Genomic DNA, 55213 nt, shown 5'->3' on the forward strand with positions numbered 1-55213 from the left:
CGTTCCGTCTTCGGCTAACGGGATGGCGAAGAAATCGAAACGGAGAGTAGCACTGTTGACAGACCGAAAAAGATGCGAGACTGTCGAGACTGCTTCTGCTGGCTTGGAGTCGGCGTCAGCAGTCGTGGCAGAATCAAACCGCGGTTACGACGCTCCCTCTTGTTCACCAAAATTATCGATAGTTGCGAACCAATGTGCTCTACCAAGTCATCTAATCTCCACTGACGGCGTCACCCCGTTCCTCCGGAACGGGGTCGATGCTGTACAGCCACGCGAACACGAGTGAGGAGACGACGATGAATCCCGCCGCGGTCCAGAACGCGACGAGGACGCTACTTGCATCCCAAATAGCTCCCACGAGAACCGGGCCGCCGACCTGCCCGATTTTCCACGCGATAGAGCGCAGGGAGAGGCTGGAGGCGACCGCGTCGAACTGCTCGCCCTCGCCGACGAACAGGGCCATACTCGCGGGGAGTCGGAGGCTGTCCCCAATTCCGAGAACGGCGTAGGCCGCAAAGAGAACGAAGAAGGCTCCGGGGAGCGCCATCTCCTCGCCGAGCGCGTTGACGGTCATGTCCGGAATGTAGACGTGGGCGAAACCCGCGAGCGGGATGAGCGCGGTGCCGAGCGCGTACACCAGCGCGCCCGCGAGGATGAACCAGTGGGTGTGTTCGATGCGATCCGTCCAGTGGCCGACCTTTCCCTGCGTGATGGACTTGGTCAATTTTCCACCCGCCATGATGCCGCCGACGATGAACGGGTTGATGCCGAACTCAGTGTAGGCGTAGATCGGCAGGAAGGTGATGACGGCCATCTTCCCGACGCTGAACGAGAGGCGGAAGAAGACGAGCGCCTTGATGGCGGAGCGCCCGAGAAGCATCTCGATGGTTTCGCGGCCGCTTGAGTCCTCGGGGTCTTTTCGCCCGCCGGGGTTGTCCCGGAGGAAGAAGAGGATGGAGAAAAACGCACCGATGGTGACGATGCTGAGGGCGATGTACGTTTCCTGAAAGCCGTAAACGTACAGCAGGAGTCCGCCGACGATGTCCCCGATGAGGCTCGATATCGCGCCGACCTGATTGTAGGTTCCTATCCACAGTCCGCGAGACCCTTCCTCGCTGATTTCGCCGACGACGGTCATCCCCGTCAGCCAGAGGATGCTCGCCGCAGTCCCCTGGAGAACGCGAACCAGAATGACGTGCGTAACGTTTTCGACGAACATGAAGCCGACGAAGACGACGACGTTGAGCAGGAGACCGAACAGCAGAATTCGCTTCGAGTTCCGCGTGTCGATGTACCGACCTAGCGGCAGGACGATGAACAACTGAACGATGGCGAACGCCGTGCCGAACAGCCCCTCCATGGTGCTCGTCGTCTGGAACATGTCGGCGTACAACGCCAGCGCGATGAGAATGGTCGAGTACGCTTGACTCCGCGCGAATGCGGTGCTCGAAATCGCGATGAACTCGCGGTTTGTGAATAGGCCAAGTGAACTGCTGTCGCTCGTCTCTCCCGGCACTGTTACGAACCGAAACAGGGGTGCGAGCTATAAGAATCCCCGTTTTCGGTTATACAATTGCCGAAAGTTGGGTGACAGGTTGCGAGCGTTTCGGAAATCGCTGTCGCGAAAATACCCGGTTAGTCGTCTTCGAGTGCGTCGGCGATGCGCTGGAGCTGTCGAGTTACGTCGCGAACTTCGTCTCTGAGCTGTCGAACTTCGCGGGTGAGTTCCTCGTTCCCGGCGGATTCGCCGCTTGGGCCACCAGGACCGCCGCCCATCCCGCCGGGGCCGCCGCCCATCATGCCGCCCATCATCTGCGCGAACGGGTTTCCGCCGCCACCGCCGCCCATCCCGCCGGGGCCGCCGCCACCGAGGGCGTCCTTCAGTCGCTCCTCCCGGTCTTCGTCGCCTTCTTCCGCGCGTTTCTCCCTGATTTCCTCGACGCGCTCTCGGAACGATTTCTCTTCGTCGTCGTTTCCATTGTCGTCTTCGTTGGCTTCCTCGTCTGCCATACCTTTCCGTTCTTTCGCACGCCCGAAAAGGGTTGTGTCCCGTACTGGCACGAGTAAGTAGACGACACTGCCCAGCATCAAAGCGGGACGCGCGGAGGAAAACGAACGAACGCGCTCGAACGCCAGCTTATCCATGCGAAGCGCTCGTTACCGACGAACCGACCTCGGTGAAACAACCACATCCTGCTTCGTAGTTCGGAACACTGCGATACGGTTGTCGTTGTTCCGCGCTCGCCCCGCGTTACGAACGCTGAACAATGGGAAACGGTTGCGGGGGTTAAAATTCGTTTCCCCCCACTGTGGAAAGGACTGAGAATGGCTCGCGGCTCCGTCGGTTCTGTGCTGGTTAGCCTGTCCAGACAGCGCAACCGATACATCCTCTACTCCCTCGCCCGTCACGCGGAGCACGCTCCCATGGGAGTGGAAGTACTCGCCAGGGAAGTCGCCGGATGGGAGTACGGAATCGCTCCCGAATCGGTTCCCGACGAAGCCTTCGAATCGGTTCTCGATGACCTCTCGCGGAACTCCCTGCCGACGCTTTCCTATCGTGGGTTGGTCGAATACGACCCGCTTAGCGGGCTGGTCGGACGGCCGCGATATTCGTTTACAGCCGACATTCTCGTGTCCCTTCTTGCTCGAATCGAACTGAATTCGGTTTTGTAGAACGCGGTTCGTTTCTGTAACCCTTAAACGCACGCACGGACTTTCAGTATGTATGACCGAGGAGCCTGTCCAGACGATAGACGACGAACACGTCGAGGAAGACACTCCGAACGAGAAACCAGCGGACGAAAAAACTACCGACGAGGACGTACTGAGTTCACGAGAAACCGACCTCGTCGCGGAAATTGCGGCGCTCGATGAGAGCCTCGCGGAGGATGTCGAAGAACAGTTCGTCGCCGTCGAATCGGAGCGACAGGAACACGAGGCCGAAATCGACGATCTTCGGACACGACTGAAGCGAAAACAGGCCGACTTCCAGAACTACAAAAAGCGGGCGAAAAAGCGACAGGAACAGCTCGAAAAGCGCGCGACCGAGGATGTCATCCACCGACTTATCGACGTGCGCGACAATCTAAAACGCGCCGTCGAGGAAGAACACGAGGATGTCGAAAGTCTCCGAAGCGGCGTCGAACTCACGCTAAAGGAACTCGACCGCGTGTTCGAGGACGAGAACGTTACGGAAATCGACCCCGACCCCGGCGCGGACGTTGAACCCCAGCGCCACGAAGTGATGCTCCGAGTCGAGAGCGACTACCCCGAGGACACAATCGCGGACGTGTACCAACCGGGCTACGAGATGGCCGATAAAGTCTTGCAGGCCGCGCAAGTCACAGTCAGTGACGGCAGTGGCGAGGAAACGGACGAATAGTAAATTCTAGCGAAACAATAGATAATACAGAACCACTCTGATTGCGGTCAACATATATACCCCTCCTTTTCGTGTGCCGGTTTTTACAAAAATCGCACGCAGGCACCGGATTCGTTTCGTTTCCCGGTTCGTCCTGTGTAGCAAGGTTTAAAGGAGCGAAAGCGCAAGATAGCGTCAAATGACGAGTAACAAGATTCTCGGTATCGATCTCGGTACCACGAACAGCGCGTTCGCGGTAATGGAAGGTGGCGACCCTGAAATCATCGTCAACGGGGAAGGCGACCGAACCACACCCTCGGTCGTCGCGTTCTCGGACGACGGCGAGCGCCTCGTCGGGAAGCCGGCCAAAAACCAGGCCGTCCAGAACCCCGAGAAGACGATTCAGTCCATCAAACGCCACATGGGCGACGACGATTACACCGTCGAAATCGGGGACGAGGAGTACACGCCGGAACAGATTTCGGCGATGATTCTCCAGAAAGCGAAGCGCGACGCCGAGGAGTATCTCGGCGACGACGTGGAAAAAGCGGTCATCACGGTTCCCGCGTACTTCAACGATAAACAGCGACAGGCGACCAAGAACGCGGGCGAAATCGCCGGCTTCGATGTCGAACGTATCGTTAACGAACCGACCGCCGCGTCGATGGCCTACGGGTTGGACGACGAATCCGACCAGACGGTTCTCGTGTACGACCTCGGTGGCGGAACGTTCGACGTTTCTATCCTCGACCTCGGCGGCGGCGTCTACGAAGTGGTCGCCACGAACGGAGACAACGACCTGGGCGGCGACGACTGGGATCGCGCCATCATCGACTATCTCGCGGAGGAGTTCGAGTCCGAACACGGCATCGACCTCCGAGACGACAGGCAGGCACTCCAGCGACTCAAGGACGCCGCGGAGGAGGCGAAAATCGAACTCAGCAGTCGAAAAGAGACGGACATCAACCTCCCGTTCATCACCGCGACGGACGACGGCCCGGTTCACTTGGAGAACAGCCTCACCCGCGCGAAGTTCGAATCGCTGACGAGCGACCTCATCGAGCGCACGGTCGAACCGACCGAGCAGGCGCTTTCGGACGCGGGGTACGACAAGGACGACATAGACGAAGTTATTCTCGTCGGCGGTTCGACCCGGATGCCCCAGGTCGCGGAGAAGGTCGAGGAACTCACCGGGCAGGAGCCGAAAAAGAACGTCAACCCCGACGAAGCCGTCGCGCTCGGCGCGGCGATTCAGGGCGGCGTTCTCTCCGGCGACGTGGACGACATCGTGCTGCTGGACGTGACGCCGCTCTCGCTCGGTATCGAGGTGAAAGGTGGCCTGTTCGAGCGACTCATCGACAAGAACACGACCATCCCGACCGAGGAATCGAAAATATTCACGACAGCCGCGGCTAATCAGACCTCGGTGCAGGTGCGCGTCTTCCAAGGCGAGCGCGAGATGGCCGCCGACAACGAACTGCTCGGCGAGTTCCACCTCGCGGGCATCCCGCCAGCGCCCGCCGGAACACCGCAAATAGAGGTGTCGTTTAACATCGACGAGAACGGTATCGTCAACGTCTCCGCCGAAGACCACGGCTCGGGTAACAGCGAAGAAATCACCATCGAAGGTGGCGCCGGTCTCTCGGACGAGGAAGTCGAACGGATGCAGGAAGAAGCCGAAAAACACGCCGAGGAGGACAAAGAACGACGCGAACTCATCGAAGCGCGAAACGCCGCTGAAGGCGCGATTCAGCGCGCCGAGACGCTCCTCGAAGAGAACGAGGAGAACATCGACGAGGACCTCGAAGCAGACATCCGCGATGCAATCGAGGACGTCCAAGAAACACTCAAAGACGAGGACGTGGAAAAAGATGAACTCGAAGCCGCGACCGAAGACCTGAGCACGGCGCTTCAGGAAATCGGCAAGCAGATGTACCAGCAACAGGAGCAAGCCCAGCAGGCCGGTGCCGCAGGCCCCGGCGGAATGGGCGGCGGTGCTGGCCCTGGCGGCATGGGCGGGGCCGGACCCGGCGCAGGTGCCGGTGCCGACGACCAGAACGCCGATGAGTACGTGGACGCCGACTTCGAGGACGTGGACGACGACGGCGACGAATAGACGGGCGATTCAAGTATTCCCCAACTTTACTGAGGATAACTGATGAGTGAGGATTTCTACGACGTACTCGGAGTGAGTCGGGACGCCGACGAGAGCGACATCAAGAGTGCATACCGAAAGAAGGCCGCCGAGTATCACCCGGACGTAAGCGACGACCCGAACGCGGAGGAGAAGTTCAAACAGGTGAAAAAGGCGAAGGAGGTGCTCTCGGATGACGAGAAGCGCCAAGCCTACGACCAGATGGGCCACGACCGATTCGAACAGGCCGAAAAGCGCGGCGGCTTCGACGGCGGCGGCGCTGGCGCTGGCGGCGGTAACCCGTTCGGCGGCGGTGGCGGCATGGGCGGCATGGGCGACATCTTCGAACAATTCTTCGGCGGCGGCGGTCGGAATCCGAACCGACCCCGACAGGGGTCGAACCTGCGAACCGGCGTGGAAATCGACCTCGAAGAGGCCTACGAAGGCGTGAAAAAGCAGGTGTCCGTTCGGCGTCCGGAACGCTGCGACGCCTGCGATGGAAAGGGACATCCGCCGGGAACCGACGTGCAAACCTGTCCGGAATGTCAGGGACAGGGGCAAGTCACGCAGGTTCAACAGACGCCGTTCGGCCGGGTTCAGCAGTCGCGAACCTGCGGCCGCTGTAACGGCGAGGGCGAACTGTACGAGGAAACGTGCGGCGACTGCGGTGGCGACGGTGTCGTCCACCGTCGGGCGACACTGAGCGTCGATATTCCGGCGGGTATCGCCGACGGGCAGACGCTCCAGATGGAAGGCGAGGGCGCGCCCGGCGAAAACGGAGGGCCGAACGGCGACCTGCTCATCGAGATTCGGGTGAACGACCATCCCGACTTCGAGCGCGAGGGAGCAGACCTGTTCTATCGCAAACCGCTCTCGTTCCCGCAGGCCGTGTTCGGCGACGAAGTCGAGATTACGACGCTCGACGGTTCCGTCGAGATGGACATTCCCGCGGGCACCCAAAGCGGCGAGACGTTCCGCCTGAAGGGGAAGGGAATGCCCCGTCTCCGGCGTCGCAGAAACGGCGACCTATACGTGAAGGTGCAGGTCGTGACGCCCGAATCGATGAACGACGAGCAAGAGGAGGCGCTGAAGGCGTTCGCGGAGGCCGGTGGCGAAGAAGTCTCCGTCGAGAAGGGATTTTTCGAGCGAATCAAAAGCAGCTTCTAATCTCCGCTCACCGCGTCTAATCTCCCATTTCAACCGAATGAGCTAAGCATATGCACGTCTAGAGATAGGTAACGCACGCTCGAATGTCTCACGCAGAGTTTTCACGCAGACGATTCGTACAGACGATACTCGGAGCGAGCGCGTTCGTCGGCGTTACCCGAGGACAAGCTGCGACGTTCGAATTTGGCGGCCAACTGTCCGGGTGGACCGGTCGCGCTCCCGACCCGATTGCCGATAAAACGAATCCGACGATTCAAATGCAGGCCGGGAAAACGTACGTCATCGCGTGGGAGAACGTGGACGGACAACCGCACAACATCGCCATTGCGGACGGGCGGGGGAAAGTGATGGAAGAAACCGAGGTCGTGAGCACGAGGGGAGAGGTACAGACGCTCGAGTTCACCGCGAAACCGGCCATGGCGACCTACTTCTCCCAACTCGACAAAAAATCGATGCGCGGGAAAATCGAGATGGTACAACCGACAACCACCGCGACGACGAACGGAACGAATAACACGATGATGGGAACCGCGATGGCAACGGCCACGTCAGCCACGACTGGGACGACTTCTCCGACGTCATCTACAACGATCCACTCGACCGCCCCGAGCTCGACGGCCACGGAGACGACATCGACGGAAAGCGGGAGTCTTCCCGGATTCGGATTTCTCGCCGCACTCGGCGGTATCGCGGGACTCGGCTATCTACTCCGACGAAACGATTGATTTCCCGGCAAGCACACGCCGACCGTCGGTCGGCGTGCGCGAGAGGCCGAAGACGCGACCGTCGGAAGTTCTCGAATTCTTCACCGACCACGGAGTACTAGCACACTTTCCCCGAGTGAGGAGTGTAACGACGAACGAATGGGCAAGCGACGACCGAAGGAAGGAGCGCCGTGTTTTCGTGAGCGAAGCGAACGAGCGCAGGGAAGAGTCCGCCTCTCGTGCGAACGAACGACTCGTCAGAGCACGTCTCTGAGGGCGCTTTCGGTCCAAATTTCTATCGAGGGGCGAACCGCGCGACCTTCACAATAAAAATGGTTTCACATCGGCAGAACGGTAATCCCCACCGCGATGATGACGCCGCTACCCAGCAGAACGAGGACGCAGTAGCCCATGATGTCGCGAACCGAGAGGCCGCTGATGGCAAGAAGCGGAATGGCCCAGAACGGTTGAATCATGTTCGTCCACGCATCGCCCCACGCAGCGGCCATGGCGACGCGGGGGACGCTGGTTCCGTTCGATTGGGCGGCGGTGACGAGGGTTTCGCCGACGACCGCCCACTCGCCGCCGCCGCTGGGGACGAAGAAGTTCACGACGCCCGCGGCGAGAAACGCCACCGCGGGAAGGGTACCGTCGGGGGACACTTGTACCATCCCTTCCGCGATTTGGATGGCGAGGCTGGTCGAACCTTCCGGTGCGTACCCCATGATTCCCATGATGCCCGCGTAGAAGGGGAACTGAAGGATGATACCCCAGACGTTTTCGACCGCCTCCTTCATCGCCGCGATGTAGTTTGCGGGGGTACCGTGTAGGAGGATGCCGAGGAAGAGGAAGGTGAAGTTGACGATGTTCAAATCGAGATTGTTCCACGGCATCGTTCCGTCCGCGATTCCGCGCCAGAAGTAGCCGACAACGGCCAGCAAACCGCCGAAACCGATACCCCACGCGACGACGCGCGAGTGTTCGATTCGGTCGGCGAACGTCGTCGTTCCGGCGGTTTCAATCGTGCGGGCCGCTTCCGATTCGCCGCCGTCCGCCGCCGTTTCGAGTTCGGCGGGGTCGATCGGTCGCTTTTTCTCGTCGCTCTCGGGGTACATCAACACGAACAGGAGGGGTAGGAAGACGAGGCCGACGGCGACGAAGAGGACGAGGTTTGCGGTCGTGAAAATCGTCTGGCCCGTGCCAATCGTTTCGTTGAGGACGCCGCTCGCGATGAGGAAGTTTCCGTTGTCCGCCGTCGAGTTGAGCGTCAGCGGAATCGACGCCGCGAGACCGCCGTGCCAAACGATAAAGCCGGAGTACGCGCCAGCGACGATGATGGGAAAGTCGATGGTCCGTATCTCTTCGGCTACTTTTCGAGCGAAGATTCCGCCGACGACGATGCCGAGGCCCCAGTGGACGAACGACGCGAGTGCGGCGACGACCGGCACGAACGCGACGGCGCTTCGCTCGCTCGACGGAACCGCCGCTGCACGTGTCAGCAACCCGTCCACGAAATCCGTCTTCGCGAGTCCGTATCCCGTCATCAGGATGAGGGTCATCTGCATCGCGAACGTGAGTAGGCCCCAAAAACCGCCGTACCAACCGGTGACGAGGAGGTTTTCTGCGTGTTCGAGATACCCACCTCCGGGGTCAACCGTGACGAAGGCTAGTCCGTACGTGACGACCGTGAGAATGATCGCGAACAAAAATGCGTCCGGAAGGTAGCGTTCGACGATTCGAGAACTTCCTTCCGCCATCGTCCGAATTACGTTTGCCATTGTTCCGACAGAGTGTGTCTAGCAATCGAATATAAACCTCCGTCAGACGCGTCGGAACGCGACGGCGCATCGACGCGAAGCACCTGATCGAACCGTCGGGCTTTTGCTCGCACCGACCCGAAAATCGCCATGGATGCACTCGGTGACCTCGTCGCCCGCGAGCGACGGAACGACGACCCGGCGCTCGCAGTTCCCGATGCGCGAGGCTACGACTACCATCGTCTCTGTACGACCGCGTGGAAGACGGGAAACTTTTTTCGCCACCTCGGCGTTCGAGAGGGAGTCTCCGTCGGCGTCGTAGCGGCCGATTCCGCCCAGTCTGTCCTCGGTTTTCTCGGTGCAGTTTTGCTCGGCGCGAGCGTGCGATTCGCCCCGCCGCGGGACATCGATGCCAGAGCTTTGCTCGCACCGACCGACAACGTCGGCGATTACGAACTTCCGCCCGGCGGCCAGTACGTCGGCTACGGAGAGACGCCCGCCGACCCGACAGTCTCGCATTTCGAAACCGACGTGTGGAGCGAAAATCCGACGTTCCCCGAAACGCCCGTCTCGCCCGAAACGACCGCTCTGACCGGCGAGAAAGACATTTCTCACGAAGAACTGCTTTTCGGTGGGAAAACGGTTCGCGAGAGATGGGAATTCGAATCCGGCGATTCGGTCGTCGTTCGCGCGCCTCTTTCCGACCCGCGAGTCGTCGCCGGTGGAATCGTCGCCCCGCTGATTGCCGGGGCGGAAATCGTCTTGGACACCGACCGAACCGGGAATTTCGCGGTCGCTCGCGATACCGAAACCGCGCCGGAATCGTCCGTTCTCACGCCGGACGGGATTGCGCTGTGAGGGTTTGGAACCGCATCGGTTAGGTTCTCGCCCCGTGAATTTTCGGCCATGTCACCCGACGCGCTTCCGGAAATCGGTCTCGGGACGATGGGGATTTCCGACCCCGAGCGAATCGCCAGCGCCATCGAGATGGGCTATCGCCACCTCGACACCGCACAGATTTACGAGAACGAGGAAGTCGTCGGACGGGGAATCGAACTCGCCAACGTCCCCCGCGAGGGGATTTTCATCGCCACGAAAGTGTGGGCCGATAGCCTCGCGCACGACGACGTGATTGCGAGTACGGAAACCAGCCTCGACAAACTCGGCGTCGAGTACGTTGACCTGCTCTACGTCCACCGGCCAATCGAAGCCTACGACCCGGCAGAAACGCTTCCCGCCTTCGACGCACTGCTGGACCAGGAACGCATCCAGCACGTCGGCGTGAGCAACTTTACGTCTGAAGAACTCGACACGGCGCGCGACGTTCTCGACGCGCCGATTTTCGCCCATCAGGTCGAAATGCACCCGCTGTTTCAGCAGGCCGACCTCCTCGCTGACGGTCGTCAGCATGGTACGAATTTGGTGGCCTACTCGCCAATCGCACAGGGTGACGTGTTCGACCTGCCGGAACTGAGCGCCACTGCCGAGAAATACGACGCGACAGAGGCGCAGGTTGCGCTCGCCTGGCTCGTGGAGAAAGGTGTAGTTCCGATTCCGCGCTCGCAGAGCGACGACCACCTCCGCGAGAATTTGCGCGCGACGAATCTCGAACTCACGTCGGAGGATGTAGCCCGAATCGAATCGATCGACCGCGAGAAAAAGTTGTTCGAGTAGCGTTTGGGTGGAATGCGAGTCGGTTCGGATAGCGAGTCGGTCGCCGACGGCGACCGACTCGTTGTTTCCGATTATCGGATTTCTATTTTCGATTTTCCGGCTTCCGATTTCCTTACTTCGCGTCTTCGAGTTTGTCGAGCGACCCCGGGTTTTCGATGCTGCTCATGTCGCCCAACTCCTCGCCCGTGTAGGCCGCTTCGATTGCCCGACGAATGATTTTTCCCGACTGCGTTTTCGGGAACTCGTCCACGAACAGGATTTCGCGGGGGCGAAACGGCTTGCCGAGTTCGTCGCCGACCTGCTCGCGCAGTTCCGTGCGGAGCGCGTCGCTGACGGCCACGTCCGGTTCGAGGATGACGTAGGTGACGACGGCCTGTCCGGTCGTGTCGTCCGGCACGCCGACAGCGGCGGCCTGATTCACCGCCTCGTGGTCCATGAGTGCGCCTTCGACTTCGGCGGGACCGACCTTTCGGCCAGCCACGTTGATGGCGTCGTCGGAGCGCCCGTGGAGGAACCAGAAGCCGTCCTCGTCCTTCTGGGCCCAATCGCCGTGGTTCCACATGTCGTCGAACGTAGACCAGTACGTGTTGAGATAGCGCTCGTCGCCCGACCAGAGCGATTTCGTCATGCTGGGGCAGGAGTCGCGCGCAACGAGGTAGCCGCGCTCGTGGGCGTCCACGATGGATTCGCCCTGCTCGTTCACGATGTCGATATCCATTCCGAGTCCCGGCCCGCCGAGGGTACACGGTTTGAGAGACTGAATCGGCATCGGCATGAGGAAACAGCCACAGATTTCGGTACCCCCGGAGATGTTGATGATCGGTGCTTCGCCTCCGCCGACGTTCTCGTAGAACCACTGCCACGATTCCGGATCCCACGGTTCGCCGGTCGAACCGAGCAAACGGAGCGACGAGAGGTCGTGATTCTCCAGCCATTCGTCGCCGTACTGACGGAGCGCCCGAATCGCGGTCGGCGAAATACCGAACGTCGTCAGGCCGTGGCGGTCTATCATCTCCCAGAACCGGTCGGGGTCGGGGTAGTCCGGTGCGCCCTCGTACATGAAGACGGTGCCGCCGAAGGCGTGATTGCCGATGAGCGTCCACGGTCCCATCATCCACCCGATGTCGGACACCCAGAAGAAACGATCGTACTCCTTGTGGTCGAAGCCGAAGTAAATCTCCTTCGCACACTGCATCAACTGTCCGGCGTGCGTGTGGACGATGCCCTTCGGCTTACCCGTCGTTCCCGACGAGTACAACAGCATGGACTCGTCGCTCGCGTCGAGTTCCTTCGTCTCGTACTCGTCTTCCTGTGTCAGGACGGCCTCGTCCCAGCGTTCGTCTCGCTCGTCGTTCCACGGAATATCCGCGTCCTCGCCGAGTCGTTCGTAGACGATGGTGTGTTCGACGTGGCCGACCTGTTCTATCGCTTCGTCCGCCGTATCTTTCAGGACGATTTCGCTCCCCCTGCGGTAGAAGCCGTCGCCGGTAAACAGCACCGAACATGTAGAATCCTCGATTCGCGTCGCGGTCGCGTCGGTGCCGAACCCGGAGAAGATGGGTACTGCAATCGCACCGACCTTGAAAATGCCGTACAGAATCGAGTTGACCTCCGGCACCATCGGCATGTAGAGACCGACGGTGTCGCCCGTGCCGATGCCGCGTTCTTCGAGCGCGTTCGCCACCTTGTTCGATTCGCGCTGAAGTTCGTGGTACGTGATTTCCCGAACGTCGCCCGGTTCTCCCTCCCAGATGCAGGCCACGTTGTTCCGGTTCGGACTGTCGGTCTGGGCGTGCCGGTCGAGCGTGTTGTGCGCGATGTTGATTTTCCCGCCGGAGTACCAGTCGGAAAACTGTGGCCCATCCGAATCGTCACGAACCGCATCGTATTCCTCGTAGAATTCGATGCCGAGGTACTCGACCAGTTCGTCCCAGAACCAGTCCACCTCGCCGCAGGTCTTCTCGATGAGTTCCTCGTAATCCGCGATGTCGTATTCCTGCATGAACTGCCAGACGTTCGTGGACTCCACGAACTCGTCGGACGGTTCGTGAACGATTTCGTTTACGTCCGCAAGCGTATCCATATTGGAACGATTGCGTACCCGCCTCAAAATAGTTTACTTCGTCCTGTCAGGGGAGTTCTGTACCTTTGGTTCCGTCGAGTCGCTCGACCACCTGCTGAAGATTCGCCGAATCCTCGATTTCATCTCGGATTCGTTCCCGCGTCCGAACCGCGCTCGAATCGGCGTCGTACGCACGGACGTACTCGGCGCGCGAGTGCTCTTCGAAGGCGTGTCGGATGGCGAAATAACCATCCGGCACGACCGTTCCGCAGACTTTACACTCGCGGCGCTCGTGTTCCGTCGTCTGGTGGACGATGGCGTTCTCGACGCTGTCGAAGCGTTCCCCACAGCCGTCGATGTCACATTCCCAGGCGGGCATTCGTGTGTTGACTCTGTAATCCCGATGATAAAACCTTTTCCTGCTCGTCAGACGAGACGGGTTTGGACATCCGATAGCTCCTCGATGCAGTTATCGGCCCGCGAATCGACCCTTTCCGAGAGCCAAACGCCCGTAAATCCGACCCGTTGGGCCGGAAGCACGTCGCGTTCTATATCGTCCGCGACGAAAGCGAACTTCTCTCCCGACAGCTCACGTTTCGCAATCTCGAAAATCTCCGGGTCGGGCTTGGCGACGCCGACCTCACAGGAGACGACCACGGCGTCGAAATGCGAGTCGAGACCGTTCGTTTCCAGCTTCGCCCGCTGGACGTGTCCCGCGCCGTTCGTTAAAACGCCGAGTTCGCGGTCGGGGTCGTCCGCGAGCGAAGCGAGCAGGTCGTGCGTGCCGTCGGTGACTTCGGTGTGCGAAAGTTCCGCCTCGATGAGCGTACTGGCAAAGGTTTCGCCGTCGGTATCGAGGCGGAACTCGTCACAAAGGTCGTCCAATGCGGCCCGATACGGTTTCGGATGGCACTCCCCGAAGTAGTCGAGAAAGGACGACACGTATTCGTCGTGGAGGCCGTCGTGGTCGGAAACACCTACTTCGCGCCGCGCGCGTTCGAACGTCTCTTCGAAGGTGGAAGTGTGATGTGTTAGCGTTCCATCGAGGTCGAAGTACAGAGCCATCATCGATGGAAACCTTCTCACATCCTTACTTCTAGCTCCCGAAACCAGAACCACTATCGTCCGACCCTCGCAAAAGTACGGCGTGACCGACTGCGACGAGTTTCGTGTCGATATGCATGTCAAAGTTCTGGACGAAGAGGTCGTCCAACGGGCAAAAGACCGTGGTCTCGATGCATTAGTTTACGCGCCGCATTTCGTTCGACTCCCGGAGATACGTCAGCAGGTGGAGCTGTTTTCGGACGATGAACTGCTCATCGTTCCGGCGCGGGAGGTGTTCACCGGAACGTGGCGCAACCGCAAGCACGTCCTCGCGGTTGGACTCACCGACCCTGTTCCGGATTTCATCACGCTCACGGGTGCCATGCGAGAACTCGAGCGACAGGGTGCCGCCATCCTAATTCCCCACCCTGAGTTTCTAAACGTCGGCCTCTCGGAAGCGGACGTTCGTGTTCACGGCGATGTCATTCACGCCGTCGAAACGTACAATCCGAAACAGCTCGGGCGACACAATCGCCGGGCGAAAGAAATCGTAGAGGACACGGATAAACCGGCCTTCGGGTCGTCGTATGCGCACCTTCGCCGGAGCGTCGGCGAGGCTTGGACCACGCTCGATGCGCACGTCAAAACCGCGGCAGAACTGGTGGAGCGAATCCGTGACGGCGGCCTCGCTCGGGTCGTCCATCGAACTGGACGTTCTCACGAACTCCGCCGACGGGCGGAGTTCGCCCATCTCGGCTGGGAAAACACGTGGGGGAAATTCAATCGGTTGGTGCTTTCGGGGATGGAAGCGACACACCCGGATCGGGAGGAATACGGCGGTCGGTTCGACGACGTGAGCGTGTACTGACTATTCACACCGACCGAGACGCTGATTTCCGAATTACTGGAGTCCGATAGCCGTGAGCCCAGCATTCACGACCAACTGGCGGTGGACCAATAACGCCGCGACGACGACTTCGAACGCCGTGACGAGGAGCGTCACCGACGTCGCGTGGGTGCTACTCACGGCGACGCCGAACGGCGCGCCGAACTCCTTTTCGTAGGGGTAGAACCACGCGAGTCCGCGCTTGCTTCCGAGCATGTCCAGCGCGTAATGCGTGAGGACGCCTATCCAGACGTACTCGAGGTTGCCGAACACCATCGGGAAGACGTAAAACAGTCCCAGCACCGGCAGGTTGTGGAGCGTCTTTCTGTGTTTACCGAAGGCGGTGTCCACGTCGGGAAAGAGCGCCCCGAGGATGACCGGTACCCCGACTTCGATGATAGTGTAGAACGTGGTCGTGTCGCCAGACGGATGGAGCACGTATCCGAGTCCGATAGCCAGCAGTGCGGCGTTCAGGACGTGTTCTTTCCGATTCATTCGATTGCACGTCCCACCCCGCAGTATCAAGGTTTTCCTTTTCAGCCCATTTCGGAACGAACGTCGGCGAGCGCCCGTCGCGCGATTTTCCCTTTGATTTCTGCCCGCGTTCCGTCGAACTCGTAGCGTTCGACGGTCGCGTAGCTCTCTCCGGTTCCCCACTCACCCGTGTAGGAGACGCCGATGAAGACGGTGCCGACCGGTTTTTCGGGCGTTCCTCCCGTCGGCCCCGCGATTCCGGTCGTGGCGACACCCCACGTCGTTCCGGCAACGTCCCGCGCACCGCGGGCCATCTGGCGCGCTACGGGTTCGCTCACGGCCCCGTGTTCGTCCAGTATCTCGCGGGCGACGCCGAGTTGTTCCATCTTCGCGTCGTAGGAGTAGGCGACGAACCCGCGGTCGAAGTAGTCGCTCGATCCCGCAACGTCAGTCAACAACGACCCGATGAGGCCGCCCGTACAGGATTCCGCGGTTGCGATGGTCGCGCCTGCGTTCCTGAGAGCGTCGCCAAGCAGTTGTTCGGTTGGAGAGGTGTCGGTGGTCATGGAAGAGGAAACGCACCGGGCGAGAAAGAAAGTAGGGGGTTAGATACCGCTTAGCTACTCAGACCGTATCGCGGTCTGTGTAGGTCGTACGCTCGGTTATCTTGCCGTCCGCGTCGAATCGATGAAAATCCGAAAAGCCGAACGAAACGCGCTTGCCGTTTTGGACGCCACTGAATCGTCCGCGGACGGCCACAGTGTCGTCGCCGACGACCACCTGTCCGATTTCGTGCTCACCGTCTTCGAGCGGTCTGCCGTCGAGGTAGAACTCACGGAACTCCTCCATCCCCGACAGCGACTGTTGGCCGGGACGCTCGTAGACGATGTCGTCCGCGAACAAAGAAAACACGTCCTCGTAGGCTTCGGCGTCGATGTAATCGTAGTACGACAGCACCGCATCCGGGTTGACAGTTGGCTCCATACTGTGACTGCGGTTTCCGGACAGCTAATGATTTCGGGCGAAAGAAAGACTTGCCAGTACTACAACCACCCGGTATGGACTACGATACCCCGTTGTTCTTTCATGTGATGTCCTACGCGATGGAAGCCGAACACGACGTTATCGACATGGTCAGCGGGAACCCCGATTGGGGTTCGCCGCCGGGAATCACGGACGGTCTGCACGAGTACGCCGACCTCGGCGGTGCGGAGTTTCAGTATCCGCCGAGCGAAGGACTGATCGAACTACGCGAGGAAATCGCCGCGCGGCGAGACGTTGACCAGTCGCAGGTCGTCGTCACCTGCGGCGGCGGCGAGGCGAACTATCTGGCGATGGCCCGCGCGATGGAGCGGGAGTCGGGCGACGAGTTCATCCTGACCGACCCGGTGTATCCGTACTATCCCGGCAAAACGAAGATGCTCGGCGCGACGGCGCGATTCGTTGCCACCGACCGGGACGGGACGCTTTCGCCCGGTGCGATCCGCGAGCAGGCGAACGAGAACACCGCCGGAATCGTCGTGAACTCGCCGAACAACCCAACCGGAGCGGTGTACGACGAGGAGACGATGCGCGAACTCGTGGCTATCGCCGAGGAGTACGACGCACTGCTCGTCAGCGACGAAGTGTACGACCACTTCGACTTTTCGGGCAAATTTACCAGCGCGCTTTCCTTCGACTCCGACAACCGCGTCGTGACGAACTCGTTTTCGAAATCCCTCGCGATTACCGGGTTCCGGGTCGGATACGCCATCTTCCCGCCCGAACTCGTAGACGTTGCTAAAACCCGGCACATGCTGACGAACGTAGCGACGAGTCGCCCGGCGCAGTACGCGGTACTCCACGCGCTTCGTGGGACGGCGCCGGACTACTACGAAGAGAATCGGCAGTTGTTGAACTCCCGAGTGGAGACGTTTACCAATGCGTTGGACGCCGCGGGCGCGGACTACTCGCAACCAGATGGGGCATTTTACGTCATGGCTCGATTCCCCGACTTCCCCGGCACACTTTCGAACGTCGAGAAACTCATCGACGAGGCGGGTGTGGCTGGCATGCCGGGTGAAGCCTTCGGCTCGTCGCGCGACGACTGGATTCGGTTCGCGCTCGTCACGCCGGAGGTGGAGGCGGCCGCGGAGCGACTCGCCGACTACTTCGGCTAAGATCAAGGGACTTCTATAGGATGCCGTCCAGTCTCGTTGGATTGGCGTCACTCATTGGATTGGCGCACCCATCCGGATTCGGCACGGTGGGTTAGGCAGACTATCGGTCTCCGAATTGGGTTTTTTCATCCGCCAACCGGAAGCGTCCACCGTGTTTGGTTTCGGCTTCGTATTTGAACTCTCGGAAGCAGGTACGAGGTAGAATGTGGTTTGTGTTTGTTCGGAAATCGCTGTTGCTCGCTTCGGTGGTATTCCTGTGTCTGGGTAATTCACGACTCCAAATGACCGCGACCGCCCCGCATCAACCACGAACCTCCCCACCCGATTCCGCTCCTCACTTCGTTGCGGTACCTGCGGGCCACGGCCGCAGGTCAGCAAGACGCGACGCGTCTTGCAAGCTTCATCCCTCGGCGCGGCTTTACCTCACTTCTGCTCGTCAGCGCCTGCCACATCGCTTGTGTGGCCAATCACAGGGTTTCGCCAGCGCGTTCACACGAGTGGCGAACGAAGTGAGACACGAATGCAGTCCCGCGCCGGCGGAGAGGAGTGGGGAGACTGGCGGTGCGGTGGCGGTCATTTGGAGTCGGAGCTACCTAGGGACATTCGCAAAACTACCTTTTAGAGCGCGACAGTCTCATCGAAACATCCGACTCGAACACGCGACGACGACAACAGAAGCTACACAACCCTCCACCGGATACTTCCGGTATGGCCGAAATCGACGTGGAGGCCGTCGAACGAATCGACGAGGGGGACGTTCCGACGGGCATCGAGGCGCCGGAGTACGTACTGTACGGCGGCAAGGGTGGCGTCGGAAAGACGACCTGCGCCGCGGCGACGGGGCTTGCGAGCGCCCGCGACGGAACCCGGACGCTGGTCGTTTCGACCGATCCGGCGCACTCGCTGTCGGATACGTTCGAGTGCGAGATTCCCGCGGAAGCGACGCGAATCCGCGAGGAGATTCCGCTGTACGCCGCGGAGATTGACCCGGACGCGGCGTTAGAAGACCAAGCCGGAATGCTCGGGGGGGATAGCCCGCTGGGAGGGATGCTCGGCGACGATGAAGACGGGCCGATGGCGTCCCTGCTGGGCGGGGCGATGCCGGGGGCGGACGAGGCCGCCGCGATGCAGAAACTCATCGAATTTCTGGACGACGACCGGTTCGACCGCGTCGTCGTGGACACGGCCCCGACCGGACACACCCTTCGACTGCTGGAACTGCCCGAAATTATGGATACGATGGTGGGCCGAATCGTCTCGCTTCGTCAGCGGTTCCAAGGGATGATGGACGGCATGAAAGGAATGTTCGGCGGAAGCGGCGATCCCGAGGAAGGAATCGACGACTTAGACGCGATGAAGGCCCAAATCGAGCGCCTTCGAACGACGCTCCGCGACCCATCGAAGACGGATTTTCGGGTCGTGATGATTCCCGAGGAGATGAGCGTGTTCGAATCCAAACGCCTGCTCACGCAGTTGGACGAGTTCGACATCCCCGTCGGAACTGTGGTCGTCAACCGCGTCATGGAGAATCTGGCCGACGTGACGGACGCGGTCGATTCCAGCCAGTTCGTCACCCCGAACCTCGACAGTTGCGAGTTCTGCCAGAAACGGTGGGACGTTCAGCAGGGTGCCCTACAGGAAGCGCAGGACGTGTTCCGCGGCCACGACATCAAACGCGTTCCCCTGTTCGCCGACGAGGTGCGGGGCGAAGAGATGTTGCGCGTCGTCGCGGCCTGTTTGGAATGAGGTTCGACGCGGGCGTAAACTAGCGAAACACGAACATAACCCGCGGTAACGACGGCTTGAAATCGAGATTACGGGATTCGTTTCGAATACGGCTATTCGACGACCAGAATCCGGAGGTCGTTCACATTCGTTCCGGTCGCACCAGTTTCGACGAGCGCGCCGACCGACTCCAAAAACCGGTAGGAGTCGTTTTCTTGGAGGGCCTCTTGCCCACCGTCTCTCGATGTGTTCCGGTCCACCAGCGCACCCGCGGCGTCGGTACTTCCATCCTTTCCGTCGGTATCGACGCTGGCGACCGTCACTCCCTCGGCGAGTTCCAAACGCGCCCCGAGCGCGAACTCCAGATTAGGCCCGCCGGAGCCCTCTCCGCGGACGGAAACGGTCGTCTCGCCGCCCGACAGTAGAACCGCGGGTGGGGAAATCGGATTCCCGGTTTCCAGGATCTCTTCCGCGATTGCGACGTGAGTCGTCGCGGATTCCCGTGCCTCGCCTCTCACGCGCGAAGAGAGGATCATCGCGTCGTAGCCGCGTCGGTTTGCGGTTTCGCGTGCGGCGCGGAGCGCGGTGAAATTTGACGCCAAGACGTGAGTCGTGGCGCGCTCGAAAACCGCATCGCCCGCGTCGGGAGTCTCCGGAAAGTTCCCGGCGGCGCCGCGCTCGAATCGGGTTCGAATCGCGGATCCGGTGTCCGTTTCCACTCCGTATCGGTCGAGGACGGCGAGTGCGTCGCCGAACGTCGTTTCGTCCGGTGCGGTCGGCCCGCTTCCGATGATACCCGGGTCGTCGCCGACCACGTCGCTGAACAGCAGTCCAACCACGGTTGCGGGGGCCGCGGTTCGGGCGAGTTGCCCGCCTTTCAGCGCCGAGCAGTGTTTTCTGACCGCGTTGATTTCGTCGATGGTCGCGCCCGAATCGAGTAGGGTGCGAGTCACGGTTTGCATATCGGCCAACGAAACGCCGTCTGCTGGGGCGGGCAGGAGCGCGCTCGCGCCACCCGTGATGGCCGCGAGAATCAGCGCGTTTTCGTCGGCGGAGTCTGCGAGTTCGAGGACTCGCTTCGTACTTTCGACACCCTGTTTACTTGGGATTGGATGCTCGCCGGGAAGCATCTCGATTCGAGTCGTTTCCGCCGGGTCGTTGGTGACGACCGCACCTCGGTCGATTCGTTCCCCGAGAATCGATTCGAGTGCGGCGGCGACCTGCGCGGACGCTTTCCCGCCGCCGAGAACGACGATTTCGTCGTACTCCGAGAGGTCGTACCGCGAGTTCCCGATTCGAAGAAGATCGTCATTCAGCGCCGTTTTCTCACGAATGACCGCTTTCGGGTGCGCGGCTTCGATGCCCGCTTCGAGACAGGCCAGTGCGATTTCGCGGGCGGGCGTCGTCGAAAGCGCCCCTCGATTCGAAATCATCCGAGGAACTTCTTCGCCCAGTTGCTCGATGTGAGATTCGAAACCGCGCCGTACAGCTTATCCAACCATTCCGCGGGAAGGATTCGGGCGTAGTCGGTGAGTTCCGCTACGGTTCCGACGGGGTACCGGGCTTTGGGATGTTGGACGTTCGCCGAATCGAGAATTGTGTCGGCGACCTCTTTGGGATGAACCGCGCCGGGCATTCCGCCGTCGATAGCCTGCCGGTCGCCGTACATCTCGTAAAATCGCTCGTAGGCACCGGAGCGTTCGACACCCTCGATTTCGCCGTTCGCGCGGTCGTAAAATGCTGTATCGACCGGGCCGGGTTCGACCAGCACGACGTCAACGTCGTACTCGTCCACTTCCGAGCGAAGCGCGTCGGAGATGCCCTCCAGCGCGAACTTCGACCCGCTGTAGATTCCCATGCCCGGAACCGAGACGCGACCGACCGCGCTGGAGACGTTGACGATGGTTCCCTTGCCGCGCTTTCGCATGTGCGGCAGGGCTTCCCGAGCGAGACGAAGCGGTCCGTACACGTTCACGTCGAACTGCGCGTGAACCTGCTCTATCGGTACGTCCTCCACGGGGCCGGGTTGGGCGTAGCCCGCGTTGTTGACGAGGCAGTCGATGTGGCCGTGGTCCCCCACTATTTCGGACACGATTCGCTCTATGTCGTCGTCTTGGGTCACGTCCAGCGTGGCGATGTTGCACCCCTTCTCTCCCAGCGTTTCGATGTCGGCGGGGTTGCGTGCGGTCGCGTACACTTCCCAGCCGTCAGCGAGGAACGAAAGCGCGGTTTCGCGACCGATTCCCGACGAGCAACCCGTAATCAGCACAGTCTCAGTCATTGGCCCTTCTTTCGGACGGGGGTGGCTAAGAACCAACGGTTTGTTTCACTTCGTCGGCGTAGGCGTCCGCGCGCCGCGTCGGTTCCGGGAGTTTGTAGCCAGCGCAGAGCTGCCAGACGAGATTTGCAGTCATTTCGGCGCTCACGCGATGGCCAGGACTGACGTACAGCGGATTGACGTGGCGCTTCTCGGGGTTGTCGTACTGGCGCGATTGGAGCGCGTAGCCGATAACCGTCCCATTCGGTGCAGTAACTCGGTCGTTTGCGAGAACGGGAATCCGCTCCCCTTCGCGCATGTGGCCCTGCGGCGGGTCGCGCAGTTTTCCGCAGAGCAGGTTTTTTGCCACCCCAATCGCGGGCAGGTCGAGCATGACGCCGATGTGGGTGGCGATTCCGGCCTCCCGGTAGTGGATTCGCCCGCTTCCGTCAACGATTGCGAGGTCGGGTTCGACCGACAGTTTTTTGAACGCTCGCAATATCGCGGTTCCCTCCCGAAACGAGAGCAGACCGGGAATGTACGGAATCTCGGTTTCGACGGCCGCGTGGGTTCGCTCGATGACCTCGCCGTCGCGGGCCGCGACGATGGCGCTCACCGCTTTCTCGCCGACGAAGGCTTGGTCGACGCCGACCACGATTGGATCATCCTCTGCCGTTTTCTCTTTCCCGCTCGGGAGCTGCGTCTGGCCGTCATCGGATGGCCCGCTGCGAACGCGCTCCGGGTCGAAATCGAACTCGTCTTCGAAAATCGCCGTCTCCGCCACCTCGTGCTGAAGCGCTTCCATCTCCTCGCGCGACAGCGAAGCGTCCGGCGCAAATTCGGGATGGACGACGCACATTAGAACCGTCTACCGCCCATGCCGCCGCGCCCGCCGCCACCGAATTGGAGTTCCTGCGGTGCGCGTTCTCCTTCTCGCTTCAACTTCGCACCGTACAGCAGGCCCAGTCCGAGTCCCGCCAAGTGGGCCAATTGTGCGACGCCGCCCGCGCCGGGACCGAACGCGACGCTGGTGAACGCAGAATAGACGGCGAACAACAGGGTGGCTATCCACAGCGGCATCGGGAGGATGAAGTAGATGTAAATACGGAGGTTCGGATTCAGAACTGTCAGAACGCCCATTATCGCGGCCACAGCACCGCTCGCACCGAGGACGGCAGACCGAACCCCGGGCGTCGTGATCGCAGCGGTACCGACTTGAGCCAGTCCCGCGAGCGCTCCCGTTACCAGAAACAGGACGGTGAACTTCGCACTCCCGATACGGCGTTCCACGATAGGGCCGAAGAAGTACAGCACGATACTGTTGATAGCAATGTGGAAGAATCCGCCCGGGTCGTGTGCGAAGATAGACGTCACCCACGTCCAGACGCGCTCGATGTGGGTGGATTGGAGGAGGAATATCTCGGCAAACGCCTGTTCTCCTACGAAATTGAGGACGAAGAACTCGGCGAGGAACGTCAGCCACATCAAACCGAGGAAGACGAACGTCATGTTTCCGCGGAAGTAGGCCAGCGGTCCGCCCGCGCCGGTGTCGATGCCGAAGCTACTGCTTCGACCTTGTTGATTCACGCTGTCGTCGAACCCGCTTTTGAAGACGCCTTTCGGGTCGTTCCACTCGTTCAACCCCGGACAGGAATGATTTTCCGGAAGGCGATGGTCGCCACAGAACGTTTTGCCGCACATCCGGCACTTGTACGGCATGTTCTCGTGTTGCCCACACTCGTCGCATTGCGCCATTGTTCCGACTTTTGAACCGACAGGTCAAATGGGTTTGGGTGAGGGCTCCGGATTGGTTACGTCCCGGTTCGATTTTGCCCGACAAGTCGCGGAACGCCGAGTCCGACGAGGTATGCCGTCGTCCCGATAACCGTCCCGGAGAGCAGACAGAGTGCGAGGGTTTCCAACTCGAAGAGCGGAAGGTCGGACGAGCGAACACCCGCCCAAATCGAGAGCATGAGACCGGTCAACGGCGCGGACGCGAGAACCAAGCAGTCGAGTAGCGACCCGCCGCGGCTCGCGTAGACGGCGGCAACCACGAACGCGAACAGGAAGAAAACTGCCGCGGTGGTACCCACCTGCACCCCCAAAACGGCGAAAAGCCCATCCGCGGGGGACGAACCGGTAACACCACGAGTTACCAGCGCGAGACCGGAGGCGAACAGTAACACATTACACGTGTCGTCCCGGCACGTCGCGGAATGTACCGTAGAGTCGGCAGTACGCGACACCATGCTATTTGCATCTATCTCGACGGTTCAGCTAAAAGTGATTTGTGGCCAGTAAATCGGGTTTTCGGCAATCTATTCCTGTTTCCGCCCGCCGTAGACGGCGAAGTTGTAGTACTGCCAGATGGAGGTGACGGAGTCGAATCCGGCGTCGCGGAGCCAAACGAGCTGGTCGGTCAGCGTGTCGGGGTCGTCGAAGTCGTCGCTGGCTTGCCAGCGGTTCATGAACTCCTCTTCTTCCCACCCTTTCGAGCGAACCCAGTTCTTTATCATCGCGTCCGAGAGCGTCTCCAGATGATCGGCGTCGAACCGAACCACGTCGCCGTTGAAAAACCAACCGCCGGGGACGAGCGCCTCGTGAATGCTTCCGAACAGGGCTCGTTTTTCTTCGGATGTGAGGTGGTGAACCGCGAGCGAGGAGATGACGAGGTCGAACTCACTGCTCGCCTGGGGATAGTCGTCCGGAAAGGTTCCTTGCTCGATTCGGACGCGGTCGCCGAACGTCTCCAGTTTGCGCTCGGCTTCGGCGAGCATCCGTTCGCTGTGATCGACCGCGAGAACGCTACTTTCGGGGAAACGCGTGAGCAGTTTGGCAGTGAGTTCGCCGGTTCCCGCACCGAGTTCGAGGACGTGAATATCGGCGTCACGTCCCTGCGGCGGTGCGTTCAAAATCGCGTCGTGAAGCTCGTCGTACCGCGGAACGATAGCTTCGATACCGGGGTCGTAAACGCGAGAATCCTCAAATACCTCTCCGGGTTTCTTCATGCCCGCTATTGTGGTCCGAGGGGTTAATGCTTTTTCAAGCCTCATTCCCGGGGTGATGTTTATTCATCCGGCGCATAGGGCAGGAGGTTTTTGCTCCCGGAACGACGAGTATCGGGCGTGAAAGAGTACGAGCGCAAAGGGTTACTGGAACGCGTCGAGCGCGAGGGTGCCACCGTCGGGGCGTCCATTCCGGAGGAAATCACCGTGCAGGGACGGGACATCGACCTGCGCGAGTTCGTCTTCGAAATCAAGCGGCGGGAGACGATTCCACCGGGGGAGCGCGACCGGGTGGAACAGGCGAAGACGAATCTGCGACGCGAGCGACTCCAGCGAAAACAACGACTCGAAGAGGGTGACATCTCCCGCGAGGAAGGCGAAATCTTGGTCGATAGCATCATCGGAATCGATCGGGCGCTGAACGCGCTGGAAAACCTCGGGGCGGCGAACCTCGAAGCCGAAGAGCGAACGAAGGAGGCCGCCGACCAAAAACGGTGGATGTCGTTCCTCCAGAAAGCACTGGGTAAAAAAGACGCCAATAAACGATCACAATTATGAGTCGAAACGCCGAAATCGCCGATTTGTTCGAGGAGTACGCGGACTTGCTCGACGCTCAGGACGTTCAATACAAACCACAGTCGTATCGCCGCGCCGCCGACAACATTCGAGACCATCCGGAAGCCATCGAGGAGTTGGCCGAGGACGGCCCGGACGCCGTCGGAGAAATTCCGCAAGTCGGCGACTCCATCGCCGGGAAAGTCATCGAGTATTTCGAAACGGGCAAAATCGAGGAACTGGAAGAGGAACGCGCGAAACTTCCGGTTCGGATGGCCGAACTGACGCGCGTGGAGGGCGTCGGCCCGAAAACGGTCGGCACGCTGTACGAAGAACTCGGGGTGCGAACGTTGGACGATTTGGAGGAAGCCGCCCGCGCCGGAGAAATTCGGGAAATCAAGGGATTCGGCCCGAAGACGGAGGAAAACATCACCGACGGCATCGAGTTCGCCCGCACGGTACGAGGCCGGGAACTGCTTGGAAATGCGCGACCGGTCGGCGAACAGGTGCTCACGTTCGTCTCCGACGTGCCGAGCGTCGGTCGCTGCGAACTCGGCGGCTCCATCCGTCGTTGGTGTGAAACCATCGGCGACGTGGACGTGTTGGCCGAAAGCGAGGACAAGCAGGCCGTCGTGGACGCCTTCGCCGATTGGGAGCGGGCGACGGAAGTCATCGAGGCGGGAACCGATAAAGCCGCGATTCGCGTCTCGGACATGCGAATTGACCTCCGGGTCGTGGTTCCCGAGGAATTCGGCAGCGCGCTTCAGTACTTTACCGGAAGCAAGAACCACAACATCACCCTGCGAAATCACGCCATCGAACGCGATTTGAAGGTAAACGAGTACGGCGTGTTCGACGTCTCCGACGTGGACGACCCCGACGCGGGCCAGCGCGTCGGCGAGAAAGTCGCGGGGGAAACTGAAGAGAGCATGTACGAAGCCCTCGGGCTCCCGCTGATTGCGCCCGAAATGCGCGAGGACAACGGCGAAATCGACGTCGCGCTCGCCGGGGAACTTCCCGTCCTCATCGAAGAAGGCGAGATTCGCGGAGACCTTCACCTGCACACGGAGTGGTCGGACGGAAACAACACAATCGAAGGGATGGTCGAAGGTGCCGTTGAGTTCGGCCACGATTACATCTCTATCTCCGACCACGCCACCGGGCCGGGAATGGTCGGCGGCGTCGGACTGGACGACGACGAACTCCGCGAGCAGATGGACGAAATCCGGAACGTCGCGGAGGACGCACCAATCGACGTGTTCGCTGGAGTGGAGGCGAACATCGAAGGAGACGGTGGAGTCAGCGTTGCAGACGACGTACTGGCCGAATTGGACGTCGTCGTGGCCTCCCCACACAGCGGTCTCGACGGCGATGCAACCGACCGCTTGATTCGGGCCATCGAACATCCGAGCGTCGATATTTTGGGCCACCCCAGCGGGCGACTCATCAACCAGCGACCCGGCCTCGATTTCGACGTGCGCGAGGTGGCAAGAGCTGCGATTGACAACGACGTCGCGCTCGAAATCAACAGCAGTCCGAGTCGGCTCGATTTGTGGAGCGGCGCGGTACAGGTCGCAGTCGAGGAGGGTGCGACCATCGTCATCGACACGGACGCACACAGTCCCGGTGAGTATCGCAATGTTCGGTACGGCGTCCACACCGCCCGGCGTGGATGGGCTGAACCGAGAGATGTGTTGAACACGTGGGATGCGGAAGAAGTCCGCGACTTTTGTCACTGATGAACGCAGATCGGTCGCCCTCTTCGCACTCGACGCGCCCGACGCTCTTTCTCGACGTGATGCTCGGGAAGCTCACGACCTACCTCCGGATGTGCGGCTACGACGCTGCCTCCGCGCGAGATAGGGGAATCGAGGACGACGACGAGATTCTGAAGCAAAGTCAGGAGGAGGATAGAACGCTCATCACGCGAGACGAACAGCTTTCGGAGCGTGCGGAAAACGGGGTTTTGCTCACCTCGCTCGACCCGACCGACCAACTGCGGGAATTGGACGCTCGCGGATTCGACCTGTCGCTTTCCGACCCCGCTCGGTGTTCTTCGTGTAACGGAACGTTGGTTCCGGAGAGGGGTAAATCGCCCGACCACGCACCCGACGGAAAACGTATTTGGCGGTGCGAGGACTGCGGAAAACGGTTTTGGAAGGGAAGCCACTGGGAATCGGTTGAACGAACGCTTTCCGACTTGAAGCGGTAGGTTGATCTGCGGTGTGGTTTCGTACCGGTTTATGTGGCAGGATGAGACGGTTTAAATAGAAGATCCGGTTTCACTCTTGACTCGGTGAAGCCATAAACTGCTTGATTATCCGTCCTTCGGCACGATGCAGAACCCGGCTTAGACTGCCTTTCGTAACATCGAGAGACGTTGCTAGTTCGGTGAGCGAACACTCGCGTGGTGTGTCGTAGTAGCCATGCTTGATAGCCTCTGTGACTACCTATTGCTGGCGATTAGTAAGGAGGTGTGTCGGGTCAGAGGACGGTGCGCGACTTGCGATTTTTCTCCTCGTTATCGGCGGTGGAAGTCTCGCCGGTGGTGTCGAGCAAATAAATCGGGTGATGTCGCTGTCGGATGAAGAACGCGAAACGGCATTCCAGTCGGTTTGGAACGCTTGTAAACGAAATTGGGTTGAGGTAGTGCTAACCATCGTCGTGTACGCCGTCTTCGTTTTTCTTGCCAATGCAGGAATCGCACTGATTGCCGAGGATCAAAGCGTACAGATGGCTGTGAGAAATCTCGGCATACAAACGGATACCGAATCGTTGCGAACCGTTATCGCGTTTTTTCTCAAGAATAGTTCCGTTATCCCGTTCACTATCGTATGGATGTATCACGGTTTATATCAGTACTTAGCGACTGCGAACAACTGATATTCTGCACACACGACGACTCAGCGGTTCGACTGCCACCGCTCGCAGGCGTCCATATCGGCCATTCGCCGGTCGTGGAGGCCGCAGTACGGCGTCATTCCGCTGTCGGTGTGGACGTAATCGAAGTGGGTGCAGTTACCGCAGTAGGCGTCGGTCGGATTCGCTGCGGTTGCTGTGTTCGGGGCCGTTACCGTTGTCGTTGTGCTTTTCGTCGCGCCGTTCGTCCCCTGCCCAGAATCCATCGGTGACGAGATGTCGTCGGCCGTCGCGCCGCCGTCGCTCACAGCGTCGATATTCTCCTCCGACGGGTCGCCGAAGATGCCGACGCTTCCGAATCCGCGTTGACGCTCGACTTCCACGATTTTCGTCTCACCCGTGCGCGTCACTTCCATCGTCACGGTTCCGCCGGGGTCGTTGCGCGTCTTGAAGTTCACGACGGCGACGAACAGGCAGCAGAACGTCGCGATGAGGCCGACGAAGTACACCGCGACGACGGGGAGGGTGAGGTTTTGTCCGAATCCCCGCCAGTGGGCGGGGTACGCGTACCAGAACATCGCAACACCGAGAATCGAGATACTCGACCCGATTGCGACGGCCGCGCGAACCTGTTTGCTCGTGGCCGGAAGAACTGTGAAGATGCCGACGAACACCGCAGGGATACCCAATCCAGCCGTGATTCCCGCGATTTTGTAGGACTCGTACTGCCCCACTCCGGCCCCCGCGAACGTCGTTGTCGTCGCGGCGAGAATACCGACGATGACGAGCAGTGACCCGGCGAGGAAGAGACCGACGCCGAGGTAGAGGCGTCGCGGGCGCTTTTTGACCCCGTCGCGCCCTTGGTATGTTTCCCCGAGGCTTGTCATGTGTCCGTCATTGAACCCCTGCTACAAAACTACTGCGTCAGACGTTTGTCGGCTTTTGTATCATTTCGGGAAAAAAAGATGAAAAACAGGGTCAGTAGAGGGGGTCGAAATAAATCAAATTTTCGAACTGTTTTGAACAAACCGCGACAACGACCGGGAATCGGCAGGCCGACCAACTACCGAAGTTTCGTCATTGATACAATTGCCAGAACTCAGCAATCGACACAACCGCAGGAGTATCGAATATTCACAACCGCTAAGGGCCAACATACCTTCCGCGAGCGAAGCGAACGAATGGCTCGTCAGAGCGTGCCTCTGACGGTGCTTTTGGTCGAGCTTTTACAGTGAGCCAGGCAGGGCCAGCGCGAATTGCGCTGGCCCTGCCCCCCACCGTCGTAAAAGGTCGTGTCGAAAAGCATAATCCCCGTGCTGTCAAACGCCTCGGTATGGCTGACGACAACGAGGACGAGAGTCCCGCCGTCGAACTCGGAGACCGCGAACCCGTCGAAGGAATCCCGGTCGCGCGTATCTCCTCCCGATTGCACTGGCCCATTCAGAAAAGCGAAGTCGTCCGAAAGGAAGGCGACGAGACGATTCGAACGCCGGACGGCCCGCGGACGCTCACCGACGTGCTGGAGGACGTTGACGAGACGTACTTCCAGACCGAACACGAGTTCACGGCGAACGTCCGAGACGCCATCGGCACCGGCCCGATTCCGACTGCGGACGGTTCGTGAGCATCGTTCGGGCGGCAGAAGAGCGAACGCTCGGACTGACGTGGGTACAGCTATCGCTCCTCGTCGGAGCACTGCTCACCGTCGCGTGGTCGTGGTGGGAGATTCCGAGCGATAGCCTGAACGCCCGACTCGTCCGCGACGTGACGCTGTTCATCGTCATCCCCGGCGTACTCGCAGTAACTCACGGGCGACGCCTCGGCTATCGAATCGACCGCCGGGCGATTCGAAACAGCGTGATTCTCGCGGCGTTCGTGATTCCGTTTTACGTCGTCGGGTCGTCGCTTCCGTCGATTCGAGCCTACTATCCGATGTGGGGTGCGACGCCCGCCTTCGGGAGTTTCGTTCCCCACGCGGTAAAACAGTTCATCGTCGTTCTCGCCGCCGAAACGTACTACCGGGGGCTGCTCTGCGTCGGCGTTCGAAAGATCGGATTCAAGAGCGTGTTCATCAGCCCGATCGTCTACGCGTTTCACCACCTCGGCAAACCGCCGATAGAACTCATCCTTTCGGGACCGACCGACGTGCTGTTCGGCGCGGCGGATTACGACTGTAATTCGCTCCTTCCATCGGTCGTGGCGCACGGACTCGGGCTGATTCTGCTCGACTGGTTGGTGTTGCACGATCCGCTGATTCGACCGGAAACGGTGCTCAACTGGTTGTCGTGGCTTCCGATTCCGCTCTAAAAGAGCGAAATACGAACCCACTGCTCCCACCCGGAAGTTTAAATCGGATGCCGGAACCACTGAATGACGAGTAATGGTACATCTGGCCGAGCGGGTCGAAAACGAAGTCCCTCCGATGGCCGCGCTCGCCGTCGCAATCGTCGCCGTAAGTACGAGTGCGATTCTCATCGAACTCAGCAGTGCGGCCAGTATCATCAAGGCGTTGTATCGAGTGCTGTTCACGACGCTCCTGCTCGCTCCGCTCGCGGTCACGCGCTATCGGGACGACCTCAAAGCGTTCTCGGTTCGGGACTTTTGCATCGCTATCGTCACCGGTGGCGCGCTCGCGGCCCATTTCGTGACGTGGTTCGAGAGTTTAGAGTGGACGACCATCGCGGCGTCGGTAACGCTCGTGCAGTCACAACCGCTGTTCGTCGCCTTCGGCGCGTGGGCGCTGCTGGACGAGCGCGTCACCCGGCGGACGGTCGTCGGAATCGGTATCGCGCTGGTGGGAATGGTCGGGATGTCCGTCGCGGATGTGCTTTCGGGTGCCGCGGTCGGCGGGGAAAATCCACTGTACGGCAACGCGCTGGCAGTCGTCGGCGCAATCGCCGCGGCGGGATACGTCCTGGCTGGGCGGTCGCTCCGCCAACGTATATCCCTCGTTCCATACGTAACGGTCGTTTACAGCGTCTGTACCGCCGTTCTGTTCGGCGTCGCGCTGGCGAGCGATGCGACGATTGCGCTTACCGCCTATCCGCCAGCGGAATGGCTTCTGTTTCTCGGGATGGCCATCGGGCCGGGTATCTTCGGCCACACGGTCATCAACTGGGCGTTGAAGTACGTCGAATCAAGCGTCGTCAGTGTCTCGCTCCTCGGCGAACCTCTCGGAAGTACCCTGCTCGCGCTTTTCGTTCTCGGACAGGTTCCGGGAAGCGCGACGGTTCTCGGCGGAATCGTCGTCCTCGGCGGAATTTACGTCACGGCGACTGCGACGGACGAGACCGGAGAGACGAACGAGCGAAAGGTAAAACGCGAAACCGCCGAATCAGTGGAAAAGCCGGACTGAACGCAGACGCCCGTATCAGTACTCCGGTCGTTCTTCGTACTCTATCGGGTCACGTACGCCAATGTTCTGGAACGCCTGCAGCCGGAACGCACAGGCATCACAGGTGCCACAGGCGGGTTCCTCATCGCGGTAGCAACTCCACGTATATTCGTACGGAACGCCGATTTCGGTTCCTCGTTCCGCGATGCCGGTTTTGTTCCACTCGACGAACGGCGCGACGAGGTCGATGGTCGTGTCGTCTTTCGTTCCGACGTTCACCACTTGCTGAAACGACTCGAAGAACGCCGGGCGACAGTCCGGATATCCGGAAAAATCCTCGCTGTGCGCGCCGATGAAGACGGCGTCGCAATCGTTCGCTTCGGCACAGGAAACCGCCATCGAGAGCAGATTGGCGTTGCGGAACGGGACGTAGGTGTCCGGTACCTCCTCGCTGTCCAAATCCGCGTCCTCGACGCTCATTTCGTCGTCGGTGAGACTCGACCCGCCAATGGTGGCGAGATGACTCGTTTCCACGTGGAGGAACTCGACGCCGAGTTCCTTCGCTTGCTTTTTCGCGCAGTCGAACTCCTTTCCCTCGGTTAGCTGGCCGTAGGACGTGTGCATGAAGTAGGGTTCGTATCCTCGTTCGCGCGCTTCGTAAGCCGCAGTCGCGCTATCCATTCCGCCGGAGGCCAGAATCACGGCGCGTTTTGCAGTCGGTTCGGCGGTGCTGTTGTCGGCGTCGGTCTTCGTATGTTGTGTCATGGTGGTTTCCAATCGGAAATCAGGTTCCGGGGGCGTCGTTCCACAGGCCGACGTGCAGTCGCGGCGTGTACCGGTAGTCGTACTCCATCGCCAGTTCCGCAACTCGTTCGCGATTTTCGTCCAATCGCTCGCGGGTCGCACCCTCTGGCATCAGGAGGACGTCGCTATCGCGGACGGGAGCATCGGCGGCGTCGCGGATTTTCGAAACCAGTTCTTCGATTTCTATCAAATCCGATTCGTCCGTGACGACGAACTTCAGTTGCATCTCGTAGGCGTCCGCGAACGCCGCGAGCGTGTCGGTGTCGATTCGCCGCTCTTCGTGGCGCTCGGCCCACTCGCCGTCGCCTTTCGGGTCGCGTTCCGCAGTCGGCGTCGAGGACGCAAGTTTCGGACTGATACTCGCCAAATCGACAGCCGTCTCGCTGAACAGCGTTCCGTTCGTTTCGACCGTCGTGTGATAGCCCGCGTCGGAGAGGCGGTCGAGCAGAAGACTCGTTTCGTCGTGAACCAACGGTTCGCCGCCCGTGACGACGACGTGATTCGCGTCGTAGGATTCGACTTCCTCCATGATTTCGGCAATCGTCATCTGCGCGTGCGTCGGTTCCCACGACGTGTGATAGGAATCACAGAACCAACAACGTAGGTTGCACCCACTCGTTCGGATGAAAACGCTTGGTACGCCCGCCAGCTTTCCCTCGCCCTGAAGCGAGTAAAACAGTTCGTTGATGGGAAGCGAGTGGCCTTGGGTAGTCGTACCCGTTCCCGCATCGGCGTTCACCGGCATGATTACACCGGGCCGCCGCAGAGTTCCGCGGTTTCACCCACCACCACACCGACATCGGTGACGGTGTCCGGGAGTTCCTCGCGGAGTCGGCGTTCGAGTTCCAAACTCATAACCTCGGCCGTCGGCGGGGAGTCGAATACGACGACGGCATCCGAATCACCGCTCTCCTCGAAGGCGTCAATGAGCGGGTCGTCCGCTTCCAACAGGAATCGATGATCCCACTCCAATATTATCGACGTAATCGTTCCTTTATCCACGACCCACCCTTCTTCGGTGAGTTCGCCGGTGACGGTTACTTCGATTTCGTAGTTGTGACCGTGCGGTCGGCTACATTTTCCGTCGTGATGGAGCAATCGATGGCCGGTGCTGATTCGAATCGGACGGTCGCCTCCGATGTGGAGGGTTCGTTCTGGAGATGATTCCAGTACAGGCTCGGGCATATTCGGAGATTATCAGGAGAATACTTAAGCTGTGTCACTCGAAGCTGGCGAGTGACTACAGCAATCGGCGCAGAATTCGGAGCGGAAGCGTGATGATTGCGATGACGACGTTGATTATCGAGCGAAGCACCGAGCGGATGGGGGTCAGTATCGACAGCATGGAGTAGAGATTAGTTGCAAAGAGGCTGTTCGTTGTGGTTGCAAGTGCAAGTTTATGAGAGAATTGGTAGCTCTACGAAAGTCCCAGAGCGTCCGCTTTTCCTCGTTACACTCGGAAAATGCTCCGTCAGGGATTCGAACCCTGGTCCTTGCCGTGAGAGGGCAAGATGATTGGCCGGACTACACCAACGGAGCGCATTTTTGGATAATCGCACGGACTGTTTAACAGTTGCGTTTTGGTGACACTGTGACCCGGAATGGCATATTCTGCACCGCGAACAAGCGTGACTCGAAGCATAACCTGCCAGCGAAAAAGATAGATCGTTAGCGGTCGAGCGGCGACCCGGCGGCGTCCGGTTCGTGACCGTCCAGGCTGATGATGTTTTCTCTGCCGACGCGGAGTTTGCTGATTTCGCCCTCGTCTTCCATCTCGGAGAGGAGCATGCTCACCTTGGATTTCGACCAGCCGGTTTCCTCCACGATGTTCACCTGCTTCATCCGTCCGCCGTTTTCCCGGAGCAGCTTCTTCACGCGCGCCTCGTCAGTCAGCAGCTCCTCGTCGCTAACCGCCGGTTTGGCGGCACCGCCGGTGCTCGATTCGGGTGTCGTCGTACCACCCCCACCGCGGGGAGTGCTCTGTGTGGACGAAAGCGAACCGAAACCACCCTGTCGCCACGCGAATACTGCGGCCAACCCGATGAGGAGGACGACGGCGGCGATGAACAGCATCATCGGCGATTGTGCGTTCGGTTCTTCGCCACCACTTCCCGGCGGGCCACCGGCTCCCGGAGCTGTCGTCCCCGTGACTGTCGTCGTTTCTTGGACGGAGTTGAACGACACCATCGGTCGTTGGTCGTTGAACTCGTACGGTCCGTTCCACGAGACGGTGTCGCTTTCCGCGAGCGTTTCGTGCGTCATATCGCGCGACTCTACCGGTTTCGCAGATTCGAATGCCATTCCCTCTTCCGATTCCACGACGAGCGATTGGTTCTCCCCGAGATAGAGACCGCCTTTGAACACGTCGCCGATAACGATGGCACCGGAATCCTGCGCGGCGAAGGAACTCCATTTGAACGACATTTCGACCACGCCGCGATTCTTATTCAGACCGCCAATGTAGGCATTTTTCGAGAAGTTTTCGGCCTTCATCACCCGCCCGGTTGCGTTTCCACCCGTGTCAGTCAATTCGACGGCGTTTTTCTGAAAGTCCGTATAGAGGTCCGTTTGTGAGTTGTTGAACTCTCGTGCAAACTCTTGGAACTGGGTTCGTTCCTGCTCGTTTGCTAAGGTTCGTTCGTACCGAAACGTCCACTGAGCAGACCCGTTGTCGTAGACCAGAATGTGAAACTCGACATCGTCGAACTCCTGGGAGGTGGTAATCGTCTGCGGAGTCGTCGGGGCATCGCTCTGAGTCGCCCCGAGTGCGGGAAGCGACCCGATGAGGAGCACCGTGATGAGGCCGACAGCCAGGAGCCGTCTCATGTACCTTATTCGTCCATGCCCGGATATAAAAGACCTTGTGACGTGCGCGCGTCAGCGAACAATGTTCCCACGTGTCATGACACGTGTTGGCATTTGCCATGTTTTCACGTTTTCCCGGGGGTCGGCGTCAAGCACGACGAGGTCTGCCCTGTAGCCCGCTTCTACCAGCCCGACGTCCGACAGGCCGAGTAGGTCTGCGGCGTTGACCGTCGCGGCTTCCAGTGCATGTTTCGGCGTCAGCCCGTATTCGACCATTAGCTCCAGTTCTTCGGGAATGTCGCCGTGGAAATTGAACGGCGTCCCGGCGTCCGTTCCCATCGCGATTTTCACGTCCGCGTCGAGCGTGTACTCGAACGCGTCTCCCATCGCGTTTGCGGCTTCTTCGCCTTTCTCGACGGCATACTCGGGGATCCCTGCTTCGACCCCTTCGGTCAATATGCCGTCCGATGCTTTGACGGTCGGCACCCAGTAAGTCCCCTTTTCGGCCATGAGTTCCGCCGCCTCCCTATCCATGAAGGTTCCGTGTTCGACGCTCGAAATACCGGCACGGACGGCGTTTTTGATACCTTCGGTTCCGTGGGCGTGGGCCGCCGTCGGAACGTGTTTCGCACTCGCAGCCTCGACGAGTGCGGTCAGTTCGTCCTCGCTCAGTTCGGGTGCCCCGGTAATCGCGCCGTCCGTGAGGACGCCTCCGGTCGCCATACATTTGATAACGTCCGCACCGCGTTTGAGCTGTTCCCTGACCGCTTTCGTGACCTCGACAGCGCCGTCCGCTTCGCGCCCGAACCAATGGCCGTGTCCGCCGGTCATTACGATGTTTTCGCCGCAGGCGACCACTCGCGGGCCATCGATGACGCCTTCATCGACCGCGTCACCTGCGTCGATTGCGAGCGATCTCGGCGCGCCGAGATCGCGAACAGCCGTAACGCCCGCTTCGAGCGCCGACCTGAGGTTTGCGGCCGCGCGGTAGGCGAGCATGGTTTCGTTCTCGTCCACGGTAGAGGTCACGTCCGGCCGTCCGTCCATCATCAGATGAACGTGTGCGTCGATGAGACCCGGCGCGACGAACTTCCCACTCACGTCGATTTCCTCGTCGGCGTCGGGTGCGTCCCCCACGGAGACGATTGTTCCGTCTTCGATTGCCACGTCGGCTTCCCTGAGTCCGTTTGCATCCACCACATCCGCACCGCGGAGTACGAGCATTACGCACCATGTTACTCGCTTCCAAGAAAACTGTCCGGGTCGCGGCAGTGAGAACGACGAAATCGGTGGTAATCGATAACGACGGGGAAAGAACGAACCCCTCCGGCGGAGAACGGAAGGTATGACAGAGACACCACTCTCCGGAAAGAGCGCGCTGATAACGGGTGCGAGTTCGGGTATCGGGCGGGCCACTGCCCACGCTCTCGCACGAGACGGAGCGCGCGTTGCGCTCTCGGCGCGGCGCGAAGAACGGTTGAACGAGATTGCGAAAACCCTCGAATCGGAACACGACGCCGAAACGCGCGTCTGTCCCGCGAACGTGCGCGACGAAGACGCAGTGGCGTCGATGGTCGAAAAAACGGTATCCGAGTTCGGCGGTCTGGACATTCTCGTGAACAACGCCGGACTCGCACGCGGCGAACGGGTGGACGACCTCTCGACCGAGGAATTCCGAACGATGCAGGAGACGAACGTGGACGGCGTCTTTTTCGCGACGAGAGCCGCACTTTCCCACCTCCGCGAATCGGGTGGTAATCTTATCTTCGTTGGCAGTTTTGCGGGGCAGTATCCGCGTCCGTTCAATCCAGTCTACGCCGCGACGAAGTGGTGGGTTCGCGGGTTCGCACACAGCCTCGAAGGGCAGGTTGGGGACGACGACGTGGCGGTCACAGTGGTCAATCCGTCAGAAGTGCGCACCGAGTTCGGCTCCGCGTACGGCGAATCGTTCGAAGAGCGATTCGCCGAGGGTGAGGTGACGGAACCGGAAGAAGTCGCGGACGCCATCGCCTTCGCGGCGAAGATGGAACATTCGACCGTCAGCGAACTCGACGTGTATCGCCGGGACAAGTTCGCCAGTTTTTGATGCGTTCCGGGTACTAATCACCGAAGCGCGTCGGCCACCTTCTCGATCGGGTGCGGCGGTTCCGAACCCTGCGAGTCGCTGAGTTGCGTTCGACAGGACGCGCCGGGCGCGACGACTTCGGTTCCGTCGCTTCCTTCGACTTGGTCGAACAGGATGGAACCCACCGCCTTGCTCATCGAGTAGTGTTCGGCTTCGTAACCGAAACTGCCCGCCATGCCACAGCAGCCCGAATCGAGGGCGTCAACGTCGTACCCCGCTCTGCGAAGGACGCCGACCGCGTGATGGTCTTTTTTCGTCGCCTTCTGGTGACAGTGGCCGTGGTAGGTTAGCGATCCGTTTCCGGCGAGGGACAGCTCGAAATCGAACCGGCCGAGATACTCGCAAATTCCGTACGCGTTCGCGGCGAGTCGCTCGGCTTCGGTTCGGAGGCCGCCAGCCTCCGGGTCGGCGGTGCGCGGTTCGGTGTACTGGCCGCTAGACGAGCCGGATGCCTCGCTCGCGGGGAGCAAATCGAGGTAATCCGACTGAAACATCACGGCGTCGGACGGTTCGACGACGACGACGTCCCACCCGTCTCTTACGAAGGGCGCGAGCACCGAGACGTTCGTCTCGGCTCGCTCGCGTGCTCTATCGAGGAAGCCCTTGGAATGAGCCGGTCGGCCGCTCGCCGTCACGTCGTCTGGAATCCGAACGTGGACGCCCGCGGATTCCAGTACCTTGACTGCGGCCTTTCCGGCGTCGGGATGGTTGTAGTTCGTGTAGGTGTCCGGAAAGAGCAGGACGCGACGCGTCGCGTCCTGCTCGGAGACGTGCGCACCACCGCGGCTCTCGAACCAATCTTCGAGGCTCTCCTGGTGGAATTTCGGCAGGCTTCGCTCGCGGGCGATTCCGAGGACTTTCTCGGCGAGAAAACGGGAACCGGGGAGGTTCGTCGCCCAGTTCGAAACCGGGGCGAATTTGCTTCCGAGCGCCGAAAGCTGGTCGATGTTCGCAAAGATTCGGTCGCGGATGCTCGCGCCGTGCCGTTCGTGGTGTTCGTGTTCGACCTCGGCCTTGAGCTTCGCCATATCGACGCCCGAGGGACAGTCGCGAGCACACCCTTTACAACCGATACAGAGGTCGAGTACCTCGTGCATGAACTCCGCGTCGAACTGCTCGTCTTCCGAAAAATCGCCGCTCATAGCCTGTCGGAGCATGTTCGCCCGTCCGCGCGTGCTCGTGATTTCCTCGTCCGCCGCGCGGTAGGTCGGGCACATCACGCCGCCGGTCGTCTCCTGCCCGCCGCGACAACCGCCACAGCCGTGACAGAGTTCGACCATCCCCTGAAAACCGTTCTCGTTCTGCCAATTGAGGGTCGGGTCGAATCCCGAGTCGAACTCGTAGTCGGGCGAGAATCTGAGGTTTTCGGTCATATCCACGTCGCCACAGACCTGTCCGGGGTTGAGAAGCCAGTCCGGGTCGAAAGCGGATTTGAGATCACGGAAGACGCCCCAAACGTGGTCGCCGTACAGCTTTCGGTTCCACTGGGTTCTTGCGCGCCCGTCGCCGTGTTCGCCCGAGACGCTCCCGCCGTACTCGACCACGAGGTCGGTCACGCCGTCCGCGATGGCTTCCATCTGATTCACCCCCGCCGGACTTTTGGTGTTGATGAGGGGTCGAATGTGCAGACACCCTGGCCCGGCGTGCGCGTAAAAGCTGGCGAAGGTGTCGTTCTCTTCCAATACCCGTTGGAAATCCTCGACGTACTCTGGCAGGTTTTCCGGCGGAACCGCGGCGTCCTCGATGAACGAGATGTGCTTCGCGTCGGACGTTCGGGAGAGCAGAATCGGAAGGCCTGATTTTCGGAGCTTCCAAAATCGCGCGCGTTCTGCTTTGTCGTGGGCTTCCATCGCCGACAGTGCGGTTTTTCCTTCGCGGTCGTCGCGTAGTTTCGCCACTTTTTCGTGCCCGTCCTCGTCGTCCTCCGCGTAGAACTCCACGAGCAGAACCGAGTCGGTACCTTCGGGCAACATCTCGACCACGTCGCGGAACTCCTCGGTGTCGCGGGCGAGCGAGATGAGTACGTCGTCCAGCACTTCGACCGCGGACGGTTCGTGGTCGAGAATCGGAGCCACGTCCCCCATCGCGTCGATGAGGCTGTCGTAAGTGAGAAGCGCCATCGACTTCGTTTCCGGAATCGGTTCGAGGCTGACGGTCGCTTCCGTGATTATCGCCAGCGTTCCCTCGCTTCCCGCGAGCAGTCTGGCGACGTTGACCGTCTCATCCCCGCTTTCCGCCACCAATCTGTCCAGATTGTAGCCCGAAACGTTGCGTTTTAACTGCGGAAACACGTCCCGAATCGCATCGGATTCCTCCTCGATGAGACGCAGGATTTCGGCGTAGATTCGCGCTTCGAGGTTGGATTCGGCTTTCGATTCCAACTCGCTTCCACCCGCGGATTCGGAGTCGCCAGGCGACTCCAAATCCGCCTTCTCTCTCAGTTCGGCCATCGTGAGTTCGCCGAATCGCGTCACGGTTCCGTCCGCGAGGACAACTTCGCACTCCTCCACGTAGGCGTCCGTCTTGCCGTATTTCAGCGAATGAGAACCCGTCGAATTGTTCCCGATGGCCCCGCCGAGCGCGCTTTTGTCGCCCCACGCGGGGTCGGGCGCGAACTTCAACTCGCGGTCGGAAAGCGCTCGATTCAGTTCGCCGAGGACGATGCCGGGCTGGGCGCGAGCGGTGCGCTTTTCGGGGTCAAAATCGAGCAACCCGTCCATGTGCCGGGTGAAATCCAGCACGACGGCTTCGTTGACCGACTGCCCGGCCAGACTGGTTCCGCCGCCGCGCGGCAGAACGGGGATTTCGCGCTCCGCGCAATAGGACATCACCGTGGAAACGTCGGCGGTGGATGTCGGGAAAACGACGCCAATAGGAGTTACTTCGTAGGCGCTCGCGTCCGTCGCGTACAGTTGTCGAGAGTATTCGTCGAAGCGGACTTCGCCCTCGACCCGTGCTTCGAGGTCGGAAACGAGTCCGGGGCGTTTCACGGTCTCGTCGTGGTAGTCGTAGTTCGACCGGTCGTCGCGGGCCGGGTCGTTCGCGTCGTCCACGTCACCCGTGTCGCGTGTTGCCATGCGGGAGCGTAGGGAGAGCGGGGCGAAAAATGATGCGGGGAATCAGGCTTGTCTCGCGGTGGGCGAAAGCGAACGTACGACAGCGAACAACGTGTCGCGTTTCAGCAGGGCGAATCCGGCGAAAATCGCGCCGAAACCGACGAGCGTCGTCGTCGCGACCAATTGGCCGAACAGCGCCCACGTGAGGACGGTCGCGACCACGGGTTCGAGATAGGCGACGAGATTGAGTTCTGTCGGGCCGATTTCGTCGAGCAGGTGGAAGTAGAGCAGGAACGCGACGACGCCGGAGATGATGGTCAAGTACACCAGCGAAGCGATGGCAGGGAACGACCAGTCGATTGCGGTGTGGGATTCGCCGCGCGCGTTACTCAGAACGTGGAGTAGTCCGGAACCGACAATCATCGCCCAACCCTGTAGCGCGGGGAGCGAGAGTTCGGTTTCGAGCGGTTGGGTGAGAACCGACCCGAGGGCGAACGAGACGCCGCCGAGGAAGACGAGAGCGATTCCGACGACGCCGACGGAGAGGAAGTTCTCCGGGTTCGGGTCGGCGACGATGGCGACGCCCGCGACTCCGAAGGCGAATCCGAGAATCCCGAGGGGAGTGATGTGTTCGTCGGCGAGCATCGCGCTGGCGAAGACGGCGGTCAGGACGGGAGTGAGACTGATGATGACCGACGCGAGCGCGCCGGGGACGTGCTGTTGGCCGAGATAGAGGAACCCGTGGTGACCCGCGATGATGAACACGCCGATGGCCAAAATCGAAAGTATATCCGCTCTACTCCGTGGTTTCCAGCGGTCGGTCGACGCGATCGCGTAGCCGAGAATCGCTAGACCGGCCACGTCGTATCGAAGCGCGGCGAACAGAATCGGCGGGAAGTGGTGGAGGCCGACTTCGATGGAGACGAACGACGCGCCCCAGAAGCCGGCGAGTAATACGAATAATACCTCGGTTCGTGGTAGGAGTCTACCAACTTTAGACGTAATCATGTATTTCTATTCAACTCTATTCGTTAGGGGGTTGTTAAATCCTTCTACAACATTATAGTTCGATACTGATTCTCAGGCAATATCTACAATTCATCTGGGAGCAATATCCCTTCAATTTCTATTTCGTGGGATTCAGCGGAAGACAGTGAGCCACAATCCCACGGATAAAATCCAGATGTTAAGTGTCGGCACCGACAATGCAGGGCAATGGACGAGCGCGACGTTACACTGCTCAAGGCGATTTCGGACTTGGAAACCGGAAGCCCGGAAAAACTCCACGAGGAAACCGGCATTCCGGTTTCGACCATCCACTATCGGTTGAACAACCTCAGGGACGCGGGCGTCATCGAAAACGACCTCTACGACATCGATTTGGAGGCGTTCGGCCTCGGCGTCACAGTCGTCGTCGAAGTGTTCGCCGACTATACCGGATCGTACGCCGATTTTGGCGAGAAGATTCTCGCCATCGAAGGCGTTACGCAGGCCTACTTCACCATGGGCGAGACGGATTTCATCGTCGTCGCACATCTCACCGGGCGCGAGATGGTCGAACGACTCATCAGCGACTTCGAGAGCATCGAAGAGGTAGACCGGACGAACTCGACGTTCGTCATTTCCACGCTTCGGGATTCCCATCGCGTCCTTCAGAGCTACAGTTTGGACACGCTGGTCGAGGAACTCGCCGAGGAGTGAGAACGAGAGCGTTCACGATGGGTTGAGAGAGAACGGAACGAAAACCGGAAATCCACCCTCGTTGTACGGCCACACGACCACCCATGATTCGAAACATCGCGGCGGGCGTCCAATCGTTCACCAGCAACGCGTTTCTCGTAACCGGCGAGCGGCGCGTGCTAGTCGATACGGGTGCGAATTTCGACGCCGTCGGCGAAGTCGAAACCCTGGTGGACGGCTTGGACGCAGTCGTCCTCACGCACACGCACCCCGATCACGTCGGCAACCTGCAATCCGTGAAGGACGCCTTCGACGTGGAGGCGTACGGATTCGACACTCGGCAGTCCGGCGTGGACGTCGCAATCGAGGACGAACAGACGGTGACGCTCGGCGACGACGACTACCTCGCGCTCCATACGCCGGGGCACAAAAACGACCACCTCTGTTTCTACGCGGAATCGGCGGGAATTCTGTTCGCCGGCGACCTCATCTTCCAGAACGGGAGTTTCGGACGAACCGACCTCGAAGAGGGTGACCGAGAGGCGCTCATCAAGAGCATCGATCGCGTGGCCGTCGTGACGGACGAGGAATTAAAAGAGATGCACACCGGCCACGGGCCGAGTGTCACGACGAATCCGTACCACGACATCGAACTCGCGGGGAAGGCAGCGCGGATGTACTAAGAGAATAATCGGAACTCAAAATCCCTATCGAAGCGCTTCGTACGCGCGCTCGTACACCGCCGCGGTTTTTTCCGGCTCGGCGCGCTCCGCCTTCGTCAGTGGTTCGAGCGCGCGTGTTTCCCTGGGATCGAGCAGGCTCACCACGTCTTCGACGCGCTTCTCGAGCGACCCGTCCCGGGCACTGTTGTCCGCAACTTCGCACGCTTTCGCGTAGCGCGCGCCGTCGTATACTCGGAGTCTGCGGGGTTCGACCACGGCAACGGTGTCGAATTCGATACCCTGAATCGGTCGGGCGATGTCGCTGTAGGATTCCACGACGGCGGGGTTTTCTCCGCCGATTCGCTCCGCCAGCGCGTGAAAGTGGGGAAGATAGCGACGTTCGGTTTGGTCGTTCAGTTCCGAAATCGATTCGACGGTGACCGCGTCGGACAACGGAAGATTTTCGCGGACGATTTCCGGAAGGTCGGTCGTTCCGTTGACGACGAATCCCCCGCCGACGCGGTCGACGAGAAATTCGCGGTGAGTCTGGCCGAGCAGACCTTTTCCCTTCCCCGGTGCGGGCCACCAAAGTCGGTGAACCGGATTCACGTCTTCTGGGGCGTGGTCGCCCGCGCTCGCGTCCGCGAGCCGGACCGAATCCTTGCCGTAGAGTCTTCCCTCGGAGATGGCCGTCATGGCGTCGTCGTGGTCGAACCAGAGATCGTTGCCAGCGCGTGGTTTGAACCCGACGGCGTCGAGGTGTGAAAGCAATCCGACCGTGAACGTCGTTTTGCCCGCATCCACTCGGTCGCTTCCCGCGACGAGAATCGTCATGTCTTCAGGCCGTAGTAGCCGGGTTCGTCGTCGCTCGGCGGTTCCGCGACGACGAGCTCGTCCGCGTTGACCATGACCCACGGAATCGCCCAATCGAGCAGAATATCTTCCGTCTCGACGCCGATTTCGGCGTCGGGATCGAGTCCTTGCAGTAGTCGCGCAATTTCGTACACGCTGTACATCGTGTCGCCGTCGAGCAGTTCGTCCGGTTGGTAGAAATCGCAGGGATACAACTGCTCGAAATCGTCCTTCGGTTTCGGCATACGTGGGAGTACGTCCCTACCGGCGTAAAACCTCACGAATCGACGGTGAGCTACCGAAAATATTCTTACATATATTTGTAAATATAAAAATTAATAAATATAACCGAGTTTTTATAATAGAGCGTTCAAGATAATGGATGACATGCGCGAGGAGCAGGTGAGCGAGACGAAAGCAGCGCTCGTATCGGCATTTGCCGAATTTGGCGGCGAAAAATTACGAGACATCTGGCTGTTCGACCAATCTGATTTCGAAATGCTGTATCTCCGCGACGACGTCGCGGACAAACTCGATGAGATAGATGTCTCGAAGTTCGTCGATAACGAGCGATTCGGGTTCGTCACTCGAGACACCTACGACCAGTTGTACTACGCGTCCTATCAGTACACGGTTCGGGGATTCGACGATTTCGAACAGTTTCGGATGTTCTTCGCGGACGACGAACGAAACGTGGGAGTGTTCGCCAGCCTCGACCTCCAACCGAGCGGTCACGACTACGAATCGCTCTTTCGGCACGTCACCGACATCGCGTCCGGCTACGACGTGCCGACGGTAGCAGCGACGGAATCCGAACGTTGGAACAGATAACAGTTCGCTACAGCAGTCGCTCGTGGATTTTCCGCGCGAAAAATATCGGTTGATTTGGCCCGTTATTCGAACCGCGGCGCGACGTTTTCGTACTGGTCGGCAACCTCGTCCCAATCGACGACCTCGAAGAAGTTGTCGATGAAGTCGCCGCGGTCTGGACCGTAGTCGTAGTAGTAGGAGTGTTCCCACACGTCGAGCGCGAGAATCGGGTGGCTACCCCAGAGTGCACCCTGGTCGTGTTTGTCAACTTTGACATTGCGAAGCTGTTTTGCGACCGGGTCGTACACGAGAAGCGCCCAGCCACCTGCGGCGCTCGCGGCAGCCTCGAACTCGCCCTTCCAACCCTCGTAGGAACCGAAGTCCTCCTCGATGCGGTCGGCGAGTTCGCCCTCGGGTTCGCCGCCACCGTTCGGATCCATGTTGTCCCAGAAGAGGGTGTGGAGGTAGTGTCCACAGCCGTTATGGGTGACATTACCCAGCGCACCCGCGGTGCTGGAGTAGTCGCCGGATTCGCGGTTCTCCGCGAGGGTTTCCTCGGCACTGTTGAGGCCGTTTACGTAGCCCTGATGGTGCGTGTCGTGGTGCCATTCGAGCACCTGCTCGGAGATGTGGGGTTCCAGCGCGTCGTAGTCGTACGGAAGCGGTGGCAGTTCCGCGTTCGATTGTTCTGGCATATGTGTATACCTCCGTCAAATACATCTCACCACTCGCTGTTAAACCTTGAGGAGAAGTTCGCTAACACATGGCACGATATTCCGGCAAAAAAGACCCCTTTGCGGCGGTTTGCGGCGATTACATGCTTTGCGCCGCGTCGAATCGCTCCGCCACGTCGTCCCAGTTCACCACGTCCCAGAAGTTGTCCACGTACTCGCCCCGGTTGTTCTCGTACTGGAGGTAGTAGGCGTGTTCCCACACGTCCAGCACGAGCAGGGGTTCGCCCATCGGACTCTGATTCTGGTGGTTCTCGACCATGGTTACGATGGGTTTGTCCGCCACGAAGTCGTACAGTAACATCCCCCATCCGGAGCCTTCGACGCCCTTCGCCGCCGCCGAAAAGTGGCTCTTGAACTGGTCGAAGCCGCCGAAATGCTCGTCGATCGCGTCGGCGAGGTCGCCGCCGGGTTCGCCGCCGCCATCCGGGGACATGTTCTCCCAGAAGACGCTGTGGTTGATGTGTCCCGAGAGGTTGAACGCGAGGTTACGTTCGACTCCCTTCACGTCCCCCCACTCGTCGTTTTCGCGCATCTGCTCCAGTTTGTCGAGCGCCGCGTTCGCTCCATCGACGTACCCTTGGTGGTGTTTGTCGTGGTGCAGTTCCATGATTCGCGCGTCTATCGCCGGTTCCAGTGCGTCGTAGTCGTACGGTAACTCCGGTAGTTCGTAGGTTGCCATAATAACCCCCGTCAACTGGTCAACGGTGGTCGTGTTAAGTGTTGAGGCAAACGACAGCGGGAGCGTTTGAGACGTATCTGGTGAGCAAATTTGCGATGGAATTTTCGCGAACCACCAGGCCCGCCCAACTCTCGTGAAAATTTCGAAATAACACTGTTCGCTATTATTCTCTACTCCCGAACTATCCTTTCGCGTTTTCGAACATCGAAATCGCATCTTCACGCCGTTCCGAATGGTCTACGATGGGGGCAGGGTAGTCGGGTGCGAGGTCGGTGCGCTCCGCTTCGTCCAGGTCGTTCCACTCGTGAATCTTCTTCGAGGGAACGTCTTGCAGTTCCGGAACGAACCGTTTGATGTACTCCGCGTCAGAATCGAACCGTTCGCCCTGCGTCATCGGGTTGAAAATCCGGAAATAGGGTTGGGCGTCCGTCCCGGTCGAGGCGGCCCACTGCCACCCGCCGTTGTCGTTTGCAGTGTCGTGGTCGGCCAACTTTTGGCGGTACCAGTCGTATCCCTCGCGCCAATCCACGAGCAAGTCTTTCGTTAGGAAGGTGGCGACAATCATCCGGACGCGGTTGTGAACCCACGCCTCCTCGCGTAGTTGGCGCATTCCGGCGTCCACGATAGGGTAGCCCGTTTCCCCGTCCTTCCACGCTTGCACGCCCTCGGGGTCGTCGCGCCACGCGATGTCGTACTGATAGTCCTTGTAGTTCTCCACGACCACGTCGGGCCGGTTGTCGAGAACGTGCGCGTAGAAATCGCGCCACGCGAGTTGGCGCTGGAAGCCATCGACGGAATCTGCGTCTGCCTCGGTTTGGGCGTCGTTCTTCGCCTGCTCCGTCGTCTCCCATACCTCACGAATTCCGATGGTACCGAACTTGAGATGCGGAGAGAGGCGAGAAGTACATTCCTGAGCCGGGTAATCGCGCTTCTCGTCGTAGGAGTACACGTCGCCATCGCAGAACGCGGCAAGGAGTTCCCGGGCGGTTTCCGCCCCCGCCGGGGGAATCTCGGCTACCGGTTCCTCGAAGCCAAGGTCGGCGAGGGTCGGCAAGTCGCCGCTTTCCACGTCGGTGAGTTCTGCCACTTCCATCTCACCAACGTCAACGACTTTCCCCGGTGCGCCGAACGACTCGCCCTTCCCCCGGTCGCGCCATTTCTTCCAGAAGTAAGTGAAAACCGAGTAGTAGTCGCCTTGATTCGTCGTGATGCTTCCGGGGGTGTGGAGCAGGGAATCGTGGAAGCTTTGGCAAACGATTCCGTCCTCGTCCAGCGCATCCCGTACTTCGGCATCACGGCGTTTTGCCAGCCCGGAGTAATCGCGATTCCAGACCACTCGTTCGGCGCCGAGTTCCGCCGCGATTCGTGGAAGCTCCTCCCGCGGGTCGCCGTGAGCGACCAGTAAGTCGCCACCTCGTTTGCGGTACGACTCGCGGAGCGATTCGAGTGCCGAGAGCATATACGAGACGCGCGGCGGGGCGGCGTGTCCGAGTACCTCGCGGTCGAAGACGAACACAGGAACGACGGGGTCGCCCGACGAGAGCGCCCGGTTGTCTTCGACCCGAAGGTCGCGACGATGCCAGTGAAGATTCATGGTGGGCGAACGACGAGCAGCCCCTTAAGCGGCGAACCCAATTTGTGGGGTTCGCCCCGGACAGCAGTTCAGCACGACAGTTACACCGTTTCCGAACGCCAGTTCCGCGCACGATTTTCAGTGAGGTTTTATGACAGTAGTCCTCGTTACAAACCACCATGGTAAATCTTATCGCGTCTGTTGCCAACACGGTTTCTGACCACCCGGACGAACCGGCCATCGTCACCGACGACCAGACGCTGACCTACGAAGACCTGTGGGCACAGATCAGCGGCTTCGCTGGCGGACTCGCGGAGCGTGACGTCGGCGAGGACGACCGAGTCGCCGTCTACCTGCCGAACGTTCCGCAGTTCGTCGTCGCGTTCCACGGGACGCTCATGGCCGGCGGCGTCGTGGTTCCGATGAATCCGCAGTACCGAGCGCGCGAAATCAGCCACCTGCTCGCGGACAGCGGCGCGAAAGTCGTCGTGACGCTCCCCGACCTCGTCCCCTTCGTGGAGGAGGTTCGGGATGAGACGGATGTCGAACACGTCGTCACGCTCGGCACGGAGGGCGGCATTTTCTTCGGCGACTTCCTCGCCGAGGGCGACGGCGAAATCGCGGAGAGGGCGGACGACGACCTCGCGGTGCAACCGTACACAAGCGGAACGACAGGCACCCCGAAAGGTGTGGAACTCACGCACGAAAACCTCACGTCGAATGCGGAGGCCTCCGCGGAACTGGTTCCCGGCGGAATCGGAACCGACGACTCCCTGTTGGGCGTGCTCCCGCTGTTCCACATCTACGGCATGACAGTCTGTATGAACGGAACTCTGTTCCGCGGCGGAGCGTTCTATCCCCTGCCGACGTGGGATGCACAGCAGGCCCTCTCCGTGGTCGAGGATGCCGAACTGACGATAATGCACGGCGTGCCCGCGATGTACAACGACGTGATAAATCAGCCGAACGCAGCGGAGTTCGACCTGTCGTCCCTGCGACTTGCCGGGGTCGGCGGGGGCGGCATTCCCATCGAAGTGCTCCGGCGGTTCGAGGAACTGTACGACGCGAAAATTTACGAGGGCTACGGCCTGACCGAGACGAGTCCGGTCACGCATTTCAACACCCCCGAGGACGGCCGACGAGTCGGCAGTATCGGAACCACGATTCAGGGCGTCAGCGCCCGCGTCGTGAACGGGGAGTTCGAAGAACAACCGCCCGTCGCCGAGGGGCCGCTTGCGGAAGGCGATGCGGAGTTGGACGACGTAACGGGTGAAATTGTCGTCGCCGGGCCGAACGTGATGCAAGGCTACGCCGGACTCCCGGACGCCACCGACGCGGCGTTCACCGAAGCAGACGAAAGACGCTGGTTTCACACCGGCGACATCGGTTACTGGGACGAAGACGGCTTTTTCTACGTCGTTGACCGCAAGAAACACATGATAAACACCGCGGGCTACAACGTCTACCCGCGGGAAGTCGAAGAACTCCTCTTCGAACACGAGGCCGTAGCCGATGCGGCGGTGGTCGGGATTCCCGACGACCGCCGGAACGAGACGGTGAAAGCCTTCGTCGTCCCGGTTCCCGACGCGGACATCACGGTCGACGAGATTCAGGAGTTCTGTCTGGACAAGCTCGCGGCGTACAAGCATCCGCGAGAAGTCGCGTTCGTGGAGGAACTGCCGCGGACGACGACCGGAAAGGTACAGAAGTTCGAATTGGTCGAACAGGGATAGTTCCGCGCGAATAGACAGAACGGGGACGTTACTTTTCGGTCGCGACAGGTTCCGCTGTGTCCTCGTCCGTCTGCCAGCGAAGCGTCACCGTCCACTCCGATTCGTGGTCCGAAAATGACGGTCGTTCGACCAGTTCTATTTTTCCGGTCGGTTTGGGGAGTCTGTCGGCATCTCCCGTTTCTGATGGTCGCATCCCCTCGTAGCGACCGGTGAGCTCCTCGCGGAGGGAGCGAAGGTACGTCGCAAGCTCGTCGCGGCTCAGGGACGCTTCGCGTTCGACGTGGTCGTTCGTCGTGCTCCCGTCGGTCGTCCCGGGAACGCTGGCGGTGTGCCCGCCGATAACGGAGTTGATAACCGCGCCCAGGAGAAGGACGAGTCCGGAGAAGTAGAGCCACGTGATAACGACGATGACGCCGCCGAAGAGGCTGGCGGAGCCGTCACCTTTGAACGTCAGATACACCTGAAAGAGCGCCTGCAGCCCGGCCCATCCGACCGCCGCAAAGACGGTTCCGGGGATGACTTGTTTCCAATCGAGTTCTGCGTCGGGAAACAGGTAGTACATTGGGAAAAACGCGATAATCAGGCCTGTAACGAGCACCAGCGGCGTCAGCAATCCGAGATACGGAATCGTATCCGAGAACGCGCTGAACACGGCGCTGGCGGCGACCGTGGCGATGATGGCCACCGTGAGTCCGACGAGAACGACAGCCGCATCTTTCAACTGGTCAGTGAGGGAGTTCTCCGATTCCGTGTCGTAAATCTCCGAAAAGGCGGTGTCGAGCCCGCGGAATATCTTCAGCGACCCCCAAACGAGAACGACGAGTCCGATGAACGAGGCACCGGTCGCGGCCGTTCCGCCCTCGAACACCTGCGCGATGACGTTCGCAATCGGCTTCGGGAGCGAACTGTTCGCAACGTCGATGATTCTGTTTTCAAGTCCGCCGCCGACAACGGTGGCAACGAGGAGGAGGAGCAGTAGTATCGGCACGAGCGAGACGAACGCGTTGTAGGCGATGCCCGCCGCCAAGAGGGTCACGTTCTTCTCCGAAAAGTCGGAGGCGACCCGCTTCCCGGTCGTCACAACTCCGTCGAGGCTGGTCATGGGACCCCGTCAACGAGAACCCTAAAGATAGGTGTGGCCGGTCGAACTCGTACCGGCGACGGAACGATTCCCTACCATCCCAACCGAATCTGGCCCTCGTAATACTCTCGCGCTCGTCGAATCTTTTGGAACAGATAGCCGCCGACGAGCCCCGCAAAGACGAGGACGTAGACGAGCAACCAAAACAGCGCATCGCCGCCCACAACCGACGCCAGCGTTTCGGTGACGACTCCCGCCGTCGAGTTGTAAAAGCCGTGAAGAATGGCGGGTATAGCGATTCCCTTGACGATTATCGGCCCGCGGTTGGCGGGGACGATCTTCGCCAGTCCGAGGTAGTAGCCCGAGATCGCCGCCCAGAGAACGTGGTTCGGCCCGACGATTGCCCGCGTCACCGCGACCCCCGAAACCGTAACCGCAGTTCCGACCCCGCCGTTCATCTCCACCGACCCCACGACGTAGGTGAGGTTTTCGATGGTCGCAAAGCCGAGCCCGGCCATCGCGCCGTACACCGCGCCATCGACCGCGGTTTGAAAATGCGGCGTTCTGTAGGCGTGAAATCGAACCGCGAGCCATTTGACGGTTTCCTCGACCGGTCCGACGATGAGGAAGAAAAATGGAACAATGGCGAGGACGCCGACTCCGAACCCCGACAGCACGGACGCGCCGACCGTGTTAATAATCGCGGCGAACGCCGCGAACACGACGCCGAGGAGGAACGTGACGACGAGCGTCGGGAGCGGTTCCCGTTCGGTCGGATCGGCCCGCCAGATGTACCCTGCGAGCAGGAGCGCGGGAATCACGGACAGGAAGGAAAACACCCCGAGCAGTGGGCGTTCGACGACCGTCGCACCCACCAGTGCGAGTTCGACGACGACGAACGTCAGCGCGACGACGACTGTCAGTCCACGAGTTGTCCCCGCGAGCAGTCGGTAGAGGCGGAGCGCGAGTCGGTCGGTCCTCGTTCGCGGCTCCCACGATTCGATGTCGTAGGAGTCCTCTCGACTCTCGATTCTGTTCTCGGGTTCGTCCATCACGGACGCTACGTGCGCCAGATGCAAATCGGTTGTTGCGGTCGGTGAGGTATCACTACGGACGATTACGTGGTGTCGGATTCGACCAACGCGCTTCGGTCCACGGTCGAAAACGAATCGTGGCCGGAGAGCGCGAGCGTCAAATCGAGGTCGGCGAGGAAGTTCCGAAGGACTTCCCGAACGCCCGCTTCGCCGTCGATTGCGAGACCGTACACGTAGGGTCGTCCGAGTAGAACCGCGTCCGCACCGAAGGCAATCGCCCGGAAGGCGTCCGCTCCCCGGCGGACGCCGCTGTCGAACAGCACGGGAACCTCGTCATCGACTTCGTCAACGACATCCGGGAGGGCGGAGAGCGCGCCAATCGCGCCGTCAACTTGCCGTCCGCCGTGGTTCGAAACGACGAGACCGTCCACGCCCCGTTCGACCGCCTTCCGGGCGTCCTCCGGGTGGAGGATGCCCTTCAGCACGATTGGTAGATCGGTGTGCTCGCGGAGGAAATCGAGGTCGTCCCACGTGAGGCTCGGGTCGCCGAAAATTTCGGTGAACCGCCACACTGCGGCGTTCGGGTCGTCCTCCAGCGGCGCGTCCAGTGACTCTCGAAACGCGGGATCGCTGAAGTAATTCGCCACGCCCTCCCGGTCGAGGAAGGGGAGATAGGCGTGTTTCACGTCGCGTTCCCGCCAACCCATAATCGGCGTATCCAGCGTGACGACGATGGCTTCGAACCCCGCCTCTTCCGCCCGTCGGAGGAAACTCGCTGTCACGTCGCGGTCGGTGCTCCAATAGAGTTGGAACCAACCGAGGGCGTCGTCGAGTTCGTCGGCCACATCCTCCATTGTTTCCGACGATGCCGAACTCAGAACGAGCGGAACGTCCACATCCGCGGCGGCCCGCGCGGTAGCGAGTTCGCCCTCCTCGTGGATGATGGACTGGACGCCGATGGGGGCAAGTAAGAGAGGAACCGGAAGTTCTCGCCCGAACAGTTCGACCGACAAGTCGCGCTCTTCCACGTCCCGAAGCATTCGGGGAACGATACGCCACCGGTCGAACGCCCGGCGATTTTCGTCCTTCGTGCTTTCTGCGCCCGCCGACCCCGCAACGTAAGCGTGGGCTTCCGGCGAGAGCGATTCGCGGGCGAGTTCGGCGAGTTTCTCGTGCGACGTGGGTAGTTCCGGCGTTTGGTCGGCGAGCATCCCGCCAGCGTACACTTCTCGCTGCCGATTCGGGCCGTAGGGTTCCGAAGGATCGCTCATGCAATAGATGATAGGTTCACAACAATTATACCTTTTTCCGGAGCCACCAGGCGAGAACGCCGATGACGAAGGCAATTCCGACGTTCGTGAGCAGTCCGAGAAGTCCGATTCCGACCGCCAGCGAACGGTCGTCGGTTCGAAGTCCCGCGCGCCCGAGTTCGACCGCGACGAGGAGGAGGACGACGCCCAACACCGAGAGCGGGAACGCCGAAACGAGATGCACAGCGAAAACCGCCGCGAGGGCGTACAGACAGCCGAGAACGAGATTCGCGGTGGCGGTTCGCGCGCCGAAGGTGTACTTCCCGGCGACGCCACCGCTTCCGTGGCACATCGGAATCGCGCCGAACGGCACCGCGAGGAGGTTCATCACGCCCATGCTGGTCGCCAGTTCGTCCGGAGAAACCTCGGCGTCGAGCAGATCGGAAAAGAGGAGCGAGGTCGCGACCGCCGCGTTTCCGACCGTCATGGCCAACTGCCCGGCGGTCGCCGAAAGGACGCCCGAATCGAGCTCCGGGGCGCGAGGGAGGGCGACGGAAATCGCCGGGACGTTCGCCGTCGGCAGTCCGACGCGGAACCCGGCGAGTGCGAACCCGAGCGCGAGAATCACGAGCGCGCCGGATTTCCGATAGCCCGCTCCGGCGACGACGATTGCAACGCCGAGCGCGACCCCTGCGAGTATCGGTGCGGAGAGAACGAGTCCGACGCCCGTCTCGGCGAGGAGGAGCGCGACCGCCACCTGAATCCCGCGAACGATCGGTTCGCCGACGCGTTCTGCGAGTCGCCCGAGGGTTCCCGTCGTGCCGAGAGCGAGAAGGATGCCACCGGCGAGGAGGCCGGCGGCGAGGAGTTCGTCGCCCGTCAGCGCACCCGCGATTGCCAGCGCCGCAAGCGCCTTCATCGGTTCGACGGACATCGGCAGACCGTAGCGAACGCCCCAGACGACCTGAAAGACGGCGAATCCGAGGAGGAGAACGGCGAGGTCTAAGTCGGTGAGCGCGGCCACCGCCACGACGACCGGCAGGACGGTTACCGAGTCGCCGACCGCACCGGTCAGTTCCCCGACCGTGAGTTCAAACCGCCGGTCGTCCCCGAACGCGGCTTCGGCCATTTGGAGGAATTCACGGACGCAACCGACATAGGTTTACTGAGAAACGGATTCCGGCTACCATCCGAGCGATTCGAAACCGATAGCGGTTTCGAGCCGGCGGATGGTTTCGTTTCCATCGCCGATTTCGAATCAACGATTGGATTTCCGGCACGGCAAGTGTTTTCGTTTTGGATAGGTTACTGACAGCTATGTTCGAAGCGTACGCGGGAGGCGGGCAGCGATGACTACTGATCAGTTCACAGTTGCCGGAAAGACGGCAATCGTAACCGGGGCGTCAAGCGGAATCGGCAGGGTCGTCGCGGAACGGTTCGCGGACGACGGAGCGAACGTCGTGGTCTGCTCGCGCGAGCAGGAAAACGTCGATCCTGTAGCAGAGGAAATCGGCGAAAGCGCCCTCGCGGTCGAGTGCGACGTTACCGACCGCGAGGCGGTCGATGCGCTCGTTTCCGCGACCGTCGCCGAGTTCGGCGGCCTCGACGTGCTGGTGAACAACGCCGGAGCGAGTTTCATGGCGGGGTTCGACGACATCAGCACGAACGGGTGGGCGAAGATTCTGGACATTAACCTCACAGGAACCTACCACTGCACCCAGTCGGCGGGCGAAGCGCTGAAGGAAGATTCCGAAGGGTCGGGAAGCGGCGGGTCGGTCATCAACGTCGCCAGCGTGGCTGGCCAACAGGGGTCGCCGTACATGAGCCACTACGGCTCGGCGAAAGCCGGAGTCATCAACCTCACGCGCTCGCTGGCGTTCGAATGGGCCGAGTCAGGCGTTCGGGTGAACTGCGTCGCTCCCGGATTCGTCGCCACCGAGGGACTGGAATCCCAGATGGGAATCAGCGCGGAGGACGTGGCGCGCGAGGATGTCGAGCGTCGAGTCGGATTGAGCGAGGAAATCGCCGACGTGGTTCAGTTTTTAGCCAGTCCGGCCTCGTCCTACGTCGTCGGCGAGACGATTACCGCGGCGGGCGTGCCAGACATTATGGAATCCCCCGAACTCTGAGAGGGTCGATACGAGGATTGGGGGTGATTTGCGATTGGTCGTCGATTTTCGTTTGTCCTCGTTCGTCTACTCCCGAAGTTAGGTCGTGGTGGCTGCGATTTTCAAGCCGATTCGCCTCGTCAGCAATTCGGGACTCCGATGAAAATCACCTCCGCGCGCGGGCGGATGCTCCGACCGTTGGGCCACCCCGCGACGAGTCGGGGCTTCGCCGTGATGGCTCAGCCCTGACTGCTCACAGTTTCACCGTTCGCTATCCGAGGTGACAGTGTCACCTCGTATGCGGCGTGTCCTGTCGCCCGGACGAATAGCCGGTTCACTGTGGATGATTGACCACCCGGAAGGGTGCGCCAGCGCGTTCGCGCGAACGGGACGAGGCGACACGGTCGCCTCGCTGGCGAACGACGAAGCCGTGAGTGCCGAACGTCAGTGAGGCGTGAGCGTCATCCCGCGCTGGCGGGGAGGAGCGGGGACAGTGGCGGTGCGGAGGCGGTCACGTGTTGACGGCAACTGCTGACAACACTTCCAGAACTGTTCGAATGACTCGCTGTTGCCCTTGTTGCGGTACAATCGAAATCGCCTAGCACTCGACTCGCTCAGAAAACCCCACGTTTCGAAACACCGATACTGATAGGAACCTACACGAAAAAATCAGCAACTACGAATGTCCGCAGAGAGAACGGTTCACCTTCCGGTCGCGGCACAACCGAGCGTCGAAACCCTCGTCGACCTGACCCAACAGGCCGAACAGTTGGGCTACGAACGCGCCTGGCTTCCCGAAACGTGGGGTCGGGACGCGGTGACGAGTCTAACCGCGATGGCCCTCGGAACCGAGGAAATCGGCCTCGGCCCGTCGATTCTGAACGTCTACTCGCGGTCGCCCGCGCTCGTCGGCCAGACCGCGGCCACCCTCCAAGAAGTCTCGGACGGTCGAATGCGAATCGGTCTCGGTCCGAGCGGGCCGGTCGTTATCCAGGGCTGGCACGGCGCGGCGTTCGACCGCCCGCTCCGGCGCACCCGCGAAACCATCGACATCGTCAGAAAGGTGCTTG

57 protein-coding genes and 1 tRNA gene (1 of these 58 running past the window's edge) are annotated in these 55213 nt (G+C 60.5%); 24 read left to right on the forward strand and 34 right to left on the reverse strand.

What is annotated here, in order from left to right; all coding sequences use genetic code 11:
• Window positions 1-211: 211 nt before the first annotated feature.
• Together LIX15_RS17405 and LIX15_RS17410 are read right to left on the reverse strand one after the other, a co-directional pair.
• Window positions 212-1516, reverse strand: a complete 1305-nt coding sequence (locus LIX15_RS17405) for an MFS transporter (protein WP_227774578.1) — start codon at window positions 1514-1516, stop codon at window positions 212-214.
• 119 nt (window positions 1517-1635) lie between these two features.
• A complete protein-coding gene (locus LIX15_RS17410; RefSeq protein WP_227774579.1) occupies window positions 1636-2010 on the reverse strand; it encodes a hypothetical protein in 375 nt (124 codons plus the stop codon).
• A 315-nt stretch (window positions 2011-2325) separates the two neighbouring features.
• On the opposite strand from LIX15_RS17410, the gene LIX15_RS17415 reads away from it, so the two are divergent.
• The 5 genes from LIX15_RS17415 to LIX15_RS17435 all read left to right on the forward strand — a co-directional run bounded on the left by LIX15_RS17415 (window position 2326) and on the right by LIX15_RS17435 (window position 7387).
• Complete coding sequence (locus tag LIX15_RS17415) at window positions 2326-2673, forward strand: DUF7344 domain-containing protein (RefSeq protein ID WP_227774580.1); 348 nt, start codon at window positions 2326-2328, stop codon at window positions 2671-2673.
• A 52-nt stretch (window positions 2674-2725) separates the two neighbouring features.
• Window positions 2726-3382, forward strand: a complete 657-nt coding sequence (locus LIX15_RS17420) for a nucleotide exchange factor GrpE (protein WP_227774581.1) — start codon at window positions 2726-2728, stop codon at window positions 3380-3382.
• Between the two features lie 178 nt (window positions 3383-3560).
• Window positions 3561-5477 (forward strand): molecular chaperone DnaK, encoded by a 1917-nt coding sequence (gene dnaK, locus LIX15_RS17425; RefSeq protein WP_227774582.1) that lies wholly within the window; start codon window positions 3561-3563, stop codon window positions 5475-5477.
• Window positions 5478-5519: 42 nt separating this feature from the next.
• Window positions 5520-6662, forward strand: a complete 1143-nt coding sequence (gene dnaJ / locus LIX15_RS17430; protein ID WP_227774583.1) for a molecular chaperone DnaJ — start codon at window positions 5520-5522, stop codon at window positions 6660-6662.
• Window positions 6663-6745: 83 nt separating this feature from the next.
• A complete protein-coding gene (locus tag LIX15_RS17435) occupies window positions 6746-7387 on the forward strand; it encodes a cupredoxin domain-containing protein (protein WP_227774586.1) in 642 nt (213 codons plus the stop codon).
• Window positions 7388-7704: 317 nt separating this feature from the next.
• On the opposite strand, the gene LIX15_RS17440 is transcribed toward LIX15_RS17435, so the two are convergent.
• Window positions 7705-9144, reverse strand: a complete 1440-nt coding sequence (locus tag LIX15_RS17440) for a short-chain fatty acid transporter (RefSeq protein WP_227774588.1) — start codon at window positions 9142-9144, stop codon at window positions 7705-7707.
• A gap of 129 nt (window positions 9145-9273) precedes the next feature.
• Between LIX15_RS17440 and LIX15_RS17445 the strand changes: the two genes are divergently transcribed.
• The gene (locus LIX15_RS17445) at window positions 9274-9981 is read left to right on the forward strand and encodes an acyl-CoA synthetase family protein (RefSeq protein WP_227774591.1); all 708 of its coding nucleotides are present in this window, start codon (window positions 9274-9276) and stop codon (window positions 9979-9981) included.
• Window positions 9982-10029: 48 nt separating this feature from the next.
• Window positions 10030-10797 carry an aldo/keto reductase gene (locus tag LIX15_RS17450; RefSeq protein WP_227774593.1) on the forward strand — a complete coding sequence of 256 codons (768 nt, stop codon included), beginning with the start codon at window positions 10030-10032 and terminating at the stop codon, window positions 10795-10797.
• 112 nt (window positions 10798-10909) lie between these two features.
• On the opposite strand, the gene LIX15_RS17455 is transcribed toward LIX15_RS17450, so the two are convergent.
• From LIX15_RS17455 to LIX15_RS17465, 3 genes are read right to left on the reverse strand one after another with little or no spacing between them, the layout of a single operon-like run.
• Window positions 10910-12880 (reverse strand): AMP-binding protein, encoded by a 1971-nt coding sequence (locus LIX15_RS17455; protein ID WP_227774595.1) that lies wholly within the window; start codon window positions 12878-12880, stop codon window positions 10910-10912.
• Window positions 12881-12926: 46 nt separating this feature from the next.
• Window positions 12927-13238, reverse strand: a complete 312-nt coding sequence (locus LIX15_RS17460; protein ID WP_227774596.1) for a DUF7565 family protein — start codon at window positions 13236-13238, stop codon at window positions 12927-12929.
• A 47-nt stretch (window positions 13239-13285) separates the two neighbouring features.
• Window positions 13286-13927 (reverse strand): HAD family hydrolase, encoded by a 642-nt coding sequence (locus tag LIX15_RS17465; RefSeq protein ID WP_227774598.1) that lies wholly within the window; start codon window positions 13925-13927, stop codon window positions 13286-13288.
• 109 nt (window positions 13928-14036) lie between these two features.
• On the opposite strand from LIX15_RS17465, the gene LIX15_RS17470 reads away from it, so the two are divergent.
• Window positions 14037-14771, forward strand: coding sequence for a PHP-associated domain-containing protein (locus tag LIX15_RS17470; RefSeq protein ID WP_227776926.1), 735 nt, complete (start codon window positions 14037-14039; stop codon window positions 14769-14771).
• 33 nt (window positions 14772-14804) lie between these two features.
• On the opposite strand, the gene LIX15_RS17475 is transcribed toward LIX15_RS17470, so the two are convergent.
• Genes LIX15_RS17475 through LIX15_RS17485 form a run of 3 tightly spaced genes read right to left on the reverse strand, consistent with a single transcriptional unit; the run spans window position 14805 to window position 16247 of the window.
• Complete coding sequence (locus LIX15_RS17475; protein WP_227774600.1) at window positions 14805-15284, reverse strand: metal-dependent hydrolase; 480 nt, start codon at window positions 15282-15284, stop codon at window positions 14805-14807.
• A 41-nt stretch (window positions 15285-15325) separates the two neighbouring features.
• The gene (locus tag LIX15_RS17480) at window positions 15326-15829 is read right to left on the reverse strand and encodes a CinA family protein (RefSeq protein WP_227774602.1); all 504 of its coding nucleotides are present in this window, start codon (window positions 15827-15829) and stop codon (window positions 15326-15328) included.
• A 58-nt stretch (window positions 15830-15887) separates the two neighbouring features.
• Window positions 15888-16247 (reverse strand): nuclear transport factor 2 family protein, encoded by a 360-nt coding sequence (locus tag LIX15_RS17485; protein ID WP_227774604.1) that lies wholly within the window; start codon window positions 16245-16247, stop codon window positions 15888-15890.
• A gap of 74 nt (window positions 16248-16321) precedes the next feature.
• Here LIX15_RS17485 and LIX15_RS17490 point away from each other — a divergent pair, with 74 nt between their 5' ends.
• Window positions 16322-17422 carry a pyridoxal phosphate-dependent aminotransferase gene (locus LIX15_RS17490; protein WP_227774606.1) on the forward strand — a complete coding sequence of 367 codons (1101 nt, stop codon included), beginning with the start codon at window positions 16322-16324 and terminating at the stop codon, window positions 17420-17422.
• A gap of 708 nt (window positions 17423-18130) precedes the next feature.
• The gene (locus LIX15_RS17495; RefSeq protein WP_227774608.1) at window positions 18131-19168 is read left to right on the forward strand and encodes an ArsA family ATPase; all 1038 of its coding nucleotides are present in this window, start codon (window positions 18131-18133) and stop codon (window positions 19166-19168) included.
• Between the two features lie 92 nt (window positions 19169-19260).
• On the opposite strand, the gene LIX15_RS17500 is transcribed toward LIX15_RS17495, so the two are convergent.
• The 6 genes from LIX15_RS17500 to LIX15_RS17525 all read right to left on the reverse strand — a co-directional run bounded on the left by LIX15_RS17500 (window position 19261) and on the right by LIX15_RS17525 (window position 24412).
• The gene (locus tag LIX15_RS17500) at window positions 19261-20580 is read right to left on the reverse strand and encodes a glycerate kinase type-2 family protein (protein ID WP_227774610.1); all 1320 of its coding nucleotides are present in this window, start codon (window positions 20578-20580) and stop codon (window positions 19261-19263) included.
• Window positions 20577-21428, reverse strand: coding sequence for an SDR family oxidoreductase (locus tag LIX15_RS17505; protein WP_227774612.1), 852 nt, complete (start codon window positions 21426-21428; stop codon window positions 20577-20579). The genes LIX15_RS17500 and LIX15_RS17505 overlap by 4 nt, the downstream gene beginning before the upstream one ends.
• A gap of 25 nt (window positions 21429-21453) precedes the next feature.
• Window positions 21454-22263, reverse strand: coding sequence for an endonuclease V (locus tag LIX15_RS17510; protein ID WP_227774613.1), 810 nt, complete (start codon window positions 22261-22263; stop codon window positions 21454-21456).
• Window positions 22263-23159: a rhomboid family intramembrane serine protease gene (locus LIX15_RS17515; protein WP_227774615.1), complete on the reverse strand. Its 897-nt coding sequence runs from the start codon at window positions 23157-23159 to the stop codon at window positions 22263-22265. The genes LIX15_RS17510 and LIX15_RS17515 overlap by 1 nt, the downstream gene beginning before the upstream one ends.
• A gap of 56 nt (window positions 23160-23215) precedes the next feature.
• Entirely contained in the window at window positions 23216-23653 is a 438-nt protein-coding gene (locus tag LIX15_RS17520) for a hypothetical protein (protein ID WP_227774617.1), read from the reverse strand.
• Between the two features lie 69 nt (window positions 23654-23722).
• Window positions 23723-24412: a class I SAM-dependent methyltransferase gene (locus tag LIX15_RS17525; RefSeq protein ID WP_227774619.1), complete on the reverse strand. Its 690-nt coding sequence runs from the start codon at window positions 24410-24412 to the stop codon at window positions 23723-23725.
• A gap of 117 nt (window positions 24413-24529) precedes the next feature.
• Between LIX15_RS17525 and LIX15_RS17530 the strand changes: the two genes are divergently transcribed.
• Genes LIX15_RS17530 through LIX15_RS17540 form a run of 3 tightly spaced genes read left to right on the forward strand, consistent with a single transcriptional unit; the run spans window position 24530 to window position 27176 of the window.
• Window positions 24530-24967, forward strand: a complete 438-nt coding sequence (locus LIX15_RS17530; protein ID WP_227774621.1) for a DUF5788 family protein — start codon at window positions 24530-24532, stop codon at window positions 24965-24967.
• Window positions 24964-26703 carry a DNA polymerase/3'-5' exonuclease PolX gene (locus LIX15_RS17535; RefSeq protein ID WP_227774622.1) on the forward strand — a complete coding sequence of 580 codons (1740 nt, stop codon included), beginning with the start codon at window positions 24964-24966 and terminating at the stop codon, window positions 26701-26703. Before LIX15_RS17530 ends, LIX15_RS17535 begins: the two co-directional genes overlap by 4 nt.
• Window positions 26703-27176 (forward strand): Mut7-C RNAse domain-containing protein, encoded by a 474-nt coding sequence (locus LIX15_RS17540; protein ID WP_227774623.1) that lies wholly within the window; start codon window positions 26703-26705, stop codon window positions 27174-27176. Before LIX15_RS17535 ends, LIX15_RS17540 begins: the two co-directional genes overlap by 1 nt.
• Before the next feature lie 70 nt (window positions 27177-27246).
• On the opposite strand, the gene LIX15_RS33275 is transcribed toward LIX15_RS17540, so the two are convergent.
• Window positions 27247-27399, reverse strand: coding sequence for a helix-turn-helix domain-containing protein (locus LIX15_RS33275; protein WP_227776927.1), 153 nt, complete (start codon window positions 27397-27399; stop codon window positions 27247-27249).
• Window positions 27400-27406: 7 nt separating this feature from the next.
• Between LIX15_RS33275 and LIX15_RS17550 the strand changes: the two genes are divergently transcribed.
• Window positions 27407-27847 carry a hypothetical protein gene (locus LIX15_RS17550; protein WP_227774624.1) on the forward strand — a complete coding sequence of 147 codons (441 nt, stop codon included), beginning with the start codon at window positions 27407-27409 and terminating at the stop codon, window positions 27845-27847.
• A 20-nt stretch (window positions 27848-27867) separates the two neighbouring features.
• Here the strand turns inward: LIX15_RS17550 and LIX15_RS17555 are convergent, their stop codons facing one another.
• Complete coding sequence (locus LIX15_RS17555; RefSeq protein WP_227774625.1) at window positions 27868-28710, reverse strand: cell division protein CdpA domain-containing protein; 843 nt, start codon at window positions 28708-28710, stop codon at window positions 27868-27870.
• 446 nt (window positions 28711-29156) lie between these two features.
• Between LIX15_RS17555 and LIX15_RS17560 the strand changes: the two genes are divergently transcribed.
• The 3 genes from LIX15_RS17560 to LIX15_RS17570 all read left to right on the forward strand — a co-directional run bounded on the left by LIX15_RS17560 (window position 29157) and on the right by LIX15_RS17570 (window position 31178).
• Window positions 29157-29447, forward strand: a complete 291-nt coding sequence (locus LIX15_RS17560; protein WP_227774626.1) for a DUF5789 family protein — start codon at window positions 29157-29159, stop codon at window positions 29445-29447.
• Window positions 29444-30130: a CPBP family glutamic-type intramembrane protease gene (locus tag LIX15_RS17565; protein WP_227774627.1), complete on the forward strand. Its 687-nt coding sequence runs from the start codon at window positions 29444-29446 to the stop codon at window positions 30128-30130. The genes LIX15_RS17560 and LIX15_RS17565 overlap by 4 nt, the downstream gene beginning before the upstream one ends.
• 73 nt (window positions 30131-30203) lie before the next feature.
• The gene (locus LIX15_RS17570) at window positions 30204-31178 is read left to right on the forward strand and encodes a DMT family transporter (RefSeq protein ID WP_227774629.1); all 975 of its coding nucleotides are present in this window, start codon (window positions 30204-30206) and stop codon (window positions 31176-31178) included.
• 15 nt (window positions 31179-31193) lie between these two features.
• Here LIX15_RS17570 and queC read toward each other — a convergent pair whose 3' ends face one another.
• The 6 genes from queC to LIX15_RS17600 form a co-directional block, all read right to left on the reverse strand.
• Window positions 31194-31922 (reverse strand): 7-cyano-7-deazaguanine synthase QueC, encoded by a 729-nt coding sequence (gene queC, locus LIX15_RS17575; RefSeq protein WP_227774630.1) that lies wholly within the window; start codon window positions 31920-31922, stop codon window positions 31194-31196.
• 19 nt (window positions 31923-31941) lie between these two features.
• Entirely contained in the window at window positions 31942-32706 is a 765-nt protein-coding gene (locus tag LIX15_RS17580) for a 7-carboxy-7-deazaguanine synthase QueE (protein WP_227774632.1), read from the reverse strand.
• A 2-nt stretch (window positions 32707-32708) separates the two neighbouring features.
• A complete protein-coding gene (locus LIX15_RS17585; protein WP_227774634.1) occupies window positions 32709-33146 on the reverse strand; it encodes a 6-pyruvoyl trahydropterin synthase family protein in 438 nt (145 codons plus the stop codon).
• Window positions 33147-33425: 279 nt separating this feature from the next.
• A tRNA-Glu gene (locus LIX15_RS17590) sits at window positions 33426-33500 on the reverse strand.
• Between the two features lie 129 nt (window positions 33501-33629).
• Window positions 33630-34787 carry a helix-turn-helix transcriptional regulator gene (locus LIX15_RS17595; protein ID WP_227774636.1) on the reverse strand — a complete coding sequence of 386 codons (1158 nt, stop codon included), beginning with the start codon at window positions 34785-34787 and terminating at the stop codon, window positions 33630-33632.
• Window positions 34788-34838: 51 nt separating this feature from the next.
• Entirely contained in the window at window positions 34839-35990 is a 1152-nt protein-coding gene (locus tag LIX15_RS17600) for a metal-dependent hydrolase family protein (RefSeq protein WP_227774638.1), read from the reverse strand.
• Window positions 35991-36111: 121 nt separating this feature from the next.
• Between LIX15_RS17600 and LIX15_RS17605 the strand changes: the two genes are divergently transcribed.
• Window positions 36112-36852, forward strand: coding sequence for an SDR family oxidoreductase (locus LIX15_RS17605; RefSeq protein WP_227774640.1), 741 nt, complete (start codon window positions 36112-36114; stop codon window positions 36850-36852).
• 17 nt (window positions 36853-36869) lie between these two features.
• Here LIX15_RS17605 and LIX15_RS17610 read toward each other — a convergent pair whose 3' ends face one another.
• Together LIX15_RS17610 and LIX15_RS17615 are read right to left on the reverse strand one after the other, a co-directional pair.
• Window positions 36870-39968: an FAD-binding and (Fe-S)-binding domain-containing protein gene (locus LIX15_RS17610; protein ID WP_227774642.1), complete on the reverse strand. Its 3099-nt coding sequence runs from the start codon at window positions 39966-39968 to the stop codon at window positions 36870-36872.
• 42 nt (window positions 39969-40010) lie between these two features.
• Window positions 40011-40952, reverse strand: coding sequence for a DMT family transporter (locus LIX15_RS17615; RefSeq protein WP_486327105.1), 942 nt, complete (start codon window positions 40950-40952; stop codon window positions 40011-40013).
• 210 nt (window positions 40953-41162) lie between these two features.
• On the opposite strand from LIX15_RS17615, the gene LIX15_RS17620 reads away from it, so the two are divergent.
• Complete coding sequence (locus LIX15_RS17620; RefSeq protein WP_227774645.1) at window positions 41163-41648, forward strand: Lrp/AsnC family transcriptional regulator; 486 nt, start codon at window positions 41163-41165, stop codon at window positions 41646-41648.
• 83 nt (window positions 41649-41731) lie between these two features.
• Window positions 41732-42310: an MBL fold metallo-hydrolase gene (locus LIX15_RS17625; protein WP_227774647.1), complete on the forward strand. Its 579-nt coding sequence runs from the start codon at window positions 41732-41734 to the stop codon at window positions 42308-42310.
• A 24-nt stretch (window positions 42311-42334) separates the two neighbouring features.
• On the opposite strand, the gene LIX15_RS17630 is transcribed toward LIX15_RS17625, so the two are convergent.
• Together LIX15_RS17630 and LIX15_RS17635 are read right to left on the reverse strand one after the other, a co-directional pair.
• The gene (locus LIX15_RS17630; RefSeq protein WP_227774648.1) at window positions 42335-43123 is read right to left on the reverse strand and encodes an ATPase; all 789 of its coding nucleotides are present in this window, start codon (window positions 43121-43123) and stop codon (window positions 42335-42337) included.
• Window positions 43120-43386, reverse strand: coding sequence for a DUF5827 family protein (locus LIX15_RS17635; protein WP_227774650.1), 267 nt, complete (start codon window positions 43384-43386; stop codon window positions 43120-43122). The genes LIX15_RS17630 and LIX15_RS17635 overlap by 4 nt, the downstream gene beginning before the upstream one ends.
• Window positions 43387-43528: 142 nt before the next feature.
• Here LIX15_RS17635 and LIX15_RS17640 point away from each other — a divergent pair, with 142 nt between their 5' ends.
• Complete coding sequence (locus tag LIX15_RS17640; RefSeq protein WP_390184536.1) at window positions 43529-43972, forward strand: DUF7522 family protein; 444 nt, start codon at window positions 43529-43531, stop codon at window positions 43970-43972.
• A gap of 62 nt (window positions 43973-44034) precedes the next feature.
• Here LIX15_RS17640 and sod read toward each other — a convergent pair whose 3' ends face one another.
• From sod to LIX15_RS17655, 3 genes are all read right to left on the reverse strand, one after another.
• Complete coding sequence (gene sod / locus LIX15_RS17645) at window positions 44035-44646, reverse strand: superoxide dismutase [Mn] (RefSeq protein ID WP_227774652.1); 612 nt, start codon at window positions 44644-44646, stop codon at window positions 44035-44037.
• Between the two features lie 118 nt (window positions 44647-44764).
• Window positions 44765-45364, reverse strand: a complete 600-nt coding sequence (locus LIX15_RS17650) for a superoxide dismutase (RefSeq protein WP_227774653.1) — start codon at window positions 45362-45364, stop codon at window positions 44765-44767.
• A 181-nt stretch (window positions 45365-45545) separates the two neighbouring features.
• On the reverse strand, window positions 45546-46958 hold the full coding sequence (locus LIX15_RS17655; RefSeq protein ID WP_227774654.1) for a cryptochrome/photolyase family protein: 1413 nt from the start codon (window positions 46956-46958) through the stop codon (window positions 45546-45548).
• Between the two features lie 158 nt (window positions 46959-47116).
• On the opposite strand from LIX15_RS17655, the gene LIX15_RS17660 reads away from it, so the two are divergent.
• Window positions 47117-48670: a long-chain-fatty-acid--CoA ligase gene (locus LIX15_RS17660; protein ID WP_227774656.1), complete on the forward strand. Its 1554-nt coding sequence runs from the start codon at window positions 47117-47119 to the stop codon at window positions 48668-48670.
• Window positions 48671-48698: 28 nt separating this feature from the next.
• Here the strand turns inward: LIX15_RS17660 and LIX15_RS17665 are convergent, their stop codons facing one another.
• From LIX15_RS17665 to LIX15_RS17680, 4 genes are all read right to left on the reverse strand, one after another.
• Window positions 48699-49772 carry a YihY/virulence factor BrkB family protein gene (locus LIX15_RS17665; RefSeq protein WP_227774657.1) on the reverse strand — a complete coding sequence of 358 codons (1074 nt, stop codon included), beginning with the start codon at window positions 49770-49772 and terminating at the stop codon, window positions 48699-48701.
• Between the two features lie 71 nt (window positions 49773-49843).
• The gene (locus LIX15_RS17670) at window positions 49844-50803 is read right to left on the reverse strand and encodes a PrsW family intramembrane metalloprotease (RefSeq protein WP_227774660.1); all 960 of its coding nucleotides are present in this window, start codon (window positions 50801-50803) and stop codon (window positions 49844-49846) included.
• Between the two features lie 65 nt (window positions 50804-50868).
• Window positions 50869-52056, reverse strand: a complete 1188-nt coding sequence (locus LIX15_RS17675) for an alpha-hydroxy-acid oxidizing protein (protein WP_227774662.1) — start codon at window positions 52054-52056, stop codon at window positions 50869-50871.
• A gap of 25 nt (window positions 52057-52081) precedes the next feature.
• On the reverse strand, window positions 52082-53164 hold the full coding sequence (locus tag LIX15_RS17680) for a putative sulfate/molybdate transporter (RefSeq protein ID WP_227774664.1): 1083 nt from the start codon (window positions 53162-53164) through the stop codon (window positions 52082-52084).
• A gap of 220 nt (window positions 53165-53384) precedes the next feature.
• Between LIX15_RS17680 and LIX15_RS17685 the strand changes: the two genes are divergently transcribed.
• Window positions 53385-54164 carry an SDR family NAD(P)-dependent oxidoreductase gene (locus LIX15_RS17685; RefSeq protein WP_227774665.1) on the forward strand — a complete coding sequence of 260 codons (780 nt, stop codon included), beginning with the start codon at window positions 53385-53387 and terminating at the stop codon, window positions 54162-54164.
• Between the two features lie 661 nt (window positions 54165-54825).
• Window positions 54826-55213, forward strand: partial view of a TIGR04024 family LLM class F420-dependent oxidoreductase gene (locus tag LIX15_RS17690; protein WP_227774667.1) — the beginning only. 620 nt of this gene lie beyond the right edge of the window; only the first 388 of its 1008 coding nucleotides appear in the window; it begins with the start codon at window positions 54826-54828; its stop codon lies off the right edge, out of view.

The sequence above is a fragment of the Haladaptatus pallidirubidus genome, assembly GCF_020700235.1.
Lineage (GTDB): Archaea > Halobacteriota > Halobacteria > Halobacteriales > Haladaptataceae > Haladaptatus > Haladaptatus pallidirubidus.

Bases quoted from the DNA above. Each gene is read 5' to 3' on its own strand.
- LIX15_RS17410 (WP_227774579.1), bottom strand. From the start codon at position 2,010: ATGGCAGACGAGGAAGCCAACGAAGACGACAATGGAAACGACGACGAA.
- LIX15_RS17415 (WP_227774580.1), top strand. From the start codon at position 2,326: ATGGCTCGCGGCTCCGTCGGTTCTGTGCTGGTTAGCCTGTCCAGACAG.
- LIX15_RS17420 (WP_227774581.1), top strand. From the start codon at position 2,726: ATGACCGAGGAGCCTGTCCAGACGATAGACGACGAACACGTCGAGGAA.
- dnaK (WP_227774582.1), top strand. From the start codon at position 3,561: ATGACGAGTAACAAGATTCTCGGTATCGATCTCGGTACCACGAACAGC.
- dnaJ (WP_227774583.1), top strand. From the start codon at position 5,520: ATGAGTGAGGATTTCTACGACGTACTCGGAGTGAGTCGGGACGCCGAC.
- LIX15_RS17435 (WP_227774586.1), top strand. From the start codon at position 6,746: ATGTCTCACGCAGAGTTTTCACGCAGACGATTCGTACAGACGATACTC.
- LIX15_RS17440 (WP_227774588.1), bottom strand. From the start codon at position 9,144: ATGGCAAACGTAATTCGGACGATGGCGGAAGGAAGTTCTCGAATCGTC.
- LIX15_RS17445 (WP_227774591.1), top strand. From the start codon at position 9,274: ATGGATGCACTCGGTGACCTCGTCGCCCGCGAGCGACGGAACGACGAC.
- LIX15_RS17450 (WP_227774593.1), top strand. From the start codon at position 10,030: ATGTCACCCGACGCGCTTCCGGAAATCGGTCTCGGGACGATGGGGATT.
- LIX15_RS17455 (WP_227774595.1), bottom strand. From the start codon at position 12,880: ATGGATACGCTTGCGGACGTAAACGAAATCGTTCACGAACCGTCCGAC.
- LIX15_RS17460 (WP_227774596.1), bottom strand. From the start codon at position 13,238: ATGCCCGCCTGGGAATGTGACATCGACGGCTGTGGGGAACGCTTCGAC.
- LIX15_RS17465 (WP_227774598.1), bottom strand. From the start codon at position 13,927: ATGATGGCTCTGTACTTCGACCTCGATGGAACGCTAACACATCACACT.
- LIX15_RS17470 (WP_227776926.1), top strand. From the start codon at position 14,037: ATGCATGTCAAAGTTCTGGACGAAGAGGTCGTCCAACGGGCAAAAGAC.
- LIX15_RS17475 (WP_227774600.1), bottom strand. From the start codon at position 15,284: ATGAATCGGAAAGAACACGTCCTGAACGCCGCACTGCTGGCTATCGGA.
- LIX15_RS17480 (WP_227774602.1), bottom strand. From the start codon at position 15,829: ATGACCACCGACACCTCTCCAACCGAACAACTGCTTGGCGACGCTCTC.
- LIX15_RS17485 (WP_227774604.1), bottom strand. From the start codon at position 16,247: ATGGAGCCAACTGTCAACCCGGATGCGGTGCTGTCGTACTACGATTAC.
- LIX15_RS17490 (WP_227774606.1), top strand. From the start codon at position 16,322: ATGGACTACGATACCCCGTTGTTCTTTCATGTGATGTCCTACGCGATG.
- LIX15_RS17495 (WP_227774608.1), top strand. From the start codon at position 18,131: ATGGCCGAAATCGACGTGGAGGCCGTCGAACGAATCGACGAGGGGGAC.
- LIX15_RS17500 (WP_227774610.1), bottom strand. From the start codon at position 20,580: ATGATTTCGAATCGAGGGGCGCTTTCGACGACGCCCGCCCGCGAAATC.
- LIX15_RS17505 (WP_227774612.1), bottom strand. From the start codon at position 21,428: ATGACTGAGACTGTGCTGATTACGGGTTGCTCGTCGGGAATCGGTCGC.
- LIX15_RS17510 (WP_227774613.1), bottom strand. From the start codon at position 22,263: ATGTGCGTCGTCCATCCCGAATTTGCGCCGGACGCTTCGCTGTCGCGC.
- LIX15_RS17515 (WP_227774615.1), bottom strand. From the start codon at position 23,159: ATGGCGCAATGCGACGAGTGTGGGCAACACGAGAACATGCCGTACAAG.
- LIX15_RS17520 (WP_227774617.1), bottom strand. From the start codon at position 23,653: ATGGTGTCGCGTACTGCCGACTCTACGGTACATTCCGCGACGTGCCGG.
- LIX15_RS17525 (WP_227774619.1), bottom strand. From the start codon at position 24,412: ATGAAGAAACCCGGAGAGGTATTTGAGGATTCTCGCGTTTACGACCCC.
- LIX15_RS17535 (WP_227774622.1), top strand. From the start codon at position 24,964: ATGAGTCGAAACGCCGAAATCGCCGATTTGTTCGAGGAGTACGCGGAC.
- LIX15_RS17540 (WP_227774623.1), top strand. From the start codon at position 26,703: ATGAACGCAGATCGGTCGCCCTCTTCGCACTCGACGCGCCCGACGCTC.
- LIX15_RS17555 (WP_227774625.1), bottom strand. From the start codon at position 28,710: ATGACAAGCCTCGGGGAAACATACCAAGGGCGCGACGGGGTCAAAAAG.
- LIX15_RS17560 (WP_227774626.1), top strand. From the start codon at position 29,157: ATGGCTGACGACAACGAGGACGAGAGTCCCGCCGTCGAACTCGGAGAC.
- LIX15_RS17570 (WP_227774629.1), top strand. From the start codon at position 30,204: ATGGTACATCTGGCCGAGCGGGTCGAAAACGAAGTCCCTCCGATGGCC.
- queC (WP_227774630.1), bottom strand. From the start codon at position 31,922: ATGACACAACATACGAAGACCGACGCCGACAACAGCACCGCCGAACCG.
- LIX15_RS17580 (WP_227774632.1), bottom strand. From the start codon at position 32,706: ATGCCGGTGAACGCCGATGCGGGAACGGGTACGACTACCCAAGGCCAC.
- LIX15_RS17585 (WP_227774634.1), bottom strand. From the start codon at position 33,146: ATGCCCGAGCCTGTACTGGAATCATCTCCAGAACGAACCCTCCACATC.
- LIX15_RS17595 (WP_227774636.1), bottom strand. From the start codon at position 34,787: ATGAGACGGCTCCTGGCTGTCGGCCTCATCACGGTGCTCCTCATCGGG.
- LIX15_RS17600 (WP_227774638.1), bottom strand. From the start codon at position 35,990: ATGCTCGTACTCCGCGGTGCGGATGTGGTGGATGCAAACGGACTCAGG.
- LIX15_RS17605 (WP_227774640.1), top strand. From the start codon at position 36,112: ATGACAGAGACACCACTCTCCGGAAAGAGCGCGCTGATAACGGGTGCG.
- LIX15_RS17610 (WP_227774642.1), bottom strand. From the start codon at position 39,968: ATGGCAACACGCGACACGGGTGACGTGGACGACGCGAACGACCCGGCC.
- LIX15_RS17620 (WP_227774645.1), top strand. From the start codon at position 41,163: ATGGACGAGCGCGACGTTACACTGCTCAAGGCGATTTCGGACTTGGAA.
- LIX15_RS17625 (WP_227774647.1), top strand. From the start codon at position 41,732: ATGATTCGAAACATCGCGGCGGGCGTCCAATCGTTCACCAGCAACGCG.
- LIX15_RS17630 (WP_227774648.1), bottom strand. From the start codon at position 43,123: ATGACGATTCTCGTCGCGGGAAGCGACCGAGTGGATGCGGGCAAAACG.
- LIX15_RS17635 (WP_227774650.1), bottom strand. From the start codon at position 43,386: ATGCCGAAACCGAAGGACGATTTCGAGCAGTTGTATCCCTGCGATTTC.
- LIX15_RS17640 (WP_390184536.1), top strand. From the start codon at position 43,529: ATGCGCGAGGAGCAGGTGAGCGAGACGAAAGCAGCGCTCGTATCGGCA.
- sod (WP_227774652.1), bottom strand. From the start codon at position 44,646: ATGCCAGAACAATCGAACGCGGAACTGCCACCGCTTCCGTACGACTAC.
- LIX15_RS17650 (WP_227774653.1), bottom strand. From the start codon at position 45,364: ATGGCAACCTACGAACTACCGGAGTTACCGTACGACTACGACGCACTG.
- LIX15_RS17655 (WP_227774654.1), bottom strand. From the start codon at position 46,958: ATGAATCTTCACTGGCATCGTCGCGACCTTCGGGTCGAAGACAACCGG.
- LIX15_RS17660 (WP_227774656.1), top strand. From the start codon at position 47,117: ATGGTAAATCTTATCGCGTCTGTTGCCAACACGGTTTCTGACCACCCG.
- LIX15_RS17665 (WP_227774657.1), bottom strand. From the start codon at position 49,772: ATGACCAGCCTCGACGGAGTTGTGACGACCGGGAAGCGGGTCGCCTCC.
- LIX15_RS17670 (WP_227774660.1), bottom strand. From the start codon at position 50,803: ATGGACGAACCCGAGAACAGAATCGAGAGTCGAGAGGACTCCTACGAC.
- LIX15_RS17675 (WP_227774662.1), bottom strand. From the start codon at position 52,056: ATGAGCGATCCTTCGGAACCCTACGGCCCGAATCGGCAGCGAGAAGTG.
- LIX15_RS17680 (WP_227774664.1), bottom strand. From the start codon at position 53,164: ATGGCCGAAGCCGCGTTCGGGGACGACCGGCGGTTTGAACTCACGGTC.
- LIX15_RS17685 (WP_227774665.1), top strand. From the start codon at position 53,385: ATGACTACTGATCAGTTCACAGTTGCCGGAAAGACGGCAATCGTAACC.